General features: G+C 71.0%; 41 protein-coding genes, 4 tRNA genes and 2 pseudogenes. 28 read left to right on the top strand and 19 right to left on the bottom strand.

Annotated features, from left to right (window positions below):
* The first annotated feature begins 236 nt into the window (after positions 1-236).
* Positions 237-818 carry an NADH-quinone oxidoreductase subunit B gene (locus AB0H52_RS09060; RefSeq protein ID WP_151493145.1) on the top strand — a complete coding sequence of 194 codons (582 nt, stop codon included), beginning with the start codon at positions 237-239 and terminating at the stop codon, positions 816-818.
* Positions 819-853: 35 nt separating this feature from the next.
* Positions 854-2,170: pseudogene (locus AB0H52_RS09055) on the top strand (DUF2252 domain-containing protein).
* Between the two features lie 16 nt (positions 2,171-2,186).
* Here AB0H52_RS09055 and AB0H52_RS09050 read toward each other — a convergent pair.
* Complete coding sequence (locus tag AB0H52_RS09050) at positions 2,187-3,233, bottom strand: glucose 1-dehydrogenase (protein ID WP_151493147.1); 1,047 nt, start codon at positions 3,231-3,233, stop codon at positions 2,187-2,189.
* A gap of 96 nt (positions 3,234-3,329) precedes the next feature.
* On the opposite strand from AB0H52_RS09050, the gene AB0H52_RS09045 reads away from it, so the two are divergent.
* Positions 3,330-4,124 carry an NADH-quinone oxidoreductase subunit C gene (locus AB0H52_RS09045; RefSeq protein ID WP_151493148.1) on the top strand — a complete coding sequence of 265 codons (795 nt, stop codon included), beginning with the start codon at positions 3,330-3,332 and terminating at the stop codon, positions 4,122-4,124.
* A complete protein-coding gene (locus AB0H52_RS09040) occupies positions 4,124-5,086 on the top strand; it encodes a complex I subunit 1 family protein (protein ID WP_139588231.1) in 963 nt (320 codons plus the stop codon). Before AB0H52_RS09045 ends, AB0H52_RS09040 begins: the two co-directional genes overlap by 1 nt.
* A gap of 274 nt (positions 5,087-5,360) precedes the next feature.
* Here the strand turns inward: AB0H52_RS09040 and AB0H52_RS09035 are convergent, their stop codons facing one another.
* The gene (locus AB0H52_RS09035) at positions 5,361-6,380 is read right to left on the bottom strand and encodes a glutathione S-transferase C-terminal domain-containing protein (RefSeq protein ID WP_357946221.1); all 1,020 of its coding nucleotides are present in this window, start codon (positions 6,378-6,380) and stop codon (positions 5,361-5,363) included.
* A gap of 78 nt (positions 6,381-6,458) precedes the next feature.
* Between AB0H52_RS09035 and AB0H52_RS09030 the strand changes: the two genes are divergently transcribed.
* From AB0H52_RS09030 to AB0H52_RS08990, 9 genes are all read left to right on the top strand, one after another.
* Positions 6,459-6,887, top strand: coding sequence for an ester cyclase (locus AB0H52_RS09030; RefSeq protein ID WP_151488727.1), 429 nt, complete (start codon positions 6,459-6,461; stop codon positions 6,885-6,887).
* A 383-nt stretch (positions 6,888-7,270) separates the two neighbouring features.
* Positions 7,271-7,882 (top strand): NADH-quinone oxidoreductase subunit I, encoded by a 612-nt coding sequence (locus AB0H52_RS09025; RefSeq protein ID WP_151488728.1) that lies wholly within the window; start codon positions 7,271-7,273, stop codon positions 7,880-7,882.
* Positions 7,883-7,907: 25 nt separating this feature from the next.
* Complete coding sequence (locus AB0H52_RS09020) at positions 7,908-8,465, top strand: NADH-quinone oxidoreductase subunit J (RefSeq protein WP_151488729.1); 558 nt, start codon at positions 7,908-7,910, stop codon at positions 8,463-8,465.
* Positions 8,462-8,815, top strand: a complete 354-nt coding sequence (gene nuoK / locus AB0H52_RS09015; RefSeq protein WP_151488730.1) for an NADH-quinone oxidoreductase subunit NuoK — start codon at positions 8,462-8,464, stop codon at positions 8,813-8,815. The genes AB0H52_RS09020 and nuoK overlap by 4 nt, the downstream gene beginning before the upstream one ends.
* The gene (locus AB0H52_RS09010) at positions 8,812-10,746 is read left to right on the top strand and encodes an NADH-quinone oxidoreductase subunit L (protein ID WP_357946216.1); all 1,935 of its coding nucleotides are present in this window, start codon (positions 8,812-8,814) and stop codon (positions 10,744-10,746) included. The genes nuoK and AB0H52_RS09010 overlap by 4 nt, the downstream gene beginning before the upstream one ends.
* Positions 10,743-12,251, top strand: a complete 1,509-nt coding sequence (locus tag AB0H52_RS09005) for an NADH-quinone oxidoreductase subunit M (protein ID WP_151488732.1) — start codon at positions 10,743-10,745, stop codon at positions 12,249-12,251. The genes AB0H52_RS09010 and AB0H52_RS09005 overlap by 4 nt, the downstream gene beginning before the upstream one ends.
* Positions 12,252-12,306: 55 nt before the next feature.
* Positions 12,307-13,791, top strand: coding sequence for a proton-conducting transporter membrane subunit (locus tag AB0H52_RS09000; protein ID WP_357946213.1), 1,485 nt, complete (start codon positions 12,307-12,309; stop codon positions 13,789-13,791).
* A 111-nt stretch (positions 13,792-13,902) separates the two neighbouring features.
* Positions 13,903-14,778: a zinc metalloprotease HtpX gene (gene htpX, locus AB0H52_RS08995; RefSeq protein WP_151488734.1), complete on the top strand. Its 876-nt coding sequence runs from the start codon at positions 13,903-13,905 to the stop codon at positions 14,776-14,778.
* 144 nt (positions 14,779-14,922) lie between these two features.
* Positions 14,923-16,182 carry an MFS transporter gene (locus AB0H52_RS08990; protein ID WP_151488735.1) on the top strand — a complete coding sequence of 420 codons (1,260 nt, stop codon included), beginning with the start codon at positions 14,923-14,925 and terminating at the stop codon, positions 16,180-16,182.
* 72 nt (positions 16,183-16,254) lie between these two features.
* On the opposite strand, the gene AB0H52_RS08985 is transcribed toward AB0H52_RS08990, so the two are convergent.
* Entirely contained in the window at positions 16,255-17,055 is an 801-nt protein-coding gene (locus AB0H52_RS08985) for a MerR family transcriptional regulator (RefSeq protein WP_357946209.1), read from the bottom strand.
* Positions 17,056-17,126: 71 nt separating this feature from the next.
* Between AB0H52_RS08985 and AB0H52_RS08980 the strand changes: the two genes are divergently transcribed.
* Complete coding sequence (locus AB0H52_RS08980) at positions 17,127-17,654, top strand: dihydrofolate reductase family protein (protein ID WP_357946206.1); 528 nt, start codon at positions 17,127-17,129, stop codon at positions 17,652-17,654.
* Positions 17,655-18,222: 568 nt separating this feature from the next.
* Here AB0H52_RS08980 and AB0H52_RS08975 read toward each other — a convergent pair.
* Positions 18,223-18,717 carry a YajQ family cyclic di-GMP-binding protein gene (locus AB0H52_RS08975; RefSeq protein ID WP_151488738.1) on the bottom strand — a complete coding sequence of 165 codons (495 nt, stop codon included), beginning with the start codon at positions 18,715-18,717 and terminating at the stop codon, positions 18,223-18,225.
* A gap of 147 nt (positions 18,718-18,864) precedes the next feature.
* Between AB0H52_RS08975 and AB0H52_RS08970 the strand changes: the two genes are divergently transcribed.
* Positions 18,865-18,948, top strand: a tRNA-Tyr gene (locus tag AB0H52_RS08970).
* A gap of 63 nt (positions 18,949-19,011) precedes the next feature.
* Here AB0H52_RS08970 and AB0H52_RS08965 read toward each other — a convergent pair.
* From AB0H52_RS08965 to AB0H52_RS08900, 14 genes and pseudogenes are all read right to left on the bottom strand, one after another.
* Positions 19,012-20,456 (bottom strand): annotated as a pseudogene (locus AB0H52_RS08965) (integrase).
* On the bottom strand, positions 20,453-20,653 hold the full coding sequence (locus AB0H52_RS08960) for an excisionase (protein ID WP_357946203.1): 201 nt from the start codon (positions 20,651-20,653) through the stop codon (positions 20,453-20,455). Before AB0H52_RS08960 ends, AB0H52_RS08965 begins: the two are co-directional and overlap by 4 nt.
* Before the next feature lie 533 nt (positions 20,654-21,186).
* Positions 21,187-22,785 carry a YfjI family protein gene (locus AB0H52_RS08955; protein ID WP_357946200.1) on the bottom strand — a complete coding sequence of 533 codons (1,599 nt, stop codon included), beginning with the start codon at positions 22,783-22,785 and terminating at the stop codon, positions 21,187-21,189.
* 4 nt (positions 22,786-22,789) lie between these two features.
* Positions 22,790-23,608, bottom strand: a complete 819-nt coding sequence (locus tag AB0H52_RS08950) for a DNA cytosine methyltransferase (RefSeq protein ID WP_357946197.1) — start codon at positions 23,606-23,608, stop codon at positions 22,790-22,792.
* Positions 23,605-24,753, bottom strand: coding sequence for a bifunctional DNA primase/polymerase (locus AB0H52_RS08945; RefSeq protein ID WP_357946194.1), 1,149 nt, complete (start codon positions 24,751-24,753; stop codon positions 23,605-23,607). Before AB0H52_RS08945 ends, AB0H52_RS08950 begins: the two co-directional genes overlap by 4 nt.
* Before the next feature lie 4 nt (positions 24,754-24,757).
* On the bottom strand, positions 24,758-25,045 hold the full coding sequence (locus AB0H52_RS08940; protein ID WP_357946191.1) for a hypothetical protein: 288 nt from the start codon (positions 25,043-25,045) through the stop codon (positions 24,758-24,760).
* Positions 25,042-25,317 carry a hypothetical protein gene (locus AB0H52_RS08935; protein WP_357946188.1) on the bottom strand — a complete coding sequence of 92 codons (276 nt, stop codon included), beginning with the start codon at positions 25,315-25,317 and terminating at the stop codon, positions 25,042-25,044. The genes AB0H52_RS08940 and AB0H52_RS08935 overlap by 4 nt, the downstream gene beginning before the upstream one ends.
* 137 nt (positions 25,318-25,454) lie before the next feature.
* The gene (locus AB0H52_RS08930) at positions 25,455-27,623 is read right to left on the bottom strand and encodes a cell division protein FtsK (protein ID WP_357946185.1); all 2,169 of its coding nucleotides are present in this window, start codon (positions 27,621-27,623) and stop codon (positions 25,455-25,457) included.
* 89 nt (positions 27,624-27,712) lie between these two features.
* The gene (locus AB0H52_RS08925) at positions 27,713-27,862 is read right to left on the bottom strand and encodes a hypothetical protein (protein ID WP_357946182.1); all 150 of its coding nucleotides are present in this window, start codon (positions 27,860-27,862) and stop codon (positions 27,713-27,715) included.
* A gap of 33 nt (positions 27,863-27,895) precedes the next feature.
* Positions 27,896-28,033: a hypothetical protein gene (locus tag AB0H52_RS08920; protein ID WP_357946179.1), complete on the bottom strand. Its 138-nt coding sequence runs from the start codon at positions 28,031-28,033 to the stop codon at positions 27,896-27,898.
* 95 nt (positions 28,034-28,128) lie between these two features.
* Positions 28,129-29,106: a hypothetical protein gene (locus tag AB0H52_RS08915; RefSeq protein WP_357946176.1), complete on the bottom strand. Its 978-nt coding sequence runs from the start codon at positions 29,104-29,106 to the stop codon at positions 28,129-28,131.
* Positions 29,103-29,312, bottom strand: coding sequence for a hypothetical protein (locus AB0H52_RS08910; protein ID WP_357946173.1), 210 nt, complete (start codon positions 29,310-29,312; stop codon positions 29,103-29,105). Before AB0H52_RS08910 ends, AB0H52_RS08915 begins: the two co-directional genes overlap by 4 nt.
* A complete protein-coding gene (locus AB0H52_RS08905) occupies positions 29,309-29,683 on the bottom strand; it encodes an RRQRL motif-containing zinc-binding protein (protein ID WP_357946170.1) in 375 nt (124 codons plus the stop codon). Before AB0H52_RS08905 ends, AB0H52_RS08910 begins: the two co-directional genes overlap by 4 nt.
* Positions 29,683-29,928: a DUF6284 family protein gene (locus AB0H52_RS08900; RefSeq protein ID WP_357946167.1), complete on the bottom strand. Its 246-nt coding sequence runs from the start codon at positions 29,926-29,928 to the stop codon at positions 29,683-29,685. Before AB0H52_RS08900 ends, AB0H52_RS08905 begins: the two co-directional genes overlap by 1 nt.
* Positions 29,929-30,338: 410 nt before the next feature.
* On the opposite strand from AB0H52_RS08900, the gene AB0H52_RS08895 reads away from it, so the two are divergent.
* Entirely contained in the window at positions 30,339-31,205 is an 867-nt protein-coding gene (locus tag AB0H52_RS08895; protein ID WP_357946164.1) for a GntR family transcriptional regulator, read from the top strand.
* Positions 31,202-31,897, top strand: a complete 696-nt coding sequence (locus AB0H52_RS08890) for an HAD family phosphatase (RefSeq protein WP_357946161.1) — start codon at positions 31,202-31,204, stop codon at positions 31,895-31,897. Before AB0H52_RS08895 ends, AB0H52_RS08890 begins: the two co-directional genes overlap by 4 nt.
* Before the next feature lie 29 nt (positions 31,898-31,926).
* On the opposite strand, the gene AB0H52_RS08885 is transcribed toward AB0H52_RS08890, so the two are convergent.
* Positions 31,927-32,208, bottom strand: a complete 282-nt coding sequence (locus AB0H52_RS08885) for a hypothetical protein (protein WP_357946158.1) — start codon at positions 32,206-32,208, stop codon at positions 31,927-31,929.
* 477 nt (positions 32,209-32,685) lie between these two features.
* Here AB0H52_RS08885 and AB0H52_RS08880 point away from each other — a divergent pair, with 477 nt between their 5' ends.
* The 11 genes from AB0H52_RS08880 (at position 32,686) to nusG (ending at position 40,612) form a co-directional block, all read left to right on the top strand.
* Positions 32,686-33,213 (top strand): hypothetical protein, encoded by a 528-nt coding sequence (locus AB0H52_RS08880; protein WP_151488750.1) that lies wholly within the window; start codon positions 32,686-32,688, stop codon positions 33,211-33,213.
* 298 nt (positions 33,214-33,511) lie between these two features.
* Complete coding sequence (locus tag AB0H52_RS08875; RefSeq protein ID WP_357946155.1) at positions 33,512-34,549, top strand: epoxide hydrolase family protein; 1,038 nt, start codon at positions 33,512-33,514, stop codon at positions 34,547-34,549.
* A 417-nt stretch (positions 34,550-34,966) separates the two neighbouring features.
* A complete protein-coding gene (locus AB0H52_RS08870; protein WP_151488752.1) occupies positions 34,967-37,492 on the top strand; it encodes a bifunctional diguanylate cyclase/phosphodiesterase in 2,526 nt (841 codons plus the stop codon).
* A 93-nt stretch (positions 37,493-37,585) separates the two neighbouring features.
* Positions 37,586-37,658: transfer RNA gene (locus AB0H52_RS08865), tRNA-Thr, on the top strand.
* Positions 37,659-37,682: 24 nt separating this feature from the next.
* A tRNA-Met gene (locus AB0H52_RS08860) sits at positions 37,683-37,755 on the top strand.
* 133 nt (positions 37,756-37,888) lie between these two features.
* The gene (gene rpmG / locus AB0H52_RS08855) at positions 37,889-38,056 is read left to right on the top strand and encodes a 50S ribosomal protein L33 (RefSeq protein WP_092378713.1); all 168 of its coding nucleotides are present in this window, start codon (positions 37,889-37,891) and stop codon (positions 38,054-38,056) included.
* Positions 38,057-38,184: 128 nt separating this feature from the next.
* The gene (locus tag AB0H52_RS08850) at positions 38,185-38,631 is read left to right on the top strand and encodes a MaoC family dehydratase N-terminal domain-containing protein (protein WP_357946150.1); all 447 of its coding nucleotides are present in this window, start codon (positions 38,185-38,187) and stop codon (positions 38,629-38,631) included.
* A 19-nt stretch (positions 38,632-38,650) separates the two neighbouring features.
* Positions 38,651-39,043 carry a MaoC family dehydratase gene (locus AB0H52_RS08845; RefSeq protein WP_357946147.1) on the top strand — a complete coding sequence of 131 codons (393 nt, stop codon included), beginning with the start codon at positions 38,651-38,653 and terminating at the stop codon, positions 39,041-39,043.
* 129 nt (positions 39,044-39,172) lie between these two features.
* Positions 39,173-39,245 (top strand) — tRNA-Trp (locus AB0H52_RS08840).
* A 211-nt stretch (positions 39,246-39,456) separates the two neighbouring features.
* Positions 39,457-39,849 (top strand): preprotein translocase subunit SecE, encoded by a 393-nt coding sequence (secE, locus tag AB0H52_RS08835; RefSeq protein WP_151488755.1) that lies wholly within the window; start codon positions 39,457-39,459, stop codon positions 39,847-39,849.
* Between the two features lie 40 nt (positions 39,850-39,889).
* A complete protein-coding gene (nusG, locus tag AB0H52_RS08830; protein ID WP_139582412.1) occupies positions 39,890-40,612 on the top strand; it encodes a transcription termination/antitermination protein NusG in 723 nt (240 codons plus the stop codon).
* The last annotated feature ends 71 nt before the right edge of the window (positions 40,613-40,683 follow it).

Raw genomic sequence — 40,683 nt, 5'->3', positions numbered from 1 at the left:
GTTGCGCACGTGGGTGAAGAAGGCCGAGACCGGCGCCGGCCGGGCACCACCAGCAGCGACGCCGAACGCCTCCGCGTTATCGGGGGAACCTCAGTGTCCATCCCGGCCCTGCCAGCCGTGCCGGCCGGGCCGGGATGGACGGTGCGCCGAGTCGAGCAGCACGGGTGCTCGCCGCTCCCGGTGAAGCGGCCGGACCCTGTGGTTGACTGTCGGGTGGAGGACAGAAGGGGGCAGGCGTGCAGCTACCGGCAGTGCTCGGTGAGCCGATCCGGTTCGTGCTGAACTGGGGGCGCCGCTACTCGCTCTGGGTGTTCAACTTTGGCCTGGCCTGCTGCGCGATCGAGTTCATCGCGACCAGCATGGGTCGGCACGACTTCATCCGGCTCGGCGTGATCCCGTTCGCCCACGGCCCCCGGCAGGCCGACCTCATGGTCGTCTCCGGCACGGTCACCGACAAGATGGCCCCGGCCATCAAGCGGCTGTACGACCAGATGCCCGAGCCGAAGTACGTCATCTCGTTCGGCGCCTGCTCCAACTGCGGCGGCCCCTACTGGGATTCGTACTCGGTGACCAAGGGCGTCGACCAGCTCATCCCGGTCGACGTGTACGTGCCCGGCTGCCCGCCCCGACCGGAGGCGCTGCTGCACGGCATCCTGCGCCTGCAGGAGAAGATCGCCGCCGAGCAGTCCGGCATCGGCGGCGTGCCGCAGCGGGATCTGCTCGCCGCGCCGCTGGACGCCCCGCCCCGCGAAGCCGCCGCCGCGCGCTCCGTCGACTCGCTCACCGCCCCGCCGGTACGCCCACCCGCCGCCGGTTGACACCGGGGTGGCCGGGCCGGGCTAGCCTGCGCTTCATGAGCAGCTCAGTGGACCAGCGGTCCGCCCACATCATCGACGTGCTCACCGAGGAGTTCGGCGCGTCGATGGCCATCGACCCGGCCGCCTTCCGGCGCAAGTTCCGCAAGATGGCCGCGTCGCCGTTCGCCTTCTACCGGGGCAGCGCCGCGCTGTTCTACGCCGACCAGCTCGGCGACTTCGCCGACGACCGGTTCCTCGACGAGCGGACCAGCCGGGTGTGGATCCACGGTGACCTGCACGCGGAGAATTTCGGCACGTACATGAACGCCTCCGGGCACCTGGTGTTCAACGTCAACGACTTCGACGAGGCGTACGTCGGGCCGTTCACCTGGGACCTGCGACGCTTCGCGGCCAGTGTGGCGCTGCTCGGCTACGGCAAGGCGCTCTCCGACACGGTGATCGGTGAGCTGGTGGCGGGCTTCGCCCGCTAGTACCTGACCGAGCTGCGGGCCATCGCCGCCGGCGGAGACGACGCGATCGGCTCGATCACCCTGGAGAACGCGGACGGGGTGCTGCGCCGGGTCCTCCAGCAGGCGCGGCTCAACACGCGCGTCGACCTGCTCGCCGCGCAGACCACCGTCGACAACTACGAGCGGCGGTTCTCGGTCGGCGACGGGGTCTTCGAGATCGACGACGCGACCCGGGACAAGGTTCGCGCCGCCTTCGAGGAGTACCTGGGCACCCTGCCCGCCGCCGCGGCACGGCTGCGCCCGGTGGCGGCCCGGATCAAGGACGTGGTGCTGCGCAAGGGGGTGGGCATCGGCTCGGCCGGGCTGCCGTCGTACAACCTGCTGTTGGAGGGGCACACCGAGGCCCTGGAGAACGATGTCGTCATCTATATGAAGCAGGCGCAGGTGCCGGCGGTGGCGCGGTACGTCACCGACGAGACGGTCCGCGACTACTTCCAGCACCAGGGGCACCGGACCGCCGAGTCGCAGCGGGCGTTGCAGGCGCACGCCGACCCGTGGCTGGGCTTCACCGAGCTGGACGGGGCCGGTCAGCTCGTCGCCGAGGTCTCCCCGTACGCCGCCGACCTGGACTGGTCGGACGTCAACGAGCCGGAGGACCTGAGCGGGGTGCTCGTCGACCTGGGTCGGGCGGTGGCCCGGATGCACTCGGTTGCCGACGACGAGTCCAGTCACGACCTGGTGGACTACTCCACCGAGGCGGCGATCGTCGCCGCGGTGGGCGCCGACGAGTCGGGATTCGTCACCCACCTGGTGGAGTTCGCGCACGCGTACGGGGTGCGCGCCCGGCAGGACCATCAACTCTTCGTCGACCTGTTCCGCAACGGCCGGCTGCCTGGCATCTGATCCGCCGCGACGTCGCTCAGGAGGCGAACTCCAGCACCACCTTGATGTCGTCCGGCCCGGCGGTGTAGGCGTCGGCGTACCTGTTGACCGGCACCCGGCGGGTGATCAGTGACGAGAGCCAGACCTGGTCGGCGCGGGTGAGTGCCTGCGCGGCCATGGTCCAGTGCCGCCGGTTGGCGTTCACCGAGCCGAACACCACGTTGTTCTCCAGCACCAGGGCCCGGTTGAGCGCTCCGGCGTCGAAGTCGATGCTGCGGCCGCCGCTGGACACGCCGGCCAGGCAGACGATCCCGGTGGGCGCTGCCTTGCACATGACGTCGAGGACGACCGTGGGTGCGCCGGTGCACTCGATCACCACGTCCGGCTCGAACGGCAGGTCGTTGACCGGCACCGCGTGGTACGTGGCGCCGAGTCCGGCGACCAGCTCCGGCTTCGGCCCGTCGGTGGCCCGGTCCAGCACGTGCACGGAGAGCCCGCGCTGGCTGCCGAGCAGGGCGGCCAGCAGCCCGATCGGTCCGGCCCCGGTGACCAGGACGGTCTGTGGCTGCCACTCGGCCCGGTGCCCGATCCGCTCGATGTGGTCCCACGCCTTGGCCACCACGCTGGTCGGTTCGAGCAGCACGCCGACCTGGGCCAGCGCCGGGTCGAGCCCGACCGCGAACCGGGGCTCGATACGCCAGCGGTCGCGGGCGAACCCGGGCAGTGCCTTGATGCCGTGTTCGGTGTACTGACCGTTGCGGCACATGTCCCACTCGCCGACCGCGCAGTTCGGGCAGGGCACCGGGTCGGGATGCCGGACGATGCCGGCCACCAGGTCACCGGGTTGCAGGGTGCCGCTGGAATCCTCGATCACCCGACCCAGGGACTCGTGCCCGATGACCAGGCGGTCCGCCCCCGGCGGCGCCTCGCCGTACGCCCCGGAGATGATCTCGTGGTCGGTGCCGCAGATGCCCACCGCCAGCGCCTCCACCAGGACGGAACCCTCCTCGGCCGCGGGCTCAGGCTGATCCTCGACGAGGCTCAGCGAGTTGGCGACTCCGGGTCTCACAGTGACAGCGCGCACGCCCTCATCTTTCCCCGCCGGCCGCCGCGCCGCCTGGCAAAGCCGGCAGATCGACGGCGGGTCGGCGCGGGTCGGGCCCGCACTAGGATCAGCGGCATGACTCCCGAAGAGGTCGGCGCTCGGCTGGTCGCGCTGCTCGCGCCGGTCGAGGCGACCCCGTCGGTCTCCGGCGGGCAGCGGTTCGCCCGCGCCACCGTCGACGTTCCGCCGGCGACCTGGTCGGAGGCGCTGCGCACGGCCCGCGACGACGACGAGTTGGCCTGCGACTTCTTCGACTGGCTGTCGGCCGTGGACGAGCTGGCCGAGGGCTTCGACGTGGTGGCGCACCTCTGGTCGACGCGGCTGCGGCACGGGGTGTTGCTGCGCACCCGGGTGCCCCGCGACGCACCCACGGTGCCCTCGGTGGTGGACGTCTACCCGGGGGCGGCCTGGCACGAACGGGAGACGCACGAGATGTTCGGCATCGGCTTCACCGGCCACGGGGAGCTGCGACCGCTGCTGCTGCCGCCGGAGTTCGAGGGCCATCCGCTGCGCAAGGAGTTCGTGCTCGCCTCGCGGGTGGCCAAGCCGTGGCCGGGTGCGAAGGAACCGGGCGAGTCGGAGGCCGGCGGTGGCCGTCGGCCGATCCGCCCGCCGGGTGTGCCCGCTCCGGGCGAGTGGGGCAGCACGCCCACCCCGGCGGGCGCGGGCGGCGTGGGGGAGGGCCCGCGCGGCGGCACCCCGGCCCGACCGGCCGGTGAGCGGCCCGCACGGCCGGCGCCGGGGGCCCGTCCGGCGCGTACTCCCCGGCTCGCCGGCACCGCCGACGGCCCGGCGGGGTCCGCGCGGCCCGATCCGGTCGCGGACCCGCCGGCGGCCGACGGCACCGGCGACGACGGGGGTACGCGCTGATGCCGCTCTGGGTGGAGCTGGTGCTGCGGGTGGGCGGTGTGCTGGTCGCGTTCCTCACCCTGCCGCTGCTGGTCGGCCAGACCGAGCACAAGGTGATGGCGCACATGCAGGGCCGGCTCGGTCCGATGTACGCGGGCGGCTTCCACGGCTGGGCGCAGCTGGTGGCCGACGGCGTCAAGTTCGTGCAGAAGGAGGACGTCACCCCGCGCGAGGCGGACCGGGCGGTGTTCCGGCTGGCCCCGGCGGTGGCCCTGGTGCCCTACCTGCTGGTGCTGCTGGTCATCCCGCTCGGCCCGAACGACCTGGTCGGGCAACCTCTGGACATCGGCCTGTTCTTCGTGCTGGCCGTGGTCGGTGTCGGGGTGGTGGCGGTGCTCATGTCGGCGTGGGCGTCGGCCAACAAGTACAGCCTGCTCGGTGGGCTGCGCGGGGCCGCGCAACTGCTCGGCTACGAGCTGCCGCTGGTGCTGGCCGCCGCCTCGGTGGCGATGGCGGCGGGCACGCTCAGCCTGTCCGGCATCGTCGAGGCGTGGCAGCCGTGGTGGCTGCTCTGGCAGGCGCCCGCCATGATCATTTTCTTCGTCGCCGGACTGGCCGAGATCCGCCGGCCACCGTTCGACATGCCGGTGGCCGACTCGGAGTTGGTCTTCGGCTACATGACCGAGTACACGGGGTTGCGCTTCGCCTTCTTCCTGCTCGCCGAGTACGTCGGCATCGTGGTGATCGCCGCGCTCACCACGGTGCTGTTCCTCGGCGGCTGGCAGGGCCCGTTCGCCGACGACCAGCTCGGCTGGCTCTGGACGCTGCTCAAGGTGTTCGCCGTGGCCTTCGTGATCATCTGGCTCCGGGTCTCCTACCCCCGGCTCCGCGAGGACCAGCTGCAACGACTCTGCTGGCTGGTCCTGGTGCCGGCCTCCCTCGCGCAACTGGTCCTCACAGCAGCCGTCCGCGTAGCCCTGTAGCCCCCCGCCCGCGCCTGCCGCGCGCCCGCGCCTGCCGCGCGCCCGCGCCTGCCGCGCGCCCGCGCCTGCCGTGCGCCCGCGCCTGCCGTGCGCCCGCGCCTGCCGCGCGCCCGCGCCCGCGCCCGCCGCATGATCGCGCTCGATCCTGGTTTTAGTGGCCTCGGTGTTCCGGGAGGCCACTACATCCAGGATCTAGCACGATCTTGCGGCGACTCCACCGTCCCGCTCGCCGCAGGCGGGGGCGCGGCGCGGCGCGGGGCTCGTGGGTCTCCGGTCAGCGCAGCGGAGTGTGGGCGGGGTCTACCGGCTCGGCGGGGGGTGGGGGTGGGGTGCCGTCGCCGAAGGGGCGGCCACCCAGCGACTCGCGGCCGTGCGGCGTGAGCCAGTTGGACAGGTCCGGGCCGAGCGGCACGATGCCGGTCGGGTTGATGTCGCGGTGCACCTCGTAGTAGTGCCGCTTGATGTGGTCGAAGTCGATGGTGTCGCCGAACCCGGGGGTCTGGAACAGGTCCCGGGCGTACGCCCACAGCACCGGCATCTCGCTCAGCTTCTGCCGGTTGCACTTGAAGTGACCGTGGTAGACCGGGTCGAAGCGGACCAGCGTGGTGAACAGCCGCACGTCGGCCTCGGTGATCGTGTCGCCGACCAGGTAACGCTGGTCGGTCAGCCGCCCGGTCAGCCAGTCCAGTCGGTCGAAGAGCTGGTGGTACGCCTTGTCGTACGCCTCCTGGCTGCCCGCGAAGCCACACCGGTAGACCCCGTTGTTGACGTCGCGGAACACCACGGCGTTGACCTCGTCGATCTGCTCCCGCAGGTGCTCGGGGTAGAGCTGCGGTGCGCCCTCGCGGTGGTACGCGGCCCACTGTGTGGACAGGTCCAGGCTCATCTGGGCGTAGTCGTTGGTTACCACCTGCCCGGTCGGCACGTCCACGATCGCCGGCACGGTGATGCCGCGCTCGTAGCCGGGGAAGCGCTTGAAGTACGCCTCCTGGATGCGCTCGATGCCGAGCACCGGGTCGCGGCCGTCCGGGTCGAGGTCGAAGGTCCAGCTCCGGGCGTCGTGGGTCGGGCCGGCCACCGCCATCGAGATGGCGTCCTCCAGGCCGAGCAGGCGCCGCACGATGATCAGCCGGTTGGCCCACGGGCAGGCTCGGCTGACCGCCAGCCGGTACCGGCCGGGCTCCACCGGGTACCCGTCGCGCCCGTCCTTGGTGATCCGGGTCGCGATGTACCGCTGGTCCCGGGTGAACTCGCCACCCGGCTCGACGTACTTACCGCCTGTTTGCTCGCCCACGTCGCCCTCCCGGTTCGCGCACTGTCCTCTACCCAATCCTTACGGATCTACGGCTGGGTGTCCGGCTACCCTGCCGAGGTGACGGATGTGGAGGCGGCGGCCCGGCGGTTCATCGCCGACGTGTGGAACTCCCGCCGGGAGGAGTCGGCGTACGAGCTGGTCGCCGACGAGTGCCCCGGGCTGGGCGGGACCGGGCCGGAGGCGACGTTGGCCTGGCACCGCGAGCGGCGGGCGGCCTTCCCGGACCTGCGCTACAAGATCGTGGACGTGGTGGCGGCGGGTGAGCGGGTGGCCGTGCACTGGCGGGCGGCCGGCACCCAGGCCGGGCAGTTCGGGCCGGTGCCGCCCACCGGTCAGGTGGTCAGCTACTCGGGTGCGACGTTCCTGCGCTTCGACGCGGCGGGCCGGATCGTCGAGGTGTGGAGCTGCAACGAGCTGTTCCAGCTGCTTCAGCAGCTCGGCGTCGAGATGCTCCCACCGGCCGTGGTCAGCGGACCCGGGGCGTGATCCGGCTGATCGGCAGGTTGATCGGGAAGGGCTCGCCGGTGTCGACGAACGTCGTCCACCGCCCCGTCTTGGTGTAGACCTCGTTCACCGCGTCGATCCGGTAGGTGACGACCTCCAGCGCGCCACCCTCCGTCTCGATCCGCCAGTAGCGCTGTCATGAGATGTGCCGCGACCCACTGGTGCGAGGTTCGAGGAGGCGCTGGCATGAGCAGAATGCCGTCGGGGAGTCTGTCGAGACCATCGGTGGTCCAGCCGCCGGCCGGGGTGTGAAACATGTCCAGTTCGGTCGTCATCGATTCTCCGCGCGGTTCGCGCTTCCCGGGTACACCCTGGGGTCGTCGACCTGTGGGTGGTGGTCGCGCGCGCCGAGGCCACAGGGCAGGATGGTCGACATGAGCGACCCCAGCGAGCGCGGTGACGCCAGCGAGCGCGGCCTTCCCGGCGCGGGCCTGGTGAAGGGGCTGGCGGTCACCCTCAAGACGATGACCAGCCGCTCGACCACCCAGCAGTACCCGGACGTCGCCCCCGAGCTGCCGCCCCGCTCGCGTGGCGTGATCGCGCTGTCCGAGGAGAACTGCACGGTCTGCATGCTCTGCGCCCGCGAGTGTCCGGACTGGTGCATCTACATCGACTCGCACAAGGAGGAGGTGGCGGTGCCGGGTGCCGCCCGCCCCCGCCAGCGCAACGTGCTCGACAAGTTCGACATCGACTTCTCGCTCTGCATGTACTGCGGTATCTGCATCGAGGTCTGCCCGTTCGACGCGCTCTACTGGTCACCGGAGTTCGAGTACGCCGAGTACGACATCAAGGACCTGCTGCACGACAAGGACCACCTCGGCCAGTGGATGGCCACCGTCCCGCCGCCGCCGGCGCACGACCCGAACGGCGAGCCGGCCAAGGAGGAGACGTCCGCCGCCCGCAAGGCGTCCGCCGCACGTCCGGCCCCTTCATCGGTACGCCCGGAGCCCGACGTCGACCCGGGTCCCGCCTCGTGAGCGCCCGAGCCGCTGGGGTGGCCCGGTGACCGGGGCGGATGTGCTGCTGCTTGCGCTCGGCGCGGTGGCGGTCGGTTCCGGCGTGCTGGTGGTGACGACGAAACATCTGGTCCGGGCCGGTCTCTACCTGGTGGTCTGTCTGGGCGCGCTGGCCGGTGACTATCTGGTGCTCGGCGCCGAGTTGGTGGCCTGGGTGCAGGTGCTGATCTATGTGGGCGCGGTGGTGGTGTTGCTGCTGTTCGCGGTGATGCTGACCCGGGCGCCGATCGGGGCCTCCGACGACCTGGACCGGCCCGGCTGGCCGGCCGCCCTGATCGGGGGCGGCGCGGGGCTGGGGTTGACCGTTCTGCTGGTCGACGCGTACCGGTGGGGCACGGTCGAGCTGCCCGGTGCGGGCAGCGCGGAGCGGCTGGGGGAGCAGATCTTCCAGTCCTGGGTGCTGCCGTTCGAGGTGCTCTCGGTGCTGCTGCTGTCGGCACTGGTCGGCGCGGTGGTGTTGTCCCGCCCGGACATCGGCCGCCCTCGCCCGGCTGACAGCACGGCCCGCAGCGGGGTCGACGTGACGACCGGGGGTCGCCGGTGAGGCCGGTCATCCCGTACGTCACCGCCGCCCTGCTGTTCGGCCTCGGCGTGTACGGCGTGCTGCGCCGCCGCAACGCCGTGCTGGTGCTGATGGCGGTCGAGTTGATGCTCAACGCGGTCAACCTGATCCTGGTCACCGCCGACACGACCGCCCGCGCCGTGCTCCCGCACTCGGGGCAGGTCTTCGCGCTGTTCGTCATCGTCCTCGCCGCCGCCGAGATCGGGGTGGGGCTGGCGATCGTCCTTCAGCTCTACCGGCTGCGGGCCACCGTGGCGGTGGATGAGGTGGCGTTGACCGAGCCTGCCGTGTCGACGCGGACCGTCGGCCAGGATGTGGAGGCGGGCCGGTGACGGGTCTGCTCGGGGCGTTGCTGCCCGCCGTACCGCTGGTCGCCGGCCTGCTCGGCCTGCTGCTGCCACCGGCCCCGCGGCACCGGGGTGGTGCGGCCGGCGGGGACCGTGCCCGGACGGCCGCCGTGACGCTGGGGGTGGCCGGCGCGGCCGTCGCGTTGGCGCTGGCCGTCGCGCTGCTGGTGACGGTCGACGGTCCGACGCAGACGTCCACCACCTGGGTCGACATCGGCGGGCTGATGGTGACCCTGGGTGTCCGGCTGGACGGCGCGGCCGCACTCGTCGCGGTGGCGGTCACCGCGGTCGCCCTGGCCGTGCAGGTCTACTCGATCGGCTACCTGCGGCGCGGCCCGCACGACGACGTCGACGTCGACCACCGCTACCCGCCGTACGCGGCGCAGATCAGCCTCTTCACCGGCGCCATGCTGCTCGTGGTTGTCGCCGGTGACCTGATCATGCTGCTGGTCGGGTGGGAGGTGATGGGCCTCTGCTCGTACCTGCTCATCGCCCACGACCGCCGACTGGCCGGCGCACCCGCCGCCGCCATGAAGGCGTTCCTGGTGACCCGGGTGGGTGACGTCGGGTTCCTGCTCGGCATCGCCCTGCTCGGCGTGTCGACGGGCAGTTTCCGGATCACCGACGTGCTCACCCACGACCACTCCGGCGCGACGTTGACGGCCGCCGGTCTGCTGCTGCTGGCCGGGGTGGCCGGCAAGAGCGCGCAGTTCCCGCTGCACACCTGGCTGCCGGACGCGATGGCCGGCCCGACGCCGATCTCCGCGCTGATCCACGCGGCGACGATGGTCGCCGCCGGCGTGTACGCGGTGGCCCGCCTCTATCCGCTGTTCACGGCCGCGCCGGTGACGCTGACCGTGCTGGGGGTGCTCGGCGCGATCACCCTGCTGCTCGGTGCGCTCGCCGCCACCGCCCAGGACGACATCAAGCGGGTGCTGGCCTGGTCGACCGTCTCCCAGTTGGGCTACATGACCGGCGCGCTGGCGGTCGGTTCACCGTCGGCGGCGCTGTTCCACCTGCTCACCCACGCCGCGTTCAAGGCGCTGCTGTTCCTCGCCGCCGGCGCGGTGATCCACGCCGTGGGCACCACCCTGATGTCGGAGATGGGCGGCCTGCGGCGCAGCATGCCGGTGACCTTCTGGTGCACGGTGGTGGGCCTGGGCGCGTTGGCCGGTGTGCCGCCGCTGGCCGGCTTCTGGAGCAAGGACGGCGTGCTGACGGTCGCCGAGTCCGCCGCGCTGGAGGGCACCGGCCCGGCGCCGTCCTGGGTGGGCTGGCTGGTCTGGATCGCCGGGCTGGTCGGCGTGGCGGTCACCGCCTGGTACGCGGGCCGGCTGCTGCTGCGGGCCTTTTTCGGCGAGCCCCGGCTGCCGCTGGTCGCCCCGCACGACCCGCCGGCGCTGCTGCGCTGGCCGGTGCTGCTGCTGGCCGTGCCGGCCGCGCTGCTCGGCCTGGCCGGTTTCGTCGGGGCGTTCGCCGACCGGCTGCGGTTCGCCACCGTGCCGGTGGCGGGCTCCGAGGACGGGCTGGTCCACGTCGGGCCGGAGGCGCTGCTGCCGTTGGCGCTGCTGGTGGTCGGGGCGGGGCTGGTGGCGGTGGGCTGGCGTCGGGACACGGCCGCCGATCCGGCGTCCGCGCTGGGTCCGCTGCGGCCGGTCTTCGCCCGCGCGTTCCGGCTCGACGACGTCCAGCGCACCCTCGTCGTACGCCCCGCCCGGGCGCTGGCCCGCGCCGCGCGTACCGGCGACGAGGTGGTGGTGGACGGCGCCGTCGAGGGCAGCGGGCGGGCCGCGTCCGGTCTGGGTGCCGGGCTGGCGGCGCTGCACCGGGCCGCGCTGCCCCGGGCCGCCGCCGGTGTGCTGGCCGGCGCGCTGCTGATCGGCCTGGCCGCCGCCCTGATCGGAGCCAACCGATGACCGTTGGACAGGTGTTGCTGGTGGCCGTCCTGGCGGTGCCGGCGCTGGGTGCGGTCGCGGTGGCGGCGACACCCCGGGACCGGGCGGCCCGGCTGGTCGGCACGATCGCGGCGGCGTTGACCCTGCTGGCCGCCGTGCCGTTGGTGTTCGGTGGGCGGAGTTGGGTGGCGTGGTCGGCGGGCGAGCCGGCGGTGCGCCCGTGGCACCAGCTCGACCTGCCCTGGGTGCCCGGCCTCGAGCTGCGTTTCCATCTCGGTGTCGACGGCATCTCCTGGCCGTTGGTGGTGTTGACCGCGCTGCTCACGCTGCTCTGCTGCGCGTACACGATGTGGCGGGTGCCCGACGGCGGCAGCGGCCGGGCGTTGGTGGCGCTGCTGCTGGTGGTCGAGGTGGGCATCCTGGGCACGTTCCTCGCCCTGGACCTGGTGTTGTTCTTCCTCTTCTTCGAGGTCGTCCTGCTGCCGATGTACGCGATCATCGCCGGCTGGGGTGGCCCGGACCGGCGTCGGGCGGCCCGCAAGTTCACGCTGTACACCCTGTTCGGGTCGGTGTTGCTGCTGGTCGGCGTGTACGTGGTGGTCGCCGCCGCCGGTACCGCCGACGTGGTGGCGCTGACCGGGGGCGACGGGTTGTCCCGGGGTACCCAACTGGCCGCGTTCACCCTGCTGGCGTTGGCCTTCGCGGTGAAGAGTCCGCTCTGGCCGCTGCACTCGTGGCTGCCCGACGCGCACACCCAGGCGCCCACGGTGGGCAGTGTCGTGCTCGCCGGGGTGCTGCTCAAGATGGGCACGTACGGCCTGATCCGGGTGGCGGTGGGCGTGGCGCCGGAGGGCGCGCGCTGGGCGGCCCCGGTGCTGGGCGTGCTGGCCGTCGCCGCGATCCTCGTCGGTTCACTGGTGTGCCTGGCCCAGGCGGACGTCAAACGGCTGATCGCGTACTCCAGCGTGGGGCACATGGGGTTCGTGCTGCTGGGCGTCGCCACGTTGACCGCCACCGGCATCCAGGCGGCGCTGATCGGCAACGTCGCGCACGGCGTGATCACCGGACTGCTGTTCTTCCTGGCGGGTGCCGTGAAGGACCGTACCGGCACGGGCACTCTCGCCGAGCTGTCCGGGCTGCGGGAGACCGCGCCCCGGCTGGCCGGCCTGCTCGCGTTCGCGGCGGTCGCGTCGCTCGGCCTGCCCGGGCTGGCCGGCTTCTGGGGGGAGGCGTTCGCGGTGGTCGCGGCGATCCAGCGGGGCGGCCCGCTGTGGACGACCCTCGGGGTGCTGGCGGCGGTCGGCGGCGCGCTCACCGCCGCGTACTTCCTGCGGCTGCTGCGCCAGGTCACCCACGGCCGGCCGAGTCCGGCGGTCGGCGGGGTCGGTGCCGGCCTGGCCGGTGCGGAGCTGACCGCGTGGGTGCCGCTGGTGCTGCTGGCGTTGGCCATCGGACTGGCACCGGCTCTGGTCCTCGGCGTCGCCGAGGCGCCCGTCGACGCCCTGATCGGGGTGGTGTCCCGGTGAGCGCGAGGAGTGCGGCGAAGCGGAGCACCGCGGTCGTGAACGAGGGCAGGCGCAGATGAGCGTGGTGCAGAGCGTGGACAGCGTGGCGCTGCTGCCGGCCTATCTGGCCGCCGGCACCGCCGTACTCGTGCTGATCACCGACCTGCTGCTGGCGCGGCCTCGGGTCACGGTCGTGGTGGCCGGGCTGGGCGCCCTCGGCACCGCGGTCGGCGCGGCCCTGGTCGGCGCGGCCGGCGAGCGGCGGACGTTCTGCGCCGGCGCCGACTGCTCCTGGGTCTTCGGCGGACGCGCGGCCCTGGTCGGTGCGGTGGTGGCGCTGCTGACGCTGGGCGTGCTCGGGTTGTCCGCACCCGCGCTGCGGGCCGGGCGGTCGCCGGTGGGGGAGTACTGCTTCCTGCTGGCCTGCTCGATGACCGGCGGCGTGGTGCTCGGCGCGGCCGGCGACCTGATCACCCTGATCGTCGCCCTGGAGACGCTGACCCTGCCGCTGTACGTGCTGGTGGGCCTGCGTCGGGGGAGCCTCGCCAGCGCCGAGGCGGCGGTGACGTTCTTCGTGGTCAGTGTGGTCGCCACCAGCGTGACGCTGCTCGGCGCGGCGCTGCTCTACGCGGTGACCGGCGGGCTGCACCTGGATCGGCTCGGCGCGCTGCTGGCCGAACGACCGGACCTGCGGGACCTGCCGCTGACCACCGCCGCGGTGGCGTTGCTGCTGGTCGGGTTGGCGTTCAAGGTGGCGGCGGTGCCGTTCCACGCCTGGGCGCCGGCCACCTACGACGGGGCGCCGCTGCCGGTGGCCGCGTACCTGTCCACGGTGTCGAAGCTGGGTGGGCTCGTCGCGCTGCTGGCCGTGGTGCAGCGGGCGCTGCCGGCCGACCAGACCGGCCCGGTGCTCGCCGTGCTCGCCGTGCTCACCATGACCGTCGGCAACCTGGTCGCGCTGCGGCAGCGGCGTACCGTCCGGCTGCTCGCCTGGTCGTCCGTCGCGCAGGCCGGTTACATCCTCGCCCCGCTGGGCGCGCTGGCGTTGGCCGCCGGCCGCACCGGTGAGGCCCGCTCGGCGGCGTACGCGGCCGCGGTGGCGTACGCCGTGTTCTTCGTGCTGCTGGAGCTGGCCGCGTTCGCGGGGGTGACCGCGCTGCGCCCGGTGGGGGCGGCCGGCGGCACGCTCGACGACCTGCGTGGGGCCGCCCGCCAACACCCGTGGCGGGGTGCGGCGCTCGGTCTCGCGCTGGTGGGTCTCGCCGGCCTGCCGCCGGGGTTGGCCGGGCTGTTCGCGAAGGTGACCGTGGTCCGGGCGCTGCTCGACGGTGGCGCCGGTTGGCTGGCGCTGGTGGTGGCGCTGAACGCGGTGATCGGGCTGGCGTACTACCTGCGCGTGACCGCGGCCCTGTGGGCGCCGTCGACGTCGCCGACGGCCGCGGGTGGCGCGGTGGGCGTACCCCTGGTGGGTGTGGTGGCGGTGGTGCTGGCGGTGGCCACGGTGGCCGCCGTGGTGGTCGGTGTCGTCCCGCAGTTGGTGCTCGACCTGGCCGGGCGCTGACCTGCCGATCCAGTCTCAGTGAACTCTCAGCGTTGAGACGGATGGTTGACGGGTACCGGGTTGTTGGACCGGTCAGCGGATCCCGGCGATCCGTGCACCGAAGGAGAGATCGTGCACCACAACCGTCTGAAGACCGCCGCGCTGCTCGGCCTGCTCACCGCCCTGATCCTCGCGGTGGGCTACGGGTTCGGCGGCAGTGGCGGCCTGGTCATCGCCGTCCTCATTTCCCTGGTCATGAACGGCATTTCCTACTTCTACTCCGACAAGCTCGCGTTGCGCTCGATGCGCGCGCAACCGGTCAGTGAGGCGCAGTTCCCCGAGCTGTACCGGATGGTCCGTGAACTGGCGGCCGAGGCCCGGCAGCCGATGCCGCGGCTGTACGTCAGCCCGACCGCGCAGCCCAACGCGTTCGCCACGGGTCGTAACCCGCAGCACGCGGCGGTCTGCGTGACGCAGGGCATCACCGAGATCCTCGACTACCGCGAGCTGCGCGGCGTGATCGGCCACGAGCTGTCGCACGTCTACAACCGCGACATCCTGATCTCCAGCGTGGCGGCCGGTCTGGCCGGCATCGTCACGTTCCTGGCGAACATCGCCTGGTTCATCCCGCTGGGCGGTGGGGACGACGAGGATTCGCCGAACCCGGCCGTGCTGCTGCTGACCCTGATCCTGGGTCCGATCGCGGCCACCATCATCCAGCTGGCGATCAGCCGGAGCCGCGAGTTCCAGGCGGACGCTTCGGGTGCCGAGTTGAGCCGCGACCCGCTGGCCCTGGCCAGCGCACTGCGCAAGATCGACGCCGTGGCCCGTCGGCGCCCGCTGCCGGCCCAGGGCACGCTCACCAGCACCGCCCACCTCATGATCGCCAACCCGTTCTCCGGTGGCGCGGTGGCCGCGCTCTTCGCCACCCACCCGAAGATGGAGGACCGGGTCGCCCGCCTGGAGCGGATGGCCGCCAACTCGGGGCCGGTGCAGTTCCAGCGCTGACCCGCTGATCCTCACTCCGCCCGTACCCGGTCGCCCCGGCTGCGGGCGGAGTGCTGTGTCGGGGCCGATATCCGGTACCTGGGGGCAAGCGTCGGCGTTAGGGTCGTAACGGCTCACGCTCATTACATCCTTGGGAGGTTCACGGTGGCCGCGCTGCGTCAGTACCTGGGTGTCTGGCGGATCCCCGGCGCGCCGATGCTGCTGGTCACCGGCATCATCGGGCGTCTCGGGATCGGCATGACACCGCTGGCGCTGCTGCTGGTGGTCGAGCAGGTGACCGGGCGGTACGCGCTCGCCGCCGTGGCGGGCGGCATCTACGCCATCGCCGGTGCCGCGCTCAGCCCGGTGGCCGGGCGGGTCGCCGACCGGGTCGGCCCCAGCCCCGTCCTCCTGGTCACCGCCGTGGCCCACCCTCTGGCGCTCACCGGGCTGCTGCTGGCCAGCCGGTCGGGCGAGGACGCCCTCGCGGCCATCTACCTGGCGTCCGGCGTCGCCGGGGCGACCTACCCGCCGCTCACCGCCGCCATCCGCGGCGCGTGGAACGAACTGACCAGCCCCGCCTCGGGCCGCTCCGCCCTGCGCAACACCGCGCTCGCCGCGGAGACCACGCTGTTCGAGATCGTCTTCGTGCTCGGCCCACTGCTCGTGGCCGGCTTCGTGCTGGTCGCCGACGCGGCGGCGGCCCTGATCGGAGCGGCCGTGGTCACCCTGGTCGGCACCACCGCCGTGGCCCTCGGCCAGGTGATGCGCGGCTGGCGGCCGCACCCCCGCGAGCACCAGGCCCGAGGGCTCGGCCCACTGCGCGTCGCCGGCTTCCCGGCCCTGCTGGTCTGCGTGGCCGGCCTCGGCATCGCGTTCGGCGCCGCCGGCGTGACCGTTCCGGCGTACGCCAGCGACTACACCACCGACGATCCGGAGAGCCTCGCCGGGCTCCTGCTGGCCGTGTGGGGGATCGGCAGCGCCGTCGGCGGGTTCTGGTTCGGCGTCCGCCGTCCGGCACCGAACATGACCCGGCAGTTCGCCGGGCTGCTCGCCGCGCTGGCCGGCACCTTCGTGGTGTTCGCGGTGATGCCCACACCGCTGGCGCTGGGCATCGCGCTGATCGTCGGCGGTGCCACCATCGCTCCCGCGCTGACCCTGGAGAACACCCTGGTCGGGCGGATCGCCCCGACGGGCATGCTGAACGAGGCGTACACCTGGGTGGTCACCGTCGCGGTGGCGGCGAGCGCCGCCGGCGGCGCGGGGGCCGGCCTCATCGTGGACCACGCCGGCGGCGTGCCGTGGGCGTTCCTGTTCGCCGGGGCGGCGGTCGCCGTCGCGGCCGGGGTCGCCGCGCTGCCCGCCGGGCCCATCGCCCGCGCGGAAACATCGGCGGTACGCGCCGAAGAGCCGGTCGCCGTCTGATCAACTCGGGTTCCTGCACACCGCGGTGTGCCGCCAAAGCGGATGCCCCGACATCAGGAACCCGGGTCGATCTCAGCGTGCCGCGGGGATGGGCGGCGGATCCGGAAACGGCAGCGGGCACCATGAGGTGCCGGCGCAGTCCACCAGGTCGTCGCAGCCGGCCTCGACAGCCGCCCGCAGGGTGTCCCGGACGGCTGTCAGGTCGACCAACCTCCGCTCCACCTCGGCCAGCTTCGCCCTGGCCCGGGCGGGCAGGCCCGCACCCGGCTCGTGCCGCCCCGCGTCGAGCAGGTCGGCCACCTCACCGAGGGTGAAACCGAGGCGCTGGGCCGTCTTGATGACCCGCAACCGGGTGACCGCGTCCGCCGGGTACAGCCGGTGCCCGCCGGGTGAGCGCCGAGGCGCGCTGAGCAGGCCGCGACGCTCGTAGTAGCGCAGGGTCTGCGGATTCACCCCCGCCGCGGTCGCCAGCTGACCGCTGCGCAACCAGGGCGCGTCCGGCGCCGGCGTGCCGCCTCCCGTTGGGGTGCCGCCGCTTCGCACCCGTTCGGTGAGGGCGTCGAGGATGCCGACGTGCGAGGCCGGCACCCGCGCCTCCATGGTCACCGCGTCCGGGCCACTCCGGGTCACCTCGAAGGTGAAGAACGAACAACACGCCGACTCCCGGGCGGCCAGGTCCCGTGCGGAGCGCTCCGCCTGCTCCGTACCGGTCAGGTGCAGCCGCAGGCGTTGCGCGGACGGCCGGTCGAACCACCGGACGGCCTCGGCGAAGAAACTGTCAAACTCGGCGAGGCGGACCGGCCGCTCCGCCGTGGGTAGGCTGCAGGATTCAGGAACCCAGGCGTCGTCCGCCACAGGGCGTTCGTCGGTCACCATCCGACGGTAAGCCCGTACCCGGGTACCGGTTGCAAGCCGCAGCCTGACCCGTCGACGGGAGGGGAACCATGGCCAAGCTGCTCTACTCGGCGACGGCATCGCTCGACGGCTACATCGCCGGCCCCGGCGGGGACATGTCCTGGCTGACCGAACACCTCACCGGCGACAACCCGACCGCGGACCGCCTGCTGGCCAACGTCGGCGCGATCCTGGCCGGCAACCGCACCTTCGGCGGCGACGACCCGAACCGCGGCACCGAGAGCGAAGGCGCCTTCGGCGGCCAGTACCACGGACCGGTGTTCGTCCTGACCCACCGGCCGCCGCCCGAGCCATCCGCGGATGTCACGTTCGTCGGCGACCTGCACAACGCCGTCGCACAGGCCAAGGAGGCCGCCGGCGAGAAGTACGTGAACATCCTCGGCGCGGACGTCGCCAAGCAGTGCCTCCGCGCCGGGCTGCTCGACGAGATCCTGATTTTCTTCGCGCCGGTGCTGCTCGGGGACGGCGTACGGATGTTCGACGACCCGGGCGGGGAACAGGTACGCCTGGCACCGATTCCGGGCGAGACCGCACACTGGTACACCGTCGTCCGCTGAGGTCCGGTGGCCGCGCCTGCCGAAGAGCCGGGCAGCGGTGCGCGGGGCACCCGCGCGGACCGGGAGTTCGACGATGATGGCCGGATGGACCGCTTCGGAGATCCTGAGACGGTGGTCGGCCTCCGCATGACCACCCGTCAGTGGCGCCACCTGGACGGCGCACTCGACAGCGAGATCAGCGTCGCGGCAGAGAACGGTGATCTTCGCCAGGTCGTCTCGGCGGCGAGCACCATACGCAGAGCGGGGTGGAGGCAGATCGCTCACTGGATCCCCGATGTTCCCGGCTCCGGAGACTGGCCGCCGGACGACGAGGAGATCGTCGTCCATCTGTCCCGTAGGACTGGGCGCTGGCCGCCGAATGCGCCGCGCACTGGGCCGCTGTCGCCGGCACCGTGGGGCACGAGCAGGAGGCCGCTGTGCTGCGAACCGTCCAGGCTCTCGTCGTCGATGGGCTCACCGCCGGATCAGCCTGATCGGTATCCCGTCTCCGACACTGCCCGACCGCCCCGGACGTTCACCCGGGCAACGGGACGTTGGCCGGCCTGGCCACCAGGCCGGCCGCTCGCCGTCAGCGGTAATTGGTGAACTGGAGGGCGACGCCGAAGTCCTCACCCTTGAGCAGCGAGATGACCGCCTGGAGGTCGTCGCGCTTCTTGCCGGTGACCCGCAGTTGGTCGCCCTGGATCTGAGCCTGGACACCCTTGGGACCCTCGTCGCGGATCTTCTTGCTGATCGCCTTGGCCTTGTCGGTCTCGATGCCCTGGATCACCTTGCAGTCGATCTTGAAAACCTTGCCGGACGGCCGCGGATCGCCAGCGTCCAGCGACTTCAGCGAGATGTTCCGCTTGACCAACTTCTCCTTGAACACGTCCAGCGCAGCGGCGACCCGCTCCTCGGTCTCCGCCTGAAGGCCGATCGCCTCCTCGCCGGACCAGGAGATCTCCGCGCCGGTGCCACGGAAGTCGAACCGCGTTGCGAGCTCCTTCTCCGCCTGACGGAGGGCGTTGTCGACCTCCTGGCGGTCGACCTTGCTCACGATGTCGAACGACGGGTTCGCTGCCATGCTGATGCTCCTGCTGTCCGGCGGTCTGGGCCTGTTGTCGGCCACCGACCAGCGGCACGACCCCCTGACCGTACCCGGTTGCACCAGGCCCGGGGGGAGCCGCTATCCTTGCTTCCGCCGCCGCGTTGCGACGCGGTGGGGTGCCCTGGCGGGTTGCCCGAGCGGCCAATGGGAGCGGACTGTAAATCCGTCGCGAAAGCTACAGAGGTTCGAATCCTCTACCCGCCACCAGGTGCGCAAAGAGGCCCCTGACCAGCGTGAACGCCGGTCAGGGGCCTCTTTCGTGAGTCTCACTCAGTCCGACTCTGTCCCGCTCGATCTCGCGGGTCGCGTCGTATTCGCGTCGGCGTTTTCCGTGCCGCCTAGCGCGGCCTCGATCCGGCGGCGGGCCGCTTCCTCCTGGCCGTAGACGCACTTTGCGTAGACCCGCATGAGGACGTGCACGCTGTGTCCGGCCCACTCGGCGACCTGGGTGGCCGGCACCCCTGCGTTGAGCCAGAGCGACACAGCGGCGTGCCGCAGGTCGTACGGCCGGCGAGCCAGCGGGGATCGCTGCTGTGCGGACGTGAGCACCTTGATCCGTGCGTCGCGCCACGCCTTTCCGTAGGTGTTGTTCGGGATCGGCTGACCGGCGGTAGGCACGTACCGGCCACCGGGCCGCGCCGGGTGACGAACAGCTTCCCGTTCGATCCGGGCGGGTACTCCTTGACGTGGTGGTCGAGCAGCCGCGCGAGCGGCGGCGGCACCGGTACATCCCGCGTGGCGGTCGTCGCTCGGTGCTTCAACCCTCGTTCCTCGGCCGTGTCGTCCCCGTCGCCCCAGTCCCGACCCACGGCCACCGTCGAGCCGGTCAGGTGCAGCACGCCCCACCCGTCAGGCTTAGCGGGCCGCTCGTACTCGTCTTCGCGCAGGTGCAGCACCTCTTCGGGGCGTAGGGCGGAGTAGTACATGCATCCGAAGAACGCTTCCAACTCGGGCACCGTTCGGCCGACTTCGGCGAGCAGCGCTCGCGCCTGATCGGGGTTGACCACCGCTCCCCGGTCGATCTCATCGGCCGTCTTCGGGGCGGTCCAGCTCACCAGGGTCATTGGGTGCGTGTCGAGTAGTCGCAGCTCAACGGCGTACTTGAGTGCGCCGGAGAAGACTGCCCGCTTACGGGCGATCGTGCTTGCCGAGGCGGGGGCACCATCCATCCGGAGGGCGAGCGTGTCGAGCGCCTTCCGCACCAGGGCAGCGTCGGCGAGCGCCATCAGATCAACGGTGTTGGCCTTGAGCCAGCGCACGGCGGCGGCCAGGTGAGCGGGCGGGTCGCCAGCGTCGCGGCGAGCTTTGTTGAAAACCCACCCGTAGAGCGCGTCCCGTAGCGCCTTGTCGCTGGGCACGCCCCGGTCCGTCGACAGCAGAGCCGGTGTGACGGTGGCCAGCGTCTCGGCGATGCCCTTGCGATGCTTCGCCGACGCGCGGGGCCACTTCACGTCGACGTACGCCACGGCGTGCGCGTACCACGATCGCGTGTTGAGCGCCCGCGCCATCGGCTCAGGTAGCCCACTGGCCTCATGGAACGCCACGCCTTCCCGCTGCGCGATGATCAGCTTGGCGCGAAAGCTTTCGGCAAGCGCTCGGGTGGCGTAGGTCTTCCGGAACGGCTTCTTCGCGACGAACCAGCGGACGGAGTAACTGGGCTTCTTCTGGCTGCGGTTCGGAAGGATGCTCCACACCCGCACGTCGTAGCTGCTCATGCTGCCTCTTCGTGGTCGTTGATCCAGTTGTCCAGGTCGCGGCGGCGGACGTACAGGCTGCCGTTCGGGTACTTGATCGTTCGGGGTGCGCGGCCGGTGGCCTTCCAGCGGAAGAAGGTCGACCGGGGTACGCGCAGTTCGTCCAGGACTTCGGCGAGGGAAAGCAGGTTCCCGGTGGGGGTTCGGCGGCTGGTCATGGGCGGGTGTCCTCCCTCGGGGTGGCTTGGAGGTAAATGCGCTGGAACAGCGGGGATCGGCGGTCGGGGTAGGGGGCGGCTGACCTGGTGGATGTGCAGCACGCGGGCGATGGCGTCGAGCGCTGCGGCTGTTTCAGCGGGTGTGCCGTGCAGCCTGATTCGCACGGTGAGCGCCTTCCGGTCGGTGCGGGTTGCATGTTGGAGGGTGGGCTAGGCGATGCGGCAGAAGGGCGTAGCACGGCCCGCTGAGAGCGCCGTAGAGGCAAGATCCGAGGCGTCCGGGTGTAAGGCGTAGGGCGTGGTGCTCTCAGGCGCTCTCAGTAGGCCGTTTCCGGGGTGTCGTGGTCGTGTCGACACGCCTCGCGCCGCCGGGAGGGGGCGGGATGCGTTGACACGTTGACAATCGGCCGACCCGGCCACGTTTCCGCAGGTGAGAGCCGGTGTCGGGGTGTCAACGCCCCCCGTTGACAAGCGTTGACACCCGTTGACACCGGGTCGGCCGGCGGCGGGTTGTCAACGCCTGTCAACGGCTGTCAACGCGACCCGTTGACACCCTCACGAGTGGTCTGAGCTGCGGAAACGTCGGCATCGGGGGCGGTTGTCAACGTGTCAACGCTTCCGGGGTCCTCTGCCACGGCGCGGGGGTGCAGCTCGTACCGGCCATCCGCACCCGAGCGGACCCAGCCGAGGGCGGTCAGTTCGGCGAGCACCGTCGACACTTCGTCGGACTTCGACAGCCGGCGGATGACGCGTCGGTGCAGTTCCCGGCGGGTGAAGGTGGCCATGCCCTTGCTGGTAAGCACGCCGAGCACGTACCGGGCGTTCTCCATCGCGGCGTCACTGCCGATCGTGGTGAGCGCTGCCCGGTAGTGCGCCGCGAAGAACTCCGCCAGCCTCACCGCGTCGGCCATCCGGTCGGCGTCGATGGGGCGTCGCCACGCGTCGGCGGGGTGGTGGGCGACGTGCAGCAGCCCAGCCAGGCGCAGCGTTGCGCCGGAAAGCTTGTTGCCCCATTCCCGCATGTCGTGCAAGGTGCCGCCGGGGCGTAGCTGCGCTTCCACCTCCTGAGCAGCGGCCAGCCGCACCCGCCCCGCCTCGGGGGTGAGGGTGACCACGGCGGGGTCTTCCCACTCGGCGAGGGTCGCGGCCAGGTCGTGCACCCGGCTCCGGTAGCCGGCCGTCACCGCCTCGGGCACCGGCTCCGTGTCGACCAGCCGATACCCGGCGAGGGATCGGGGCAGGGCGAACAGAAACCGGGCCGGCAGCCCTCGGCCGGCGAGGTCGGCGTTCCCGCCGAATTTCCGCAGCACGGTCGGTTGCGCCATGACGCACACGGTCAGCGCGGGTTTGTCGACCGAGGCTCCCTCGCGGGTTTGCCGTTCGTTGCTCATCGGCTGTCCCGCGTGGCCTTTCAGGTAGGGGTCAAGGTTCGGGGCACCGGAGTACCGGCCGGCGAGGGTATCGAAAATCCCGCCTTCATCGGAGATGATCGCCATGCGTCCGCCGTTGGCGGCCATCAGGCCAATGAGGGCTTCCGGGGTGGCGTCGTCCACGATCAGGCGGGGCAGGCCGGGAACGGTGATCGCCTCGGCCGCGATGGCGGCGGCTACCGCCTCGGCGGCGGCCTCGCCCCGCTTGCCCGGGTCGCTGGCCTTCGCGGCTTGGGTCTTGGCTTGTTCGGCGTGCCGGTCGGCGATGTCGCGCAGCGCTGCCGCCTCGGCGATTCTCGGTCGCATCGCCTCACCGAGGGTGGATTGAGCGGTGAACAGCGGCAGCGTCATCGCCCGGTGCACAGGGCTCTTGCGTTCGCCGGGGCCGGCGATGACGGCGGCGAACACGTTCACTGGCTCGCGCCACCCGCCGACCGGCTCCACCTCTAGGCGGCCACCCGCACATGCGGAGAGCACGGCTACGGCGAGGGTGCCTGCCATCGCCGGGTCGGTCTGGGTGAACCGGGCGACGCCGGTCACCATGTCGCCGAGCCAGGCGGGGAACACGTCGACCGGGAACGGCGGCGGCGCGGTGCTCGGCCCGGTCAAGGGCACTGGAACATCCCACAGCGGCCCGCCCGTGGCCGGCTCGCCGGTGGCGTCGGGGTGGTCGGTGACCAGGTGTAGCCGTGCTGGTGTCATGGGGTCACCTGCTTTCGTGGTGGTCGAGGACGATGCGGCCGATGTGCTCGGCGACTTGGGGGACGACGGCGTTGCCGAGGGCGCGCAGTCGGTCCACCCGGTCGGGAACCCCATGAGCCACTCGACCCACGTCGGGTTCAGTGGTCCACCAGCGCGCTCGCTCAGCGGCCGTTCTGGCCGGTCCCAGCCCGCTCCACGGCTGGCGTCGCGGGCCGTGGGAGTCGGCCAGAGCCGGACGGCTGCGAGCAGGTTCGGTCCTCCGCCGCCGGCTGCTATCCGGCCGTAGCTCGCTCCCGCTATCGAATCCGCCGCCTTCGGAGTCGGCCAGCACGGCGAGGACGAAGATGCGTTGACGCCGGTGAGGTGCCCCCACCTCGCCAGCCGAGACAATGCCGGGGGTGGCGGCGTATCCGAGGCATTCGAGGTCTCGGAGCACGAAACGAAGTCCCCGGGTGCGGTGTCCCATGACGTTTTCGCCGATGACGTATCGGGGACGCAGGGCGTGAATAACGCGGGCCATCTCGGGCCAGAGCCACCGGTGGTCGTCGGTGCCGCGCCGGGGTCCGGCCAGGGATTCGGGTTGGCAGGGGTAGCCGCCGGCGACGACATCGACGCGCGGGCGAGGCTGTGAGCGCCACCAGGTGAGGGCACTGCGTACGTCGTCATGTGCGGGAACCTCCGGCCAGTGCTTGTGCAGGACGGCGCGGCAAAACGGGTTGATTTCGACGTGACCGACGATCCGCATTCCGGCCCGCTGCAACCCCAGCGACAGCCCGCCGATACCGGCGAACAGCTCCAACACGTTTAGCGGCCCCGGGCTCATGCGGCCACCTGCCGGGGTCGCTTGCTGCCGGCGGCCAGCCCGGATCGGATGGTGCGTGCCGTCTCGACGTGGCCCAGCCCGGCCCGCGCTGCGGCTTGTTCCAGCACGCTTTCGGCGTTCTCGGCGGTGAGCGACCCACCGGCGGTGAGTTGCCCGAGCGCCACGGCAGCGATGTAGAGCGCCCGGTTGCGCTCCCCTGCCGACGCGGTGGTTACCCGGTCGGCTTCCCGGGTGATCGCGGCCCGGACGTACGCGCCGCTGCGATCGGTTGGCAGCGATACCACCACCGGCCGCTGCGGCGGAAGCGGCGCCGGAATCAACCGGCCGACCAGCCACCCGGGCAGCGGCGCGGGGTCGGTATCCAGGTCGACCCGGTAGGGCCGTCCGGCCACGGTGCTGCCGGCCGCGACCACGTAACCGCCGTGAGCGCGGGTGTCGACCAGCGGCCCGAGAGTGCCGGCCGTGTTGCGCAGCGGCGGCCCGTCGTCGGGGTGGCGGTAGTAGAGGTGAGTGCCGCCCCGCCCGGTGGTCACCGTGTACGTCGGGTCGATGCCGGCAGCGTGTGCGGCGGCCAGCTCGGCGAGGGTGTCCAGCCCGGTCGGGCCGGTGATGTCGTCCTTCGGGGTGTCGAGGTCGACCACCACGAGGTGGGACGGTCCGCAGGCGAGGCCGATGCCGTACGGGCGTGCCGTCCACGCTCGGCGGATGCGGTCCGCGTCGGTGGTGGCGCGGGCCTCCCACCCGAGGTGGTGCCCGGCGGTGCGGCAGCGCGGGTCGCGGCCGGTGCAGTCGTCGCCAGCGTGGTCGGGGAATGCGGGTCGCTTGTCGTCGGGGCGTAGTGGGAAGACGTGCCAGCCGCGTTCGGCGTGCGCGAGCGCGGCGGTGAGCAGTGGGTTGTCGGGCATGGTGCGGGTCCTCTCCGGTGGTGCGGGTGAGGTGGTGAGGTGAGCGGGTTGCGGCCGGTGGTGTTGGCGTTCGTGTCGGCCTTGGGCGCAGGCGGCGCAGTCGCGGCGTCGTAGCAGGACGGGCCGGCCGCTGCGCGCGTTGTCGGCGGCGAGCAGTCGGCCGCAGATGTGCGGGTATGCCTCGGCGTCGGTCACCGGCCGACCGAGCACCGCGCTCGCGACCAGCCACCGGGCGGACACTGCTTCACCGCCTCGGCCGGGGCCGGGCGGTGATCGCGGCGCGGGTCACGGCCTGGCGTAGGTCGCCGAGCAGCCCGACCAGTTGCCGGCGGGCGGCCAGCTCGCCCGGTGCGAGCGCGACCCGGACGCGTACCTCGGCGTGCTCGCGGCCGGTCGCGGTGCGCACCCTGACCAGGACGGCGCGGGAGCGGCCGGCGACGTCGACCACGATCTCCTCCGACCGGTGCTCGCCGAGGTTGCAGCGGTGATCCATCCCGCACCACTCGGTGTGCCCGGCGGCGCGGCGGTTCATCGGGGCGTGCCCTTGTCGTGGAGCTCGCGCAGGTAGTTGATGACGACGCGGCCGGCGCGCAGGTGTTCCCCGTTGCCGTTGCAGCGGCGGCAGGTGCGTCCGACGCGCAGGATCAGGGAGCGGCGTCGGCCGATGCCGTGGCAGCGTCGGCAGCGCCGGAACGGCCTGATCATGCACACGGCGAGGTAACCGAGTGTGACGGCGAGGGCGGTCAGGGTCAGTACGCCGATCGGTCCCGCCGACGCGGTAGCGGTAGAGGCGAGCGATGTCATGAAGGTGCCTCCAGGGCCGGTTTTCGGGCGTGGAAGGCCGCTGGCCCTACCCTCTACCTGGGAAGGTGTGGGCTGGCCAGGGCGGTAGGGGCTGAGGTAGGGGCGGCCCTACCGGGTAGAGGTGCCGCCCCTACCGTTCAGGCGGTGCGCCGTCGGTTGATCGCGAGGTCCAAATCGGTCAGACGGCAGCCGTTCCGGTTCACGCCGCGAACCTTGACGCCTACGCTCGGTACATTGAGCGCACGTAGTTGCGCGGAGATTGCGTCCGGGCTGATGTCGGCGTAGTGCTCCGGCATCCGGGCGGCCAGCCGGTCGGCGACGTGCTCCCAGTGAAGGCCGGGCTCCTTCGACTCGAACACGCCCCGCACGTCGGCGAGCACGTCGCGGATCTCCCGGGCGACGTTCTCCCCGGCCGCCATCCCGGACAGCGTGCCGGCCGCCTCGCGCAGCTTCCGCGCGGCGAACAGGATCTTCTCCGCGTCGTCGGCGTCGGCGAGGTACGTCCGCACGGTCGGGGTGGCATCGGATGCGCCGCGCAGGATGCCGACGCCCTTGTAGGACGGCAGCAGCGTGGACGAGTCGTAGCCTTCGGAGTTCGCTCCCGCCCCCAGCACCAGGTCGGAGACGTTCCACGAGCCGGTGCGCAGGGAGAACCTGACCTGGTGGTTGTCGCGGAAGCTGATGAACTGCGTAGCTACCTGACCACCGCCGACCCCGGAGGGGCGTTGGGTGGCGTCGACGAACATCACCCCGGCGGCCGGGGCGACCTTGACCAGGTAGACCAGCAGCGACGCGATTTCCTTGCTGATGTCGCCGAGGTCGAAGTACTCCTGAAACTCGTCCAGGAACACCGCCCGCACCGGCATCCCGTACTTCGGGTCGCGGGCGATCTCACGGGTCAGCTTGCCTTCCGGGCAGACGTCCACGGGCAGCTTCGACAGCCGCTCGTAGCGGTCCTGCACGTCGGCCTTGATCTCGCGCAGCGCTTCCAGCACGATCTCGGCCGGGTCACCATCGCGGGTCATCGCCAGACCGAACGCGTACCGGTCGGCGACCAACGCGAATTTGCGCCAGTCGGGCTTACCGCCGCCGTCGAGAACGGTCAGCTTCACGTACGGGTCCAAAGCGGCGTACAGGGCCAGCGAGCGAGCGGCGAACGTCTTGCCCTGCCTCGGTTGCGCGCCGATCAGGATGCTGTTCCACATCAGGTCAACGGCGACCTTGTTGCCGCGCTCGTCCAGCCCGAACGGGGCCGGCTGCCAGATGTCGGTCGGCTTGCAGCGCAGCAGCGGCGTCCGGCCCGCGCCCTGGGCGAGCGGGTCACGGTCGGCGACCCACAGTGTGTGTCGGCGGTGCGACGACGGGTCGCGGGTGATGAACACCTGAGACACGGCCACGTCCAACCCCGAGGCGATCGAACCGCGGGCTTTCACCGCGTCGTCGAACGTCTTGCCGTACGGCAGGTCGATCGACACCTGCGAGCCGGTGCCGGAGGGGTCACGGGCCATCGTGGAGCCGAACTCCACCCGCTGGTGCGCCTTGTCGGGGTTGCCGAGGCCGGCGGCGTAGTAGGCGCGCAGGATGATGTCCGGGTTGACCCGCCGAAACCTGCCCGCGACGGTCGCCGGGGTGATGATCGGCCGGTCATCCGGCCGCCCGACGTGGGCGAGGTAGGCCACGGCCAGGCCGGCACCTGCGGTCAGTGCCCACCACGGCGCGGTTGCCCACGCGATCGGCGTGGCCACCGCCAGCGTGAGCGCCTCGGCGAGCAGGACGACGCCCCGCCAGGCGCGGGTGGCCTTGACCTCCCGGTGCAGCTTGTGCCACATCGCCGGGTCGTTCGCGTCGGCGGCGGCCTGCCGCAGCCCGGTCTGCTCAGCGACCCACCACCACCGCAGTTGCCGCCCGGTCAGGCGGAACGCCCCCACGGTGGCCCAGAAAGCGGCCTGCGTGGAGTACCAGGGGGCGCGTACCGCGTGGAAGCCGGCCCGGTAGCCGGCCAGCTTGGCCGCCTCCGTCGCGCTGTGCTTGATGTTCTGCCACCCCGACCAGTTCGCCGGGATAATCGGCCGGCGACCTCCCGCAGCGCCCGGCGGCGGATCGACCAGCATTCCGGCCGGCTGCGGCGTCTCATCGAGGGGCATGTCGAAGTGGGTGTCACCGGCCGGGCGGGGCCGGGGTGCCCGGCGGGCGCGGGCGTCGTCCAGGTCGAGCACCTCCGCCTCCGGGCCGGTGGCGGTCGGGTTGGTCAGGTCCTGCTCGGCGGCGTGCCAGTCGAAACGGTCGCCGTCGTGTGGGGACGTCATGATGGGGGTTCCTCCAACGGTCGGGAGATCGGTAGGGGGCCGGCGGCGCGGCGCGGGTTGGTAGCCAGGTGGCCGCGCCGCCGGGCGGGTCAGGGGCGCGGGGGGCGGGTCGCGATGGCGGTCACCGCGAAGGCGACCGTGCCGACCGTGTGCAGCACGCGGCTCGTGGTGTTGTCGGCGGTGAACATGAGCACGAGGTTGGCCAGGGCCAGCGCGTTGAACAGGTGCCAGATACGCATCGGGCGGGGTGTCCTTTCGGGGGTGAGGTGCGGTTAGCGGCTGGTGGTGGTGGGCGGGCAGTCGTCGCAGGTCGTGGGTCGCTTGGCGTTGCCCCACAACGTGGCGAAGTGCTTCCCGCAGGGCAGCAGGACGGTTCGGGAGTGCGCGGCAGCCGGGCGGCGGGGGATCATGGGTGTTCTCTCCCTGATGTCTGCAAGACGGATGGGGCAGAGGACCGGCGGCACGGCATCGGTTTCCAGGCCAGGGGCCGTGCCGCCGGGCGGGGCTACTCGGTGTCGGTCAGGTCTGCGATGGCGGCAGAGAAGTGGTCCTGCACGAGGGTGATCACCAGGGCGGACGCGAACGCCAGGCCGGGAATGAGCAGGTGAAGTAGCACCTGCATGCCCTGCTCGGGCAAGCCGCCCGGGTACGCCTCGGTGAGTGCCGGCATGACGTTCATCGCGGCAGTGCTGGCCAGCAGCCCATACTCAACCCTGCGGACGGTGCGCTCGTGAACGCTGCGGCCGACGGCCGAGAGCTGCCCTCGGGCAATGAGCAGGCCAACGAGCAGAATCGAGAAGGCCGGGTCGACCAGCCACGCGACCAGCCACGTCGGGGACCACGGCTCGGCGTGTCCGGCGGCGAACCGCTGAACGTTGACCATCGTGAACGCGAGCGCGAACAGCAGCGCCGACCACGCCATCGCGGTCCAGCGTGCCCGCTGGCGCATCAACCGGACCGCCTGCACGTCCGGGTCCATCAGCAGTCGACGCAACTGCCGAGCCTCCGCAGCTTTCGCGGTCCACTCCTGAACTCGGCGGGTCCGCCCCTGCATCAGCGCGTCTCGCGCCGCCTGCATCCGCTCGGCCCGACGTTCCCCCCGGCTCAGCCGGCGAGCCGGCGCGGGCGGGGCGGGCGTGTCCGGGCGACTGACCGGCGCGACCTGCACGATCGGCTCGGGCGGCGCGATCTCCGGCGCGGGCGTCAGGTCCGGCACGACCGACGGCGCGGGCTCGGGCACGACCGGCGCGGATGCCGGGTCCGGGGTGGCCGCTTCGGTGGTGCCGACCAGCGGCGCGGCGGGCATGGTCTTGAGCAGCGCGAGCAGTTCACCAGCCTTCGGCGCACCGATGCGGAACTCCCGCATGAGCCGGTTGCGCGACGGGAACACCTCTCCGTCCGGCAGGTCCAACACGCGGGCGGCGGGCAACAGGTCTTCGATCGGTTGCGGGTAGCGGGTGCCGTTGATGGTGGGGGCAGTCACGGCGAAACCTCCTGGGTGTGAGCGGGGGCGTAGATGAGTGCGAACAGGGCTTGCTGCAACGCGGCGAGGTCAGCGCCGCAGCCGTCGTACGGCTCTGCGATCGGCGGGTAACCGTGCTCGGCAAGCACCCGGGCCACGTCGAGGATCAGGCCGAATGTGAAGCGCGGGTCATCGGTCGGGCGGGAGATCGGGTAACGGCGATTCACGCGGCTACCTCCTGTGGGTAAGCGCAGGTCAGGCACTCGCCAAGCGAGCGCGGAATGAAGTACGGCCGCACCTGGCGGCAGGTGCGGCAGGTCCGGCGGGCGGTCAGTGCCTTGTCGATGGCGGCGCGCTGCGCGGGGGTCGCGGTGCGCTTCGGCGCGGCGAGGTCGACCCGGTACAGGTACGCGGTCCGGGTGCCGCCGATCCCTTGCCAGAGCACCTGAGCGGCGACGGGTTGACCACCGGGGCGCAGGCCGGCGGTGGTCAGTTGTCGGCGGGTGGCGTAGCCGGGCGGGGCACCTTTCCACCAGTAGGTGGGGATGCCGTACCGCGCCCCGTCCGGATCGTGAAAGGCGGCGCGGATGCGGGACATCAGGCCGCGCGGCGCGGGTCGGTGCGGGCGGTCGTCTCGGCGGCGGCGCGGGTGACGCGGGACTCGGCCCGGCGCAACCTGCGCCAGTCCAGCGGCGACGGGCCGCCGTGGTCCTCGGCGTAGATCAGCGTGATCTCGGCGTCCAAGACGTCCAGCTCGGCCTCGATCAGCGGCCACTCCGCGTCGATCGCGGCGAGGTCGGCGGCGGTCGGTTCGTCGGTGACGGGGGCAAGGTGCGTGCGCACGGGGGAACCTCCGGTGAGTTGATGAAGTGGGGGAACACCCGGGGTGCGACCAGATCGGCCGCACCCCGGGGTGAACAGAAATCAAGAGGCAGGAGTCCATGCCGCGCGCCAGATCCGGCCCGCTCGCCCCGCTCGCCCGGGAAGACACCGGGGTCGGCCACCGTGTGGCTCAAGGCGGGGATGCCGCAGACGAATCCACGCGGCGCTCCTGCTATTCGGTTCTCAACGAACTAGTGCGCGGAGGCTCGTGGGCGCGCAGCTCCGTGAGGGCTGCCTTCCCCGACTGCCTGCCGGCTTGTCGTACCTGGCTAGTCAGGTCCGACGTGATGACCGTAGGGCGGCCTGGCTAGTCAGGTCAAGGGGGCGCGGCGAACTTTCCCAACTTGGCTAGTCAGAGCTACCGTGGGCGGGTGAGCGAGAACCTTGACTTTCTCGGTGAGCTAGATCCCGACGACCCGAAACAGGCCTCGCAGCAGATCGCAAACAAGCTGCGGGCGGCCATCCTCACGCGCCGTCTCGCCCCCGGCGACAAGCTGCCATCACAACCGGAACTAGCCGCGCGTTACGGCGTAGCGCGGGAAACAGTCAAGCGAGCCTTGGACCTGCTCCGCGCAGAGCGGCTGATCGTGTCCCGGCAGGGCAGCGGGGCGTTCGTCCGAGCCCAGACTCAGCGGGCCGTTGAACTGCGTCCGCACATCGAAGCGTCCTTTGAGCGGCCCCACGTCAGCATCGATTTCGCCGGGTTCTCCGGCGAGACGCTGCGTGATGCGCTCGCCGAGGCGCTCGACAAGGTGCGTGTTGGACGGCTCGCACCGGAGACGATCGCCGTGCGGGTCCTGATCTCGGACATGACCGTGCCGATGGCGCTGCCGGCGCGGGCTGAGACGCAGGCCGACGACCCGGCGGTGCGTGAGCGCGCCGAGCGGATCACACGCCGGGCAGCAGACGGCATCATTGATCAGGTCAGCGAGCTGGGCGACCTCGGACTCATCCGGTCGACCACCGTTGAGGTGCGGATGCATCGAGCATCCCCGCTGTTCAAGCTCTACATCCTCAACGGCGAAGAGGTCTTCTACGGCTTCTATCCGGTCGTTGAGCGCACCGTCTCGATCAAGGGTGAGCCGATGGCGATCTACGACCTCATGGGTAAGGACGTGCCGCTGTTCCATTACGCGGTGACCGACGACGACACCTCGCATGGCACGCAGTTCGTGGAGGCATCCCGCCAGTGGTTCGACTCTGTGTGGTCGACCATCGCCTACCGGTACGACGGATGATCGCCGATCTCGGCAGGCTGCTCGGCGAGGCCGGCGCGGTGCTGCTCGACTTCGACGGGCCGGTGTGCAGCATCTTCGCTGGCTATCCCGCTCCGCAGGTCGCGGCTGAACTGGTCGAGGTGCTGCGGCGGCATGGTGTCGATGTACCGCCTGACCTCGCCAGCGAGCCGGACCCGCTGGAAGTGCTGCGCCGCACTGGCGTGGCCGGTGACCACGGCATCACGCGGGCGGTAGAGGATGCGCTCTGCGCGGCCGAGCGGCGGGCCGTCGAGACTGCCGAGCCAACGCCATACGGCCGGGAAGTCATCGTGGCGGCGCGGCAGGCCGGGGTGCCAGTGGCGGCGGTCAGCAACAACTCGGCCGGCGCGGTGACCGCCTACCTCGCAGCGCACCGGCTCGCCGGGCACGTCTCTCCGGTGGTCGGCCGGGCGTACGCCGAGCCCGACCGCATGAAACCCAACCCGGAACCGATCCTGCAAGCTGTGCGTGCCCTCGGCGTGCCACCGGCCCGGTGCGTGCTGATTGGCGACTCGCTCTCGGACATTGAGGGAGCGCGGGCCGCCGGGGTCGCGGTGGTCGGCTATGCGAATCGACCGGCGAAGGTCGACGCGTTCCGGCTTGGCGGGGCGAATGTGGTGGTCACCAGCATGAGCGAGATAGCCGGCGCTCTAATCGACCGCACGGGAGGCTGAAAGTAGGAGGCGGCGTCGTGTCCGCGTCGTCACGCTCGGCCTGAACGGCGTTTGTGCTGGTCAACGGTCTGTCCGTGGCGCTCTGTAAATCCGTCGCGAAAGCTTCGAAGGTTCGAATCCTTCACCCGCCACCAGGTGCAGACACGGCCCCCGACCAGCAGAGATGCTGGTCGGGGGCCGTTGTCGTCGCCGGTACGAAGGAAGACCGGAGCATCCAACGTCAGGGCAAGACGACAGCCGCCGGAGCTGCCGGGCAGCCCTTCCAGGTCGTCCACCAGTGCCGCTCTGCCTGCGGTGACGGGCTTGGTCATCACGCCATCATTCTGCCGGCGTGGGCGCCGCAGCTTCGTGATGCCGGGGCCGTGCTGGCGGCGGTGCTGCCGCCGCGGCCCGGTGCACGATGGCAGACCAGTCCCGGGACTGGCGCGGCAGCCGGATCGCTACCTCAGCTTCCTAGACCACCCGTCGCACATCACATGGCGGAGCTGCGTCGCACATCAGTTGTCGGATCACAGTCGTGTAGGGCTGTATGTCACACAGCTTGTCGCGCGCTTATCAAGCGCACCTATGGAGTGCCCGATCATGACGCCGCAGCCTCTGAGGGTGCCTCTCGTACTGCGGAATTTAGCGCCTCTCCGCTAACCCGCCCCGGGCCCCTGTCCTCGGCCCGCCGTCCTGCTCGGCGTCTACGCCGACTGCGTCGGCGGCGGAAACGACACCATGAACGACGAGATCGGCGACGCACTCGGATGACTCTGGGTATTGCGGCCAGCTACCACGATGAGTGGATGACGTGGGAATGGCTTGGGCCGGTGACCACGGCCGTGGTGGGGGTGGCAGGCGTGGCGGGAACGGTCTTGACTGCTCACCTAGGCGGGCGCCATCAGCTTGATGCAGTGCGGATACAGGGGGCCATCAGTGTCGCCGTCGCCCTAGCGGCCGAGAAGCGCCTGGTCTACGCGAGATTCCTTCAACTCGCCCGTGCGGCGTTCGGAGAGGCGAGGTCGCTGGTAGATGGGGGTGCCGCGGAGCTGATGGATGAAGCGTCTTTACCCCCCTTGCCAGCCGGTTCGAGGATCAGATACACAGGGCGCTACAGGATGGGCACTCCGTTCGCTGCTGCGATGATCGAGCTGGATAAGTGCTACGACGAAGTGATGATCGTCGGCGGGGATGAGATCGGGAGCCACGCGACAGCCGTAATTTCGGCTCTAAGCGGCCATGTCTCCGGCATGCAGACCGTCTGGGACGTGAATCGTGTCCTCGGCGATGCAGCCACAGCGATGCACGCAGACGCAACCAGAGCGAGCGCCTGAACCCGTCAGACCCGGTGGGCAGTAGCCCTGTAGATCGGTCGCGAGAGCTACAGAGGTTCGAATCCTCTACCCGCCACCAGGTGCAGACGCGGCCCCTGACCAGCAGAGATGCTGATCGGGGGCCGTTGTCGTTCGTCTGACCGAGTCCCACTGCGTCCAGCGATGAACCCGCAGCGAACCCGGTAAGCCGGACTCGGGGTGAAATCGCGCTTCGGTCCAGCGGTCGCCGTCGCTGCGAGACTGAGCGCGTGCCAGCCGCGCCGGCGCGCAGGTCGACCCGATTCGGCAGGTGCAGGACATGTCCGACGACATCGAAATTCGCCCCTTCCAGCTGGACACGCCGGAAGAAGTGATCACTGACCTGCGTCGCCGGGTTGCGGGCACGCGCTGGCCCACCCGTGAGCTGGCCGCCGATCGTTCCCGGGGCGTGCAGTTGGCGACGATCCAGGAGGTGGCCCGTTACTGGGCGACGGAGCATGACTGGCGCACGCTCGAGGCGAAGCTGAACGCCCTGCCGCAGTACACGACCGTCATCGACGGCGTCGAGATCCATTTCATCCACGTGCGGTCGCAGCATGAGACCGCCCTTCCGCTGATCATGACGCACGGTTGGCCGGGCTCGGTCGTCGAGCTGCTCGGGGTCGTCGGCCCGCTCACCGACCCGACCGCGCACGGCGGCTCACCCGAGGATGCGTTCCACCTGGTGCTGCCGTCCCTGCCTGGCTACGGCTTTTCGGGCGAGCCGGCCGAGCCCGGTTGGGACTCGAACCGCATGGCGCGCGCCTGGGCGGTGCTGATGGACCGTCTCGGCTACCCGCGGTACGTCGCGCGGGGGGGCGACGTGGGCGCGGCCGTGACCGACGCGATGGGCCGGCAGGGGCCTGATGGGCTGCTCGGCATCCACGTGAACCTGTTGGCCGGGGCGATCGGTATCAAGGACCAGTTGCCGGCGAAGTCCGAACAGGAGCGAGCGGCGCACGACGCTCTCAACCTGTTCACGACGGACGGCTTCGGCTACCTCCCGGAGCAGTCCACCCGACCGCAGACGATCGGCTACTCGGTGGCGACCGCCCCGTCGGCCACGACGTCGTCGTGTCGGCGCCCGCGGCCTGCCGGGGCCGGACCTCGCCAAGGGTCGACCCGGTACGGCGGCGATCCACCGTGCATTGATGATTGTGGTTTACTGCCTGAGGCGTCACAATCTGCTGCAGGCGAGCCACGCATGGTCGCCGGTCTCGGTCTCGGTCCCGGGGAGGCGGAGCGCCGTCCGGCTGATCTCGAGGTGGCACAGCGAGATTCCAGGTCCGGTAGGGGCGCTAAGCGGCTTAGGGGTTGATAGCGGAGCTTGTCGTTTGTTTGGCGGCAGCGATCGGTCGGACGGTAAGAGGATCTGGCCAGACGTGGTGAGTGGGCAGGCCGACCGGCTCGTAAGTTCCCGGTCCGCCGGCCGGGTGGGTCGTGGAACTTTCCCCCTCTGCCACCGCTGTGGCACCATCGGGGAACGCAGTTTTCTGACACCCCTGATGGTAGGAGTTCCCGATGTCTGGTCTAACGCGTGGCCGGCTGCTCGGTCTGATCATGGCGACCATGGGTCTGGTAGTAGTCGTCGGTGGCGTTGTCGTCGTCGGTGGCGGCGATTTCCAGACCGCAGGGGTTGAATGGGGCGCACCGGCCAGCCAGAGTGGGGCAGGAGTCGTTGCCCACGGGCGTTGATGCCAACGTGCACCAGCGCCACCGATGAGGGGACACAGGAGTGCCGGCCAACAACGTCCCCCGTCGATCGACGGACCGTGCGTGGCTGATCACCGGGCCCCTGGCCGTTCTGGCCATCCTCATCACCACGTTTCTGGCCGTCACTGAGACCATCGAACCCCGCGACCTGCTGGTCGCGGGGTTGCTCGTGCTTGTCATGGTGGTGGCGGGCGTACCCACGCTGAGTTTCGTCGTCCGGCGCCAGGCCGTCGTGGTCACCCTCACCGAGATACCGCTGGTGCTGGGGCTGTACTGGCTGTCACCGGTGCTCGTGGTCCTGATGGCGACCATCGCCGCGGTCGTCACACAGGCCCATCGCCGCTATCCGCCGCCGAAGTTCTGGTTCAACGTCGCTCGGGACGCCGCCGGCGTGTCGGTGGCGGGCCTGGTCGTGGTGACCGCCAGACCGTTCGACGGGGTGGGACCGGCCACCTGGGGATTGCTGTTCCTCGCGGTCAGCGCCAACACCCTGATCAGTCTGGCGTCGGTCGTCGGTGTCATCACGCTGCTGCAGGGGTGGCAGGGGCTGCGCGGTGCGACGGCGATGGCCGTGCAGGTCTTCCTCACCACCGCGCTCAACGTGGCGGTGGGTCTCCTCATTCTGATCGCGTTGGTGACGACTCTGTGGTCGGCCCTGCTCCTGGTGGCCATCACCGTCGCCGGCGTCATGCTCTACCGCGCGTACTCCCGGTTCCTTCGTCAGCACCGGACGCTGGGGGACATGTACGAGCTGACCAGGGCGATGACCGGCTCGGGCCCCGGCGACGCCCTCGCGGATGTGCTGCTGGACCGCATCCGCACCCTGATGCAGGCCGAGTACGCGACTCTCTGGCTGCCGGCGCAGGGCCGGCATCCTGAAGTGCTGCTGACCGCGCGGCTGGATGACCGGGGTCTGCTCGACGTGGCGCCCACCTCGTCGGTGATTCGTGAACGGGCTTTCAAGGAGGGGCAGAACGTCACTCTCGGGCGACTGCTCGGCGGGGACGCGGAGGTCCGGCATGCGATGGACGGCCGTCAGGTGAAGGACGTCATCGTCGTTCCGCTGCGGTCGGGGCAGGTCGTGATCGGCACGTTGGAGGTGGTCAACCGGCTCAGCGACGTCGGCCACTTCACCCGGGCCGACGTGCCTGTGCTCGAGACCGTGGCCGCGCACGCGGCCGTCGCCCTGGAGAATTCCCGGCTGGTCGACCGGCTGCGGCACGACGCGTACCACGACACCCTGACGCGGTTGCCCAACCGGCGGCGGATCACCGGGGCGCTCGACGAGTCGGTCAAGATCGGGGCGCCCGACGAGGTGGTGGCGTTGCTGCTGTTCGACGTCGACGGGCTGCGCCAGGTCAACGAGTCCCTCGGCCACGCGGCGGGCGACAAGGTCCTCGTCGAGGTCGCCAACCGGTTGCGGGCCAGCGCGCCGTCGTCGGCCCTGGTCGGCCGCGTCGGCGGGGACGAGTTCCTGGTGACGTTGCGGCTGGAGAGCGCCGCCGCGGCGTTGGAGTTGGCGGGCCAGTTGCGTGACCAGATCCGCGACGAGATGGTCTTCGACGCGCTCACCCTCGACGTCAACACCGCCGTCGGGGTGGCCGTACACCCGGATCACGGCAGCGACGCGGCGACCCTGCTGCTACGGGTGGACCTGGCAGCCACGGCGGCCAAGTCGGTGCCGGGCAGCGTGCAGCTGTTCAACCCCGCCCTGGAGTCCCGGTCGCTGCGCCGGTTGGGTCTCGCCGGCGACCTGCGCCAGGCCCTCGACCAGGACGAGCTGGAGGTCTACTTCCAGCCGAAGGTGACGTTGCGGGACCGCCGCCTGGTCGGCGTGGAGTGTCTGGCCCGGTGGGAGCATCCGACGCACGGCACCGTCGCTCCGGAGGACTTCGTCGCGGTGGCCGAGCACACCGGGCAGTTGAGTCGGCTCACCGAGGTGGTGCTGCGTGAGGGGCTGCGTCGCAGCCGGGACTGGGCCGAGGCCAACCAGCCGCTGCCCATCGCGGTCAACCTGGCCGCCCGGACGCTCACCGACCAGCACTTCCCGGATCGGGTGCAGGAGTTGCTGACCGAGTACGGGGTGCCGGCGCAGCGCCTCACCCTGGAGATCACCGAAGCGGGGGTGCTGGACGGCACGGACCGGCCCATCCCGACCCTGCAACGGTTGCGCGACCTCGGCGTACGACTGTCGGTGGACGACTTCGGCACCGGGGACTCGTCCCTGGCGCACCTGCGCCGGCTGCCGGTGCACGAGGTGAAGGTGGACCGTTCGTTCGTGCAGGGCATGGCTACCGATCCGGGCGACCTGGCGATCGTCAACGCGGTGGTGACGCTCTCTCAGCAGTTCGGCCTGGCCGTGGTCGCCGAGGGCGTGGAGAGCGAACTGACCCTGGAGCTTCTTCAGGACATCGGCTGCGAGATCGGGCAGGGCTTCCTGTTCAGTCGACCGCTGCCGTACGAGCGGCTGGCCGCCTGGTTCGGTGCCCAGGTGGACCCGGAGACGATCTCCGGCCCGGAGCTTCCGCGCCTGCGTGTCGTGCCCTGAGCTGGGCGTAGACGATCACTGGGGATCCGATTTCACCTGCCGAGCCGGGCCGTGTATTCTGACTTCTGCGCGCCCCACGGGGAGATCGCGCAGGCCCCCTTAGCTCAGTCGGCAGAGCGTCTCCATGGTAAGGAGAAGGTCTACGGTTCGATTCCGTAAGGGGGCTCGAGGGTTCAGCTGGACCCACCGCGGCGGTGTAGCTCAGATGGTAGAGCAAGCGGCTCATAATCGCTGTGTCGCCGGTTCAAGTCCGGCCACCGCTACTCTCGTCTTCCGAGCTCGTTCTCGGTGGTCGTGGGGATGGGCGCCACTGGCGCCCACTTTGCATGTCCGCGCCGTCAGCGACTAGGCTGGCGCGTCGTAGTTCGTTTCCGTTAGCGAGGAAGGCACTCCGCCGTGGCGAAGGCTACCGATGTCCGGCCGAAGATCACTTTGGCGTGTGTGGAGTGCAAGGAGCGCAACTACATCACGCGCAAGAACCGGCGCAACGACCCCGACCGCATCGAGCTGAAGAAGTTCTGCCCGCGTGACGGTCGGCACACGGCCCACCGCGAGACCCGCTGACTCGTGGCCGGCCCTGCGCCGGCCATGGTTCTGACTCTTTCCCGATCGCCGATCTGACCGGTTTGGCGCGGCTTCGCCGCCGCCTACCGATCAGGTCGGCGATTGTGCTTTCCGTGTAGGTTCGCGGCATGCCTCTGGACCCTTCCTTCGTCGGCCGGACGTATCCGCCGACCGCCCCCTACCAGGTGGGCCGAGAAAAGATCCGTGAGTTCGCGGCCGCCATCGGTGCCACCGACGCGGCTCACCACGACCCGGAGGCCGCCCAGGCGCTCGGCCACCCGGACGTGGTGGCGCCGCCGACCTTTCCGGTGATCGTGACGATGGCGGCGAGCCGTCAGATCATCGAGGATCCGGCCCTGGGCGTCGACTACAGCCGGCTGGTGCACGGCGACCAGCGGTTCGCGTACACCCGGCCGGTGGTCGCCGGCGACGAGCTGGTCTGCACCAACACCATCGAGGACGTCAGCACCCGGGGCGGGCACGGCTTCCTGACCACGCGCACCGACGTGAGCACCGTCGCCGGGGAACCGGTGGTCGCCGTGTGGGCCAGGTACGTCATTCGTGGTGAGGCCTGAGATGGAGGGGAGGCCGGAGATGGAACTGCCAGCCAAGACGTTCCAGGTGACCCGTGCGGACCTGGTCCGCTACGCCGGTGCGTCGGGTGACTTCAACCCGATCCACTGGAGCGACCGGGTCGCCACGAAGGTGGGGCTGCCCGGGGTGATCGCCCACGGCATGTTCACCATGGCTCTGGTCGGCCGGGCGGTCGCCGAGTGGGCCGGTGCGCCCGACGCGGTGGTCGAGTACGGCGTCCGCTTCACCCGCCCGGTGGCGGTCCCGGACGACGACCAGGGGACCGAGATCGAGGTCACCGCGAAGGTCCGGGACGTCACCGAGGACGGCCTCACCCGGCTCGACGTGACGGCCACCTGTCTGGGCGAGAAGGTGCTCGCACAGGCCCGGGCGACCATCCGGACCGCACGCTGATCCGGGCCCGCCACGCGTGGTGGGGAGACCGGTTGGGAAAGTCGGGCGGCTACCCGTACACTGGTCCGCCGTGGGGCAAGTGACCCCTGCTCGGTCGTCTGTGACCGCGTGGGGCGAATGTTGCCGCACAGGGGTGTAGCTCAATTGGCAGAGCAGCGGTCTCCAAAACCGCAGGCTGCAGGTTCAAGTCCTGTCACCCCTGCGCCTCAGGCCTGACCGTTCCCGTGGGTCGCGCCGCCGTCATGGCGGCGTCCGGCCCGTGGTGGTGGTATCAGCGGGGTGGTCCGAGGCATTCGGGCCCCCGGTTGATCCACCGGCCGCGGCCCGTCGCGGGACGGTTGGGCCCGGCCGGCGTGACCAGCGCCGCGCACGCCACCCGGCGTGTGACCCGAGATTCCGCGACGGAGGGCGAAGTGGCCGACAACAAGCGGCGCGGCGAGGACGCCGGCGACGATCGTCTGGACGACGATGTCGTCGACGAGGTAGCCGACGACGACGCCACCAGCGCGGACGAGCCGGTCTCCCGGGGAGGCACCGCGACGCGGTCGCGTGCCCGCGCGGAGTCGGCGGACAGCCGGCCGACCACCCGGTCGGAGACCGGTCGGGTGGGCGTCTTCGGCCGCGTCGCCCGGTTTTTCCGCGAGGTCGTGGCCGAGCTGCGTAAGGTCATCTGGCCGACCCGCAAGGAGTTGCTGACCTACACCGCCGTGGTGGTGACGTTCGTCGCGGTGATGCTGACGATCGTCGGTGTGCTGGACTACGGCTTCGCCAAGGTCGTGCTGTTTGTCTTCGGCAACTCGAGCTGACCGGCTGGCCTCCAGCCGATAGTGACGGAAGTGAGCGAGCGTGCCTGAGTACGACGAGACCGCCGGACCGGTGGACGAGCAGTCCACCGTCGCGACGGCGGCTGGTGACGAGTCGGTCGAGGCCGCCAGCGAGCCGGAGTTCCCAACGACCGAGCCCGAGCCGGACGAGGAGTACGACCCGGTCGCCGAGCTTAGGCAGAAGCTGCGCTACGCGCCGGGCGACTGGTACGTGGTGCACTCGTACGCCGGCTACGAGAACAAGGTCAAGACCAACCTCGAGACCCGGATCACGAGCCTCGACATGGAGGACTTCATCTACCAGGTCGAGGTGCCGACCCGGGAAGAGGTCGAGGTCAAGAACGGTAAGCGTTCGCAGATCCAGGCCAAGGTCTTCCCCGGTTACATCCTGGTCCGGATGGAGCTGACCGCCGAGTCCTACTCGTGTGTCCGTAACACCCCGGGTGTGACCGGCTTCGTCGGCGCGACCGACCGGGCCGACCGGCCCGCGCCGCTCTCCCTCGACGAGGTGTTGAAGTGGCTGGCGCCGGCCGTCGAGACCGAGCAGAAGAAGGCGAAGCCGGAGATCAAGGTTCTCGACTTCGAGGTGGGTGACTCCGTCACCGTCACCGACGGCGCGTTCGCGTCGCTGCCGGCCACGATCAGCGAGATCAACGCCGACCAGCAGAAGCTCAAGGTGCTGGTGTCGATCTTTGGCCGGGAGACCCCGGTGGAGCTCAACTTCAACCAGGTCGCCAAGATCTGACCGGTCGTGGGGGGGGGGGGGGGGCGCCCCCCGCCCGCGGCGGGGGCCCGCGCCCAGCCCCGCGGCGGGCG

The sequence above is a fragment of the Micromonospora sp. NPDC050695 genome, assembly GCF_040654415.1.
Classification (GTDB): domain Bacteria; phylum Actinomycetota; class Actinomycetes; order Mycobacteriales; family Micromonosporaceae; genus Micromonospora.
The sequence above is the reverse complement of the archived record's forward strand: the minus strand, read 5'-3'. Positions and strand labels throughout refer to the sequence as shown.

Bases quoted from the DNA above. Each gene is read 5' to 3' on its own strand.
- AB0H52_RS09045 (WP_151493148.1), top strand. From the start codon at position 3,330: ATGACTCCCGAAGAGGTCGGCGCTCGGCTGGTCGCGCTGCTCGCGCCG.
- AB0H52_RS09040 (WP_139588231.1), top strand. From the start codon at position 4,124: ATGCCGCTCTGGGTGGAGCTGGTGCTGCGGGTGGGCGGTGTGCTGGTC.
- AB0H52_RS09025 (WP_151488728.1), top strand. From the start codon at position 7,271: ATGGTCGACATGAGCGACCCCAGCGAGCGCGGTGACGCCAGCGAGCGC.
- AB0H52_RS09005 (WP_151488732.1), top strand. From the start codon at position 10,743: ATGACCGTTGGACAGGTGTTGCTGGTGGCCGTCCTGGCGGTGCCGGCG.
- AB0H52_RS09000 (WP_357946213.1), top strand. From the start codon at position 12,307: ATGAGCGTGGTGCAGAGCGTGGACAGCGTGGCGCTGCTGCCGGCCTAT.
- AB0H52_RS08980 (WP_357946206.1), top strand. From the start codon at position 17,127: ATGGCCAAGCTGCTCTACTCGGCGACGGCATCGCTCGACGGCTACATC.
- AB0H52_RS08975 (WP_151488738.1), bottom strand. From the start codon at position 18,717: ATGGCAGCGAACCCGTCGTTCGACATCGTGAGCAAGGTCGACCGCCAG.
- AB0H52_RS08960 (WP_357946203.1), bottom strand. From the start codon at position 20,653: ATGACCAGCCGCCGAACCCCCACCGGGAACCTGCTTTCCCTCGCCGAA.
- AB0H52_RS08955 (WP_357946200.1), bottom strand. From the start codon at position 22,785: ATGACACCAGCACGGCTACACCTGGTCACCGACCACCCCGACGCCACC.
- AB0H52_RS08950 (WP_357946197.1), bottom strand. From the start codon at position 23,608: ATGAGCCCGGGGCCGCTAAACGTGTTGGAGCTGTTCGCCGGTATCGGC.
- AB0H52_RS08940 (WP_357946191.1), bottom strand. From the start codon at position 25,045: ATGAACCGCCGCGCCGCCGGGCACACCGAGTGGTGCGGGATGGATCAC.
- AB0H52_RS08935 (WP_357946188.1), bottom strand. From the start codon at position 25,317: ATGACATCGCTCGCCTCTACCGCTACCGCGTCGGCGGGACCGATCGGC.
- AB0H52_RS08930 (WP_357946185.1), bottom strand. From the start codon at position 27,623: ATGACGTCCCCACACGACGGCGACCGTTTCGACTGGCACGCCGCCGAG.
- AB0H52_RS08925 (WP_357946182.1), bottom strand. From the start codon at position 27,862: ATGCGTATCTGGCACCTGTTCAACGCGCTGGCCCTGGCCAACCTCGTG.
- AB0H52_RS08920 (WP_357946179.1), bottom strand. From the start codon at position 28,033: ATGATCCCCCGCCGCCCGGCTGCCGCGCACTCCCGAACCGTCCTGCTG.
- AB0H52_RS08905 (WP_357946170.1), bottom strand. From the start codon at position 29,683: ATGTCCCGCATCCGCGCCGCCTTTCACGATCCGGACGGGGCGCGGTAC.
- AB0H52_RS08890 (WP_357946161.1), top strand. From the start codon at position 31,202: ATGATCGCCGATCTCGGCAGGCTGCTCGGCGAGGCCGGCGCGGTGCTG.
- AB0H52_RS08885 (WP_357946158.1), bottom strand. From the start codon at position 32,208: ATGACCAAGCCCGTCACCGCAGGCAGAGCGGCACTGGTGGACGACCTG.
- AB0H52_RS08880 (WP_151488750.1), top strand. From the start codon at position 32,686: ATGACGTGGGAATGGCTTGGGCCGGTGACCACGGCCGTGGTGGGGGTG.
- AB0H52_RS08875 (WP_357946155.1), top strand. From the start codon at position 33,512: ATGTCCGACGACATCGAAATTCGCCCCTTCCAGCTGGACACGCCGGAA.
- AB0H52_RS08850 (WP_357946150.1), top strand. From the start codon at position 38,185: ATGCCTCTGGACCCTTCCTTCGTCGGCCGGACGTATCCGCCGACCGCC.
- AB0H52_RS08845 (WP_357946147.1), top strand. From the start codon at position 38,651: ATGGAACTGCCAGCCAAGACGTTCCAGGTGACCCGTGCGGACCTGGTC.